This is a genomic window from Microbacterium lacusdiani, assembly GCF_054779895.1.
Genome location: NZ_BAAGXJ010000026.1, coordinates 1 through 43,367, shown reverse-complemented (window position 1 = coordinate 43,367; position 43,367 = coordinate 1). Strand labels below are relative to the sequence as shown.

Here is a 43,367-nt window from a genome sequence, read left to right as displayed (position 1 = left end):
CCAATCGCGGTCTCGGCGCGTTCATCGTCGTGGATCTCGGCGTAAGCGACGCGGGAGTGGTCGTCGATGAACCTCCCTGGTTCAGAGCGGATGCGGTAGCAGCTTCACTCTGCCGGGAGGTTCTCGTCACATCAGGGAAGCCAGATCAAACAACGTCCCTGGGCAGTACAACTAGGGGGGAGCGAAGCGACCCGGGCCCCAAGTTCGCGACCGGATCCCCCGGAGCCGGAGCGGTCTGAAGCCCGGAACCCCGGAGCCGGAGCGGCCCTGTAGCCGGAGACCCCCTGAAGCCGGAGCGGAACCTACCGCAGCCCCGCCGCGACAGCCGCCGTGACCTCCAGCCAGGCCTCCCGCGACTCGTCGCTGAGCGCGTCGTAGTCGATCACGTCGCCGCGGTCGAGCGCGGGGTCGAACGGCACGGACACGACCTCGCGCGTCAGCTCGCCCATGTGCCGCAGCAGGCGGCGCTCGAGGTCCGGGTAGCTGGTGGGCGACGGGTGGCTCATCACGGTGACGGCGTTGCGCAGCTTCTCCTCGTGGCCGTGCGCGACGAGCGTGTCGGCCATCGAGGCGAGCGTGCGGGCGCTGTCCTCCTTGACGATGGTGGTGAGCACGAGCACGTCGGCGGCCGCGACGGCGGACTGCCACGTGCCGGCCTTCGAGTTGTTTCCGGTGTCGACGATGATGACGCGGTAGGAGCGGGCGAGCGTGTCGTGGAGCAGGCCGAACGCCTCCTCGTCGATCACGTCGCTGTCGCCGTCGAGGCTCTGCGACGCGAGCACGTCGAACTTGTTCTCGCCCTGGGCGCGCACGAAGTCGATCAGGTCGGCGGCGCTGAGCGGCGCATCCGTCTGCTGCACGTGGTTGAGCAGGTCGATCGCGGTGTGGTCGTGGTCGGGCGAGCGCAGGGCGCGGATGCCGAGCGTGCCCTTGTACTCGTTGTTGTCCCACGCGAGCACGCTGCCGCCACGGACGCGGCCGAGGGTCGCGCCCAGCAGGTAGGTCGTGGTGGTCTTGCCGACGCCGCCCTTCTCGCCGATGACCGCGATGGTCTTGCGGCCCGAGAACGCGCGCTGGATGGTCTCGCGGCGGTCGCGGCGCGCCTGCTCCTCCTTGCCCGGCTTGAGGCGGAAGCCCATGCGGTTGAAGGATCCGCGCCAGCCCTCGGTCGCGGGGACGGGCTTGGTCGGCGCCGCGGTCTCGACGAAGTCGCGGGCTGTGAGCAGGCGGGCCGAACGTCGGGTGAGCGGCTCGGCGCCCGCGTCGTCGGGAACGACCGGCTCGGTCTCGACGGGGGCGGCCGCGGCCGACACGGGGGCGGGGCCGGCGGGCGCGGGCTCCGTCTGCGCGGGGTTCTCGGCGGGAACGACGGACGGGGCGGACCGCGGCACGCTCGTCACGATCTCGGGCGCGAGCACGGACGGACCGGAGACGGCGGCGGGCGCGGGCGACTCGATCGCCTCCTCGACGGCGCCGTCCGGAGCGACGATCAGCGTGCGCAGCCCGTCGCTGCCGCTCGCCGCGACCCGCACCGGGCGGCCGTACTGCTGCGCGACCTCGACGACCATCGCGAGCACCGCCTTGCGGGCGCCCGCGGCGTCCGGGGCACTGACCGGACGTGTGGAGCCGTCGACGGTGACCATGCCGGACCCGTCGTCATCGGTCACGACCGAGATGCGGGGCCGGTCGGGGATGTCGTCGCGATCGGTCACGGGGTCTCCTTGGCTGTGCGTCGACGCGGGACCTGGCATTCTGTGCGGATCCGCGTGAAAGAACTCGGAATCAACCGTACCCGCGCGCGATCCGAGCTCCGCGCACGGAACGGGGCCGCCTGCAGCGCGGATCGGCCCCGTTCGCGGTCGGCTCAGGCGCCGGGCGTCTGGGTCTGGCCCGCAGCGGGCTGGTCCCCGTCGAAGACGTCCTTGACCTTCTCCGTGGCGTCGCCGGCGACATCCTGCACCTTGGCGACGACGTCCTCCGAGACGTCCTTGACCTTCTCGGTCGCCTCGGCGGCGAACTCCTTGACGTTCTCCGTGGCCTCGGCGGCGAACTCCGAGACGTTCTCGGTCGCCTCGGCGGCGAACTCCTTGACGTTGGCCGTGGCCTCCGTCGCGAACTCCTTGACGTTCTCGGTCGCCTCGGCGGCGAACTCCTTGACGTTGGCGGTCGCCTCGGTCGCGGCCTGCTTGGCGCCGCCGAAGACCGACTTGGCCCACTCCGTGAAACCCATGGTGATTCCCTCCCGAATCTGCGGGAGCGCGCTCGCGCTCCCTGCGCCAGGGTAGCGGTCGCACCCCCACTGTGTGGGACTGCGGCGGCGGGGAGGCCTCCCCAGGCGGCGCCGCGTAATCTGGCGGAATGGCGCAGACGGGACGGGGCGGCAGGCGACGCGGCGCTCCCGCGCGCACGGCGCGCGCACGCACCCCTCAGCGGCGCGTCCCGAGCCCGCAGCCCGGGCCCGCACCGCGGCCCGCCCCGGAGGAGCCCCGCACCTTCCGGCTGGGCGCGGTGGCCGGCGCGACGCCCGGCAAGTGGATCGACCGCTGGCGCGAGCGGATGCCGCACGTCGCGCTCGAGCTGGTGCCGCTCGCCGCCGAGGAGCAACGCACGTCCATCCTCGCCGGCGACGTGGACGCGGCGATCGTGCGGCTGCCCATCGACCGCGAGGACCTGCACGTGATCGCGCTGTACGACGAGGAGCCGGTCGTGGTCGCGTCCGTCGACTCGGCGCTCACCGCGGCGGACGAGCTCGACCCCGAGGATCTGGCGGGCGAGGTCGTGATCACCCCGCGCGACGACGTGCTCGGAACGCTCGAGCTGCCCGGCACGGAGCCGCCGCGCTTCGAGGCGCCCGAGACCACGGCCGACGCGATCGCGACCGTGGCCGCCGGGGTCGGCGTCGTGATCGTGCCGATGTCGCTCGCGCGCCTGCATCACCGGCGCGACGTGACGTACCGCCCGCTGCGCGGCGGGCCGGTCTCGTCCGTGGCGCTCGCGTGGCACGCCGACCGCACCACGCCCGACGTGGACGCCTTCGTGGGGATCGTGCGCGGCCGCACATCCAACTCGTCGCGCGGCTAGGCCCCGCCGGGAGGGTCGCGCAGCAGGTCGATGCGCTCCGCGAGGTAGGAGGCGAGGGGCATCAGCGCACCGGACGCCGCCCAGCGGATCATCGCCCGGTCGCCGTCCCAGGTGAGCGGGCCGTCGGATCCGCCCGCGGCCACGGCGGGCAGGTCGATCGCGCGCCAGCCCAGGTTCACCGTCTCGCCCGCCGCGAACCCGCCGCGCAGCGCCAGGGCGCGCAGCTCGGCGCGCCGCCGCGCGGACTCCGCCGCGTAACCGCGCCGCCCCGGATCCTGCGCGCGCAGCACCTCGCCGGCCTCGAGCACCTCGGTGTCGCCGATCAGCAGCGCGCCCACGCGCCACGCGTCGCCGACCCGCGTCATCCGCGGTCCGGCGCCCAGCATCGCGCGCACGCGTCCCGGCTCCCGGATCTCGCCGAGCGCCTCGCGCGGCAGCCCCGCGAGGCGGCCGCGGGCGTCGTCGAACAGCCGCGAGACGTCGTCCCTCACGATGCGCCCCGCTCCACCGTCCACCGCGCGAGCCGCCGGACCAGGGCGCGGTGCCCCTCCGGCTCGTACGAGCGCTCGTCGTGTCCCAGCACGTCGACCGCGATGCGCGCGGCGCCATGCTCGCGCACCCAGGCGGCCGGCTCGGGGCCCGTGCCCGCCTCGTCCCCCTCCTCGTGCCAGGCGACCGGCGTCGACCGGCCGATCGGCTGCAGGCGGCAGTACCGCTCGTCCTGCACGTCGAAGTCCTCGCCCCAGTCCGCCTCGGTCCGGATCCGCGTGACCCCGGCGGCCGGGTGGAACGACGTGCCCGGCAGCCAGACCGCCCCCACGGCCGGCGCCCACTCCGGATGGTCGCGGAGGCTCGCGACTGCGCTGTGCAGGGCGAGCACCCCGATTCCGCGGGCGAGCGCGGCGGCGAGGCCGTCGACGGAGGCCGCCGGCGGCGCGATCCTCTCCCCCTCCCGCCAGGGATCCCCGGCCGCGACCACGAGCAGGTCGACGCCGACGAGCGCGGCGAGCGCCCGGTCGACATCCGGCACCACGTCGACGTCGAAGCCGTCGCCGCGCAGGATGTCCGCGACCGCGGCGCCCGTGCGCGCGAACGGATGCCACGGGTCGGCATAGCGCCCGATTCCGACGGCCACCAGGGCCCGCGGGGTGGTCTGCGTCGACATGCCGCCTCCGATCGGTCTCGTCGATCATCTCAGCGCACGCGACGGCGCCGCGCCCGGGGGAAGCGTGACGCCGCCTCAGGCGTGGGATGCGCGGCCCGACGGCAGCGCGCGCAGCGGAGCGACCGGCGCCGCGTGCTCGCCGTGGATCTCGCGATGGAGGCTCTCCATGCGCGCGTCGAGCTCCGCGGCCGTGATCGCGGCCTCTCGCAGGCTGTCGGTGAGCCGGGTCGGCACCTGCTTGTCGTACTTGTAGTAGATCTTGTGCTCGAGGCTCGCCCAGAAGTCCATGGCGATCGTCCGGAACTGCACCTCGACGGGCACGTGCACCGTCCCGGTGGACAGGAACACCGGGACCTCGACGATCGCGTGCAGGCTCTTGTAGCCGTTCGGCTTGGGGTTCGCGATGTAGTCCTTCACCTCGCGGACCGTGACGTCGTCCTGGGACACCAGCAGTTCGAAGAGCCGGTACACGTCACGCACGAAGCTGCATGTGACCCGCACTCCGGCGATGTCCGTGATCTGAGCCCGGATGGACTCGAGGTCCGGCTCGATGCCCTTGCGGGCGACCTTCTCGGCGATCGAGTCCGGCGACTTCAGCCGGCAGCTGACGTTCTCGACCGGGTTGTACGCGTGGGCGTGCTCGAAGTCCTCGCGCAGGATCGACATCTTCGTCTCGATCTCACGCATGCCGAAGCGGTACTCCGCGAGGAACCGGGTCATCTCGTCGCGCAGCCCGCGGACGTGCTCGATCAGGTCGTCGTCGACCGGGAGGGACGTCATGCCCGTCACGCTAGGAGCCGGGTCTACGAGTGGGCTGGGAGCCGGGAGGCAGCCGAACCTCTCCCGCGTGTTTCCGCGGGCCCACGCGCACGTTGCGTCACTCGCCAGGAAGGACCGTTAGGGTCCCAACGATTTCCCGTATCCTGGTCCACATGGGCATCCTCCACTACGGCACCGATTCGACGCCGATCCACATCGATGACCGTGCCCTGGCGCACCTCAAGGTCGTCGTCGTCAGCAAGCTCCGCCGGCAGGAGAGCTTCACGGTGTCGTGGCAGCACCCCGAGGAGGACGGTGCGGGTCGCAGCACCATCTGGCTGAACCCCTCGATCCCCGTGCGCTTCCAGTTCGACGCGGCCGTGGCTCCCGAGCTGAACCGCGAGTGGCTCGAGGAGCTGGCGCAGTCGGCCAACGCGCTCGGCGGCATCACCCTGGTGTCCGAGCACGTCCACGGCGAGGCCTCACCGTCGCTCCAGCCGGCGGCTCCCGCCGCGACGCCCGCGGCCTGACCCCTTCAGACCCGCCCTCCCCCCGAAGCGAAGTCCCCGCCCGGCTGATGCCGTGGCGGGGACTTCGCGGTTCTCGGGTCACTCCTCCGGGGAGCCGATGTCCGCCGGGTCCGGCGGCTCGGGCATGACGGTCAGCCCGTTGGGCCCGCTCGCGGCCTTCATCATCTCGTCGAGCCACGCGCGGTTGATGCGCGGCGCCCGCCCGCCTGAGAAGTGGAACTGGATCGGGATGGAGGCGTGCAGCCAGAAGCTCCGCCGCCCGATTCCCTCGCCCAGCTTGGTGTCGTACATGAACGGCTCGCCTCGGCGCAGCTTGTTCATGACGACGATGCGCAGATGCGCGAGGGTCCGGTCGTCGACCTCGACCGAATCGCCGCCTGCTCCGTAGATGAATCGCCCCATAGTCGCGACAATACTCACCTTGCGAGCGCGCGACAGTCCCGCGGCCCGCGGAACGACGCTTCGTGACCCTAAACGAAGGTATCGATACCGATATACGAGCCGGGGACCCTCATCCGCGTCACTGGTCGGGACTGGTCTCCTGTCGTCCGTGGACCTCGCCGCGCCATCCGCCGGTCTCGGCGCCGCGGCTCTCGATGAACTTCTTGAACCTCTGCAGATCGAGCTGAGCCTGCGCGTCGTCGATGTTGAGGGCCGCGCCCACCTTCTCGATGAAGCCCTCCGGCTCCCACTCCATGCGCAGCTTCACGCGCGTCTCGTTGCCGTGCGGCTGGAAGTCGACGCGGCCGGCGTGGAAGGTCCCGTCCGTGCTCTGCCACGCGACGTGCGAGTCGGGCACCTGGTCCACGATGTCGGCGTAGAAGTCCTCCTCCTTGCCGGCGATGCTGACCGTCCAGTGCGTGCGCACGTCGTCGATCTGCCGCACCTCCTTCACCGCGCCCAGGAACTCCGGGAACGACTCGAACTGGGTCCACTGGTTGTAGACGACGTCGACCGGGGCGTCGACGTCGATCTCGGCGGTCAGGGTGGTGGTCATGTCATGCCTCCATTGCTCGGTCACTCACGTTTGCGCCCTCGACGCTACGGAGATCGCGCACGGGGATGAACGGGGTTGACGTCGGCAGGAGCGGTCATTAGAACCCGCCCGCCTTCCCCCCTCCGGCTCACTGAGCGGGAGCACTTCTCGCCCGCGGCGCCGATTGTCAACCCCGTGGCGACCCGCCGCCCGCCGCTCGTAGCGTGCAGGCGTGTCAGACACGAACAGCGACGAGACCGTCGAGGAGACCGCCGGCATGCGGTTCGCCTTCTGGAGCTGGATGGCGATCGTGATCGCGGGCCTCGCCGTCATGATCGTCCTGCCGCTGGCCGGGAGGTGAGCATGCGCGCCGTCAAGGACAACGCCCTGAGCCTGTTCTTCCTGGCCCTCTTCGCGCTCACGGTGCTGGGACAGGCGCTCGTCGGCCACGCGAACGAGAACGAGGAGCTCATCCGGCACGACCAGGCCCCCATCTCGCTGGGCGAGTTCGTGACGTCGTCCGAGTTCCTGGTCGACGTGTCGGAGAACTGGCAGTCGGAGTTCATGCAGTTCTTCCTGTTCATCCTCGCCACGGTGTGGCTCGCGCAGCGCGGGTCGCCCGAGTCGAAGAAGCCCGGCGACGAGGGGCTCGGCACCGACGAGGACCAGATGGTGGGACGCCACGCCCGCCCCGACTCGCCGCCGTGGGCGCGGGCGGACGGGTGGCGCCGCTGGCTGCTCGCGAACTCGATGCTGCTCGTGATGGGCACGATCTTCCTGCTGTCATGGTGGGCGCAGTCGCTCGGCGGGCTCGTCGTCGCGAACCAGGAGGCGATGGACCACGGCGAGCTGCCGATGACGTGGCTGTCCTACGTCGCGAGTCCCGAGTTCTGGAACCGGACGCTGCAGAACTGGCAGTCCGAGTTCCTCGCGGTCGGCTGCATGGTCGCCTTCTCGATCTACCTGCGCCAGCGCGGCTCGGCCGAGTCCAAGCCCGTCGGAACCCCGAACGGCACCGCGGCGCTCGAGTCGGAGTAGGCCCGCACGCGGAGAGGGGCGGATCCCGCGCGGGATCCGCCCCTCTCCGCGTGAGCCGCTCAGGCGCCGAGCAGCTGCTTGAGCCGGTTCGACAGCCCCTGGCTCGTGTGGATCTCCTGCTCGGCGTTGGCCTTCAGGAGTGCGAGGGCGTCGGTCGCGCCGAGCGCCCGGACCGGCAGGATGAGCGCCTCGTACGCCGCCATCTCGTAGTGCTCGTTGCCGAGGGCCGCCGAGAGCGTGACCTGGTCGCGCAGCTCGGGCGCCGTGCGCGCGATGAGCGCCTCGGCCTGCTTGCCGATGCCCTTCGTGCTGGGCGACGCGGCGGTCGACTCGGGCACCTCGAGGAGCGTGAAGACCTGCTGCAGGTTCGCGATCTGCTCGCGGGTCTCCTCCGCGTGGTGCGTGAAGAGCTTCTTGATGTCGGCCGACTTCGCGGCCTCGGCGAGCTCGCCGAGCGCCGCGAGCGAGTCCTCCTCCATCGTCATGGCGGTGCGCAGCTGGAAGCGCAGCAGGTCCTCCGGGGTCTCCAGGTGGGTCTGGCTCATGTGGTCCTCCTTGCGTCTGCGGTCGCCGACGGTCGGCCGGCACGTCGTCGACCGTAGGCATGCCGGCCGTGCCGTCGTCAGGGGATTGCGCCCGGCCGCATACGCCGCTACGCACGCCCGCTGGGCGGGGGTACGGCCGAGGCGCGCTTCTGTCAAGCCGCTTCTCGCCTCCGGGAGTGGATCACATGAGAAGCAATCGAATGGCCGCCTCGGCGCTGATGGCGGGCGGGATCCTCGTCCTCACGACCGCGTGCGCGGTCGGCACGGGAGGTGCCGACGACTCCGGCGCCGAGTACGACTCGGAGGCCGAGCTCACCGGCGAGCTCAGCGTCATGGGCTTCGGCGGCGTGGACGAGGTCGCGACCACCCGCATGGACCTGGCGAAGGAGGCGCTCGGCGAGGTCGAGGTCTCGGTCGCCGAGGGCGAGCTCGACCTGCAGCAGTTCCTCTCGGCGGCCGCGACGGGCGACCCGCCGGACCTCATCTACGCCAACCGCGACCAGATCGGATCGCTCGCGGCGCGCGGCGCGATCGTCCCGCTCGAGCGCTGCGTCGAGGGCGAGGGCATCGACACCGGGATGTTCGTGGAGTCGGCGATCGAGCAGGTCACGCTCGACGGCCAGGTCTACGGCATCCCGGAGTTCAACGTCGTGCAGGTCACGATGGCCAACGCCGACCTGCTCGAGCAGGCGGGCCTCGAGCTGTCGGACGTCGACGGGTCCGACTGGGAGGCCGTGAGCGCCGCGAACGAGGCGCTGACGAGCTCGGACGGGGGCAAGCTGAGCGTGATCGGGTACGACAGCAAGCTGCCCGAGTTCTTCCCGCTGTGGGCCAAGGCGAACGGCGTCGACCTGCTCAGCGCCGACGGCCGCGAGGCGAACCTCGACGACCCGGGCGCGATCGAGGCGCTCGAGTGGGCGGTGTCGATCTACGACGCGCAGGGCGGGTTCGGCGACGTGAAGGCGTACCGCGACTCGGCCGACTTCTTCGGCGAGGGCAACCAGTTCGCGACCGACGTCCTCGGCGCGATGCCCATGGAGCAGTGGTACATCAACGTGCTGGGCGACGTCTCGCCGGATGCGCCGATGGCGTTCACGACGGTCAAGGACCGTCAGGGCGAGCCGATCGCGTTCTCCTCTGGCTCGGCGTGGGCCATCCCGGCCGGCGCCGCCAACCCGGAGGCCGCGTGCCGCTGGGCGCGCGTGATGACCGCGGTCGACTCGTGGGAGGCCGCCGCGCAGGCCCGCGTGGACCTGCGCGAGGAGGAGGGCAAGCCCTTCACCGGCCTGCTGACGGGCAACGCCGAGGCCGACGAGCTCATCCGGGGCATGGTCACCTCGGGCGGCGAGCCGTGGGACACCGCGGTCGCGTCGACCTACGAGGCGAACGAGCACACGTTCGCGCTGCCCGCCAGCCCGGCCGACGCGGAGTTCGAGTCGGCGATGCAGGATGCCGTGAACTCGGTGCTCTCGGGCGAGGCTGAGCCCGCCGACGCTCTGGCGGAGGCGCAGCAGACCGCGCAGAAGGCGCTCGATGACGCCTGGGCCGAGATGGAGCAGTCGCAGGAGGAGGGATGACCCGGCGCGAGAACCGCGCCGCGCTGCTCTTCCTGTCGCCGTGGCTGATCGGGTTCGCGGTCTTCACCGCGTGGCCCCTCATCTACAGCGCCTACCTGTCGCTGACCGACTACGACGTGATCAACGATCCGACGTTCGTCGGCTTCGACAACTACGCGGAGCTGTTCTCCGACCCCAAGGTGGCCCTGGCCCTGTCGAACACCCTGTTCTTCACGGTCGTGCAGGTGCCGCTGTACGTGATCGTCTCGCTCGCGCTGGCCCTGCTGCTGGCGCGAGCGGGACGCGCGTCCGGGTTCTTCCGGACCGTGTTCTTCCTGCCCAAGATGACCCCGCCGGTGGCGGTGGGCATCCTGTTCCTGCTGCTGTTCAACGGACAGAACGGCCTGTTCAACACGGCGCTCGGCACGGTCGGGATCGACGGGCCGTCCTGGACCACCGACCCGGCCTGGGTGAAGCCGGGTCTGGTGATCATGAGCCTGTGGACGGTCGGCGCGTCCGTCCTCATCCTGCTCGCCGCACTGCGCGGTGTGCCGGACGAGCTGTACGAGTCGGCGCGCATCGACGGCGCCGGATGGTGGCGGCAGTTCCTCAGCGTGACGCTGCCCATGATCAGCCCGGCCGTGTTCTTCATCGTCGTCGTGAACACGATCGCGGGCCTGCAGACCTTCGACGAGGCCTACACCGCGTTCTTCGGTGCGGGCAACACCACCTACGGCAACGACGCGGCCCTGTTCTACGTGATCTACCTGTTCCAGCAGGCGTTCCAGTTCCTCAACATGGGGTACGCGGCCGCCATGGCGTGGCTCCTCTTCCTGGTGATCATGGTCGTCACGGCGATCCAGGCGGTCGTCTCGCGGCGCCTGGTCCACTACGAGGGAGGGACCGCGCGATGAGCACGCTGTCCGGATCGCTGGGGAAGCCCGGGCCGCTCGGTCAGGCCGAGGCCCTCGTCGCCGCCCCGGTGACGGCCGACGCGCAGGACGAGCCCGCGGTGCGCCGGAAGCGCCTCCCGTCGCGGCGCCGACAGACGCGGGCGGGGCGCGTCCTGACCGTGATCGCGCTGACCGCGGTGGGCGTCGTCTTCCTGTACCCGTTCGTATGGCTGGTGAGCGCCTCGTTCAAGCCGCGCGGCGAGGTGTTCGACAACCGGCTGATCCCCGAGACGTTCATCCTCGACAACTACGTGCAGGTGTGGCAGGAGGCGCCGCTCGCGCTCTGGCTCACCAACACGCTGCTGGTCACGGTCCTCGCGGCGACCACCGTGACGCTCTCCAGCGCGATGGTCGCGTGGGGCTTCGCGTACTACCGGTTCGGGGGGCGCGGGCCGCTGTTCGCGCTCGTGCTGGGGTCGATGATGCTGCCGGGGGCCGTCACGATGATCCCCACGTTCCTGATCTGGAACTCGCTCGGAACGGTGAACACGCTGATCCCGATGTGGGCGCACAACCTGTTCGGCAGCGCGTTCTACATCTTCCTGCTGCGCCAGTTCATGCTGTCGCTGCAGCGCGACCTGTTCGACGCGGCCCGGGTCGACGGCGCCAACCCGTGGCAGGTGTTCTGGCGGATCGGGCTGCCGCTCAGCCGCCCCGCGATCGCGGTCACCCTGGTGTTCGAGGTGCAGGCGGTGTGGACCGACCTGATGCGGTCGCTGATCTACCTGCGGGACTCGGCGAACTTCACGGTGCCGCGGGGACTCAAGGCGCTCGTCGACAACTTCGGCTTCGGCGGCGAGTGGCACTGGGAGATCCTCGTGACCGCGAGCGTGATCACGACCATCCCCATGATCGTGCTGTTCTTCGTCGCCCAGAAGCACATCATCGAGGGCGTGACGGCCGGCGGCGTGAAGGGCTGACCGCGGGCGTGTATCCGAGGCTCAGTCCTCGGGGCCGCGGCCCGCGTCGAAGACGCGCTCGTAGCGCTCGGCGGCCTCGTCGAGCAGCTCGGGCGTCAGCGTGGCGAGGGGCCGGATCTCGGCCAGCAGCGGCTCGCAGTCCGGTCCACGGCCGACCGTGCGGCCGTCGAGCACCCACGCGTAGCGGTCGGGGTTCTTCTCCGCGAGCTCGGCGTACTGGCGCACCTGTCGGGCGAGCCAGTCCTCGAGCGGACGCGTCCACCACGACTCGGGATGCAGCGGGTTGACCGACAGGCCGGGCAGATCGAGCCCGCTCTCGGTGTCGCGGCTCTGCTCGGCCGCGTCGTGCTCGGGGCCCTCCGAATAGCGGATGTACGACGCGTCGCGCCCGCGCACGAACTCCGCCAGCTCGGCGAGCGAGCCGAGCTTCGGCAGCGAGCCGGGGGGCGTCACCCTCAGTCGACCTGCTCCGACTGCGTCTCGATGTAGGCGCGGTCGTCGTCCGTCAGGCGCGCGCCCTGCCCGACGTCCTTCCCCGTGATCTCGGAGATCGCGGCGATCAGGGGCGGCGGCAGCTGCGCGTCCAGGTTGGCCAGGAGCAGGTGCTTCCCGTCGATCGGCAGCTCGGGCCACCAGGTGTGGATCGGCGGCAGTTCGGTGTGCATGGCGCCCCCTTCGGTCGTCCTGCTCCGACGGTAGGACGCGCGGGGGTCGCACTCAACGGGTTGACTTGTGCGCCGGGATCAGCCACGCGGCGAGTGCGATGCCGATCGCACCGCCGACGAGCTGCGCCGCGATGTAGGCCGGTGCGGAGCTCGGCGCGATGCCCGCGCAGCTGGAGCCCCACGTCGGCGGGCGACAGGCGGGCCGCCATGATCCCCGAGCCGATCACGACCGAGGCGAGCAGCGCCGAGCCGAGGAACTCGCCGGCGAGCTCGCGCGGCGAGACCGCGCGCGGAGCGGGGGGAGCGCTGGGACGGGCGGCCGCGACCTGCTGATTCATAGACAGCAGCCTATGAATCGAGAGGGATCCGCGCGAATCAGCCCCTCAGGACGTCGGCGATGCGGTCGAGCGCCCCGGGCACCAGCGCGTAGTAGGCCCATGTCCCGCGCTTGCTGCGCGCCAGGAACCCCGCCTCGGTCAGCACCCGGAGGTGATGCGACACCGTCGGCTGCGCGAGCCCGACCGGGTCGATCAGGTCGCACACGCAGGCCTCCTGACCCTCGCTCGCCGCCACGATGGACAGCAGTCGCAGCCTCGCCGGATCGGCGAGGGCCTTCATCGTGCGTGCGAGGTCCTCGGCCTCGGCGGCCGCGAGCGGCTCGCGCTGCAGCGGCGCGCAGCACGCGCCGCCGGGCTGGATGACGTCGAGTGCGGGACCGGGCATGCATCGATCATAGTCGATATTGACATCCATCGATAGAGAGGTGCAGACTCGGACATCGACAGCCATCGATATCCTGTCCAGGAGCCGCACATGACCCTCATCGACCTCACCCCCGCTCCCGCCGCGACGGCGCGGGCGAACGCGCTTCCCGTCGCCATCATCGGCGCGGGGCCCATCGGGCTCGCCGCGGCCGCCCGCCTGACCGAGCGCGACATCCCGTTCGTCGTGCTCGAGAAGGGCGAGTCGGCCGGCGCCGCGATCCGCGAGTGGGGCCACACGCGCCTGTTCTCGCCGTGGGAGCACCTGGTCGACGACGCCGCCGTGCGACTGCTCGGCGCCTCCGGATGGCAGGCGCCCGCCGCGGGGCGCGCCCCCTCCGGTCGCGAACTGGTGGACGAGTACGTCGCGCCGCTCTCGGCACATCCGGCGATCGCCCCGCACCTGCGCACGGGCGTCGAGGTGCTGGCCGTGACGCGCGAGGGCATGGACCGGACGCGCACCGCGGGTCGCTCCCGGGCGCCGTTCGCCCTGCGCCTGCGGCTGGCGGACGGCACGATCGTCGACGAGACCGCGAGCGCCGTGATCGACGCCTCGGGCACCTGGGGACAGGCGAACCCGCTGGGGTCGGGCGGGCTCGCCCCGCTCGGCTGGGACGCGATCGCCGACCGGGTCGCTCCGGCCCTCCCCGACGTGCTCGGCGCCGACCGGGAGCGCTTCGCCGGCTGCCACACGACCGTCGTGGGCGCCGGGCACTCCGCCGCGAACACGCTCATCGCCCTCGCGTCGCTCGCGCGCGACGAGCCGGGCACCCGCGTGACGTGGCTCATCCGCAACGCGGCGGCCGCCCGGATCTCGACCGGCGGCGACGAGCTCGAGGGGCGCGGAGCGCTCGGCGCCCGGCTCGAGCGTCTCGTGGCGGACGGCCGCGTGGAGGTGCTCGACCGGTTCGAGATCCTGCGCGCCGAGCCCGCCGGCGACGGCGTGCGCCTGCACGGCCGGCGCGCGGGCGAGGCAGCGGCGCACGACACCGACCTGGTGGTGGCCGCGACGGGCTTCCGGCCGGACCTCGGCATGCTGCGCGAGCTGCGGCTCGAGCTCGACGACATCGTCGAGGCGCCGCGTCGCCTCGCGCCCCTCATCGACCCCAACGTGCACTCGTGCGGCACGGTGTCGCCGCACGGGTACCGCGAGCTGGCGCACCCCGAGCAGGGCTTCTTCATCGTGGGCATGAAGAGCTACGGCCGGGCGCCGACCTTCCTGCTCAAGACCGGGTACGAGCAGGTTCGCTCGGTCGTCGCGTGGCTCGCGGGCGACGCCGCGTCGGCGGGGCGCGTCGAGCTGACGCTTCCCGCGACCGGGGTGTGCTCGACGTCCGCGGGCGGATGCTGCTGACGGCCGAGAATGGATCCGTGATCTCGATCCGCGACCTGACGCCCGAGGACTGGCCCGCGGTCGAGCGCATCTACCGGGAGGGCATCGACACGGGCGTCGCCACGTTCGAGACCGCGACCCCGTCGTGGGAGGCGTTCGACGTGGGCAAGGTCGCCGCGCCGCGGCTCGTGGCCGTCGACGAGACCGGCGCGGTGCTCGGATGGGCGGCCGCCTCGCCCGTCTCGGCGCGGCCGGTGTACCGCGGCGTGATCGAGCACTCGATCTACATCGCGTCGGCCGCGCGCGGGCGCGGCGTCGGGCGCGCGCTGCTGCGGGCCTTCGTCGCGGCGGCCGACGCCGCGGGGTACTGGACCATCCAGTCGTCGGTCTTCCCGCAGAACTCCGCGAGCTTCCGCCTGCACCTCGCGGAGGGCTTCCGCGAGGTCGGCCGCCGGGAGCGGATCGCGCAGGCCCAGGCGGGCCCGCACACGGGCGAGTGGCTCGACACGATCCTGCTGGAACGCCGCCGCCCCGACTGAGCGAGGACGCCCCGTGGTCGTTGAGCGAGCGAAGCGAGTCGAAACGGCGTAGAACCCGCCGGCACGCTTCGACCGTTTCGTCTCCCTCGCTGGCGCTCGGTCGCCCAACGAGCACCCCGAGCGCCGCCGGCGGCTCCCACCGCACATAGACTTGCATCTATGGATGCCGCACGCTCGCTCGCGACGCTCGCGGACCCGACGCGCGCGCGCATCCTGCGACTGATCCTCGACGCACCGGACGGGCGCGCTCGCGTCGGCGAGCTCGCCGAGCGCCTGGAGCTGCGCCAGCCGACCGTGAGCCACCACATGAAGGCGCTGCTCGCCGAGGGTCTGGTGACGCGCGAGCAGGACGGGCGCCGGGCCTGGTTCTCGGTCGCGCCCGACCGCGCCGACGCCGTCGCCGAGCTGATCGGCGCCGCGCCGCGTCAGGCGGAGCCCGATCTCGAGCGCCTCACCGCCGACCTGGCGACGCGCTTCCGGGGGGTCTTCAGCCCCGAGACCGTCGCGGCGTACGTGCGCGAGAGCCGCGACCTGCTCGCCCGCGGCGACGAGCCGCCCCGGCACCTCGCCTCGCGCACGGCGGCCTTCGCCGCCGGCCGGCTCGAGGCCCTCGCGCGCGCGGACCGCTCCCACCGCGACCGCCCCGAGGTGCTGTTCGTCTGCGTGCAGAACGCGGGCCGCTCGCAGATGGCGGCGGGCATCCTGCGGCACCTCGCGGGGGATCGCGTGCGCGTGCGCACCGCCGGGTCGCTTCCGGCGCCCGACATGCGCTCGACCATCGCGCTCGCGCTCGACGAGATCGGCGTGACGGTCGGCGGGGAGTTCCCGAAGCCCCTGACCGACGAGGCCGTGCGCGCGGCGGACGTCGTAGTCACGATGGGCTGCGGCGACGTCTGCCCGGTGTACCCCGGCATCCGCTATCTGGACTGGGATCTCGCGGATCCCGCGGGCCTGCCGCTCGAGGGCGTGCGCCCCATCCGCGACGACGTCGAGCGCCGCGTCCGCGCTCTGCTGGACGAGCTGCTCTGACGCCGGCGACGCCCGGAAGGTATGCGAAATGCATGCGGTGCGGCGTCGGAAGGTGCGTTTCGCATACCTTCGCACCCCGGCGCCGCTCAGCGGCGGCGCAGCAGCTCGATGAACTCGTCGGCCATCGCGAGCTGGGCGCGCGCCTTCTCGCGGCGCTCCTCCGCGTCGGCGATCAGGCGCGCCAGACGCTCCCTCGCGACCGCGTGCTCCGGGTCGGCATCGAGACCGTCGGCGATGCGCAGCAGCTCGGCCATCTGCTCGAGCGAGTATCCGAGCGGCTTCATGCGGCGGATCAGCAGCAGGCGTGCGAGGTCGCGCTCCGTGTAGAGCCGGAAGCCGCCGTCGGTGCGCGCCGAGGGCTTGAGCAGGCCGATCTCGTCGTAGTGCCGGATGGTGCGCAGCGACAGCTCTGCGCGCTCGGCGAGCTCGCCGATGTGCATGGTCCCGCTTCGCACGGCGTCGTCATCCAGCACGCGGCCCCCTCCCGGAGCTCAACCCTCACGTTACGGTAGGGTTGAGCGCGCCCGCGGCTCTCGCGCGGCGCAGTCATCCATTATCCGGCGGTCTCCCCTGCGTCCCGCGCGCCTGCCCACGCCCTGGAGGATCCATGCCCCCTGTCCTGACGTCGGCCGACGGCCGGTTCGCGACCTCCGTGCGCGATGCGCTGCGCTCGCCGCGACTGCTCACGCGCGAGGTGCTCGCCGGGCTCGTGGTGGCGCTGGCGCTGATCCCCGAGGCGATCGCGTTCTCGATCATCGCGGGCGTCGACCCGCGGGTCGGCCTGTTCTCGTCGTTCGTCATGGCGGTCGCCATCGCGTTCCTCGGCGGACGCCCGGCCATGATCTCGGCGGCGACCGGCGCGGTGGCACTCGTGATCGCACCCGTGATGCGCGACCACGGCCTCGACCACCTGCTCGCCACCGTGATCCTGGCCGGCGTCATCCAGGTCGCGCTCGGCCTGCTCGGGGTCGCGAAGCTGATGCGGTTCATCCCGCGCAGCGTGATGGTCGGCTTCGTGAACGCGCTCGCCATCCTGATCTTCCTGTCGCAGCTCGAGCAGCTCGTCGACGTGCCCTGGATGGTGTACCCGCTCGTCGCCGCGGGCCTGCTGCTCCTGTGGCTGTTCCCGAAGCTGACCCGCGCCGTGCCCGCACCGCTGGTGGCGATCGTGCTGCTCACCGCCGTCGTCGTGGTGTTCGCGATCGACGTGCCGACCGTGGGCGATCAGGGCGCGCTGCCCGAGAGCCTGCCGTTCCTGCTCATCCCGAACGTGCCGCTCACGCTCGAGACGCTCGGGATCATCGGGCCGTACGCGCTCGCGATGGCGGCGGTCGGCCTGCTCGAGTCGCTCATGACGGCGAAGCTCGTGGACGACATCACCGACACCCGCTCGTCGAAGACGCGGGAGTCGTGGGGCCAGGGCGTCGCGAACGTGCTCTCCGGCCTGTTCGGCGGCATGGGCGGCTGCGCGATGATCGGCCAGACCATGATCAACGTCAAGGCGTCGGGAGCCCGGACCCGCATCTCGACCTTCCTCGCGGGCGTGTTCCTGCTGATCCTGGTCGTGGCGCTCGGCGATGTGGTCGCGATCATCCCGATGGCGGCGCTCGTGGCGGTCATGATCATGGTGTCGGCGCTCACCTTCGACTGGCACAGCATCCTGCCGTCGACCCTCTCGCGGATGCCGAAGAGCGAGACCGCGGTGATGGTCACGACCGTGGCGCTGACGGTCATCACGCACAACCTCGCGATCGGCGTGATCGTCGGCGTGATCGTCGCGGCCGTGCTGTTCGCGCGCCGCGTCGCGCACTTCACGACGGTCGAGCGCGCCGTGGCACCCGATGGCTCGGAGGCGCGCTACACGGTCGACGGCGAGCTGTTCTTCGCGTCGTCGAACGACCTCACCACGCAGTTCGAGTACGTCGACGACCCGGCTCGCGTCGTGATCGACATGTCGCGCTCGCACGTGTGGGACGCCTCGTCGGTCGCCGCGCTCGACGCGATCGTCACGAAGTACGAGCGCCACGGCGCCGAGGTCGAGATCGTCGGGATGAACGAGGCCACCGCGGGCATCCACGGCCGCCTCTCGGGAGGGCTCGGTGGCGAGCACTGACCCCACCTTCGCGGCGGGGCGATCCCGGTCTGGCGCAACACATAGATCGTGATCTATGCTTTAGGCACACCCCGCCAATCGAGGAGAGCGCCCATGACCGCCACCAAGCCCACCGTCCTGTTCGTGTGCGTCCACAACGCCGGGCGCTCGCAGATGGCCGCCGGATGGCTGCAGGCGCTCGCGGGCGACCGGGTCGAGGTCCTCTCGGCCGGCTCGGCGCCCAAGGACGAGATCAACCCCGTCGCGGTGCAGGCCATGGCCGAGGAGGGCGTGGACATCGCGGGGAACACCCCGAAGGTCCTCACGGTCGACGCCGTCAAGGAGTCGGACGTGGTCATCACGATGGGCTGCGGCGACGCGTGCCCGATCTTCCCCGGCAAGCGCTACGAGGACTGGCAGCTCGACGACCCGGCCGGCCAGGGCATCGAGGCCGTGCGCCCCATCCGCGACGAGATCAAGGCCCGCGTCGAGGCCCTGATCGCCGAGATCGCGCCCGCCGCCCCCTGACCCCCCCCCGACGCGACGCCGGAACCCGAAACCGCCGTCGCACCCTCGCCCCCGCGCGGCACCCGCCCGTCGGCATCCCGAAGCCCCCACGCAGGATGCCCGGGAGCCGCGCGGGGGCACCTCTGTCTGCGCGCGGCGGTTCACTCGCGCGCAACCCTGGGCGCCTAGCGTGTGACGCAGGAGCAGAGAGGCGAGCCATGACCGACACCACGACCGACGCCCGCGGGGCCGACGCGCGACCCACCGTGCTGTTCATCTGCACGCACAACGCCGGCCGCTCGCAGCTCGGCGCCCACCTGCTCGACCATGTGGCGGGAGACCGGCTCCGCGCGATCAGCGGCGGCGTCGCACCCGCGGCCGAGCCGAGCCCCACCACCGTCGCGACGCTCGCCGAGCTCGGCATCGACGCGTCGCAGGCGCTCCCGCGCGCGGTCACCGCCGAGGACCTCGCCACGGCCGACGTGGTCGTCACGATGAAGCCGGGCCTGCAGCTGCCCGGCCCGGTGCGGGGCGAGCTGGTCGAGTGGGTGTTCCCCGACCCGGCGAGCTGGGACGACGCGGGCATCCGCGGCCTGCGCGACGACATCCGCGCCGCGGTCGAGGGGCTCGCCGCCCGCCTCACCGCCGACCCCGCGTGACCGGCCCGGATCCGGCACCACCGGTCGGGGCCCACCCGCCGGCCACCGCCGAGGCGTGGCAGGCCGGGCGCCTGACCGCGCTCTCGCTGGCCCAGCTCGTGAGCTGGGGCATCCTGTTCTACGCGCTCATCGTGGCGGCGCCGGCGATCTCCGACGACACCGGATGGCCGCTCGCCCTCGTGACGGCGCTGTTCTCGCTCGGGCTCATCGCCTCGGCGATCCTCGGCGTGCCCGTGGGGCGCATCCTGGACCGCGGGCCGCGGGGCGCGATGACCGTGGGCAGCATCGCCGGGGCCGGCGGGCTCGTGATCGTGGCCCTCGCGCCGGATCCGGTGGTGTTCGGGATCGGATGGCTGGTCGCGGGCGCCGCGCAGTCGGCGGTGCTGTACCAGGCGGCGTTCACCGTGCTGGCCCACCGGTACCGGCGGCACCGCCGCGGCGCCATGACCGTGCTGACGCTCGCGGGCGGGCTCGCCTCGACCGTGTTCGCCCCGATCGTCGCCGCGCTGCTGACCGTCACGGACTGGCGGACGACCTTCCTGGTGCTGGCCGGAGTGCTCGCGGCCGTGACCGCGCCGGTCCACTGGCTCACTCTCGAGCGCCGCTGGCCGCCCGCGCCGCCGTCCGCCCCGGAGGACGAGCCGCCCGCGGCCCTGCGCGCCGTGCTGCTCTCGCGCCGCTTCTGGGCGCTCGAGATCTCGACGCTGCTGCTCGCGGCCTCCCTCTACACCGTGACGCTCGCGGCCATCCCGCTCTTCCTGGAGAAGGCGATGACGTACACCCTCGCGGCCTGGGGGCTCGGCCTGCTGGGCGCGGGCCAGGTGATCGGGCGCCTGATCTACGTCGCCCTGCCGCATGGCGCGCCGCCGTGGATCGCCCTCACGGTCACGTCCGCGCTCGCGGCCCTCGCACTGCTGCTGCTCGCCGCCGTGCCGGGGCCGGTGTGGCTGCTCATCGGGATCGGGGTCGCGGCGGGCGCCGTGCGCGGCGCGCAGACGCTCGTGCAGGGCTCCGCGGTGGCCGAGCGCTGGGGGACGCGCGACTACGGCGCGATCAACGGCGTGTTCGCCGCGCCCATCACGATCGTCGCGGCGCTCGGCCCGACGCTCGGCCCCGTCGCTGCGACCGCCGCGGGCGGCTACGGCGCGGTCGCGATCGCCGCCGCGGGGGTCGCGCTGCTGGGCGCGCTGATCGCCCGCTGGTCCTGATCCGCGACGAGCGGGGGCCGATACTTCATCGTTCGCGAAAGATCGCGTGATCTTTCGGGACTTGGGACGGGCAAGAACCGTTGTGCGCGGTGGGAATCTGGTGTCCACCCCACCGACTTCCCGGAGCGACGATGACGAGCATTCTGGAGACCCCGGCCACGACGGCCCCCGCCCTGCCGACCACGGAGACCGCCGGCCACGCGATCGTCCGCACGCTCGAGGAGCACGGCATCCCGCGCGCGTACGTCGTGCCGGGCGAGAGCTACCTCGAGGTGCTCGACGGCCTGCACACCTCGTCGATCGAGACGATCGTGTGCCGCCAGGAGGGCGGCGCCGCCTACATGGCCGAGGCCGAGGGCAAGCTCAGCGACCTGCCCGGCATCGTCATGGTGACGCGCGGCCCCGGGGCGGCGAACGCGCTGGTGGGGCTCCACACGGCCTGGCAGGACTCCACCCCGCTCGTGCTGTTCGTCGGACTCATCCCGATGGACCACCGCGGGCGCGAGGCGTTCCAGGAGTTCGACATCCACGGCTGGTTCGACAAGGGCGCTAAGCGCGTGCTGGTGCTGGACTCGGCCGAGCGCGCATCCGAGACCGTCGCCGAGGCGATCTTCGCGGCCCGCTCCGGCCGCCCCGGCCCGGTGGTCGTCGGCCTGCCCGAGGACGTCATCCGGCGCGAGGTGCCCGTCACGGTGCATCCGCCGATCCCGGTCGCCGCCGGCGGCGTCTCGATCTCCGACGCGGCCGCGCTCACTGAGGCGCTGCGCGAGGCCGAGAAGCCCCTGTTCGTCACGGGCGGCAGCGACTGGACCCCCGAGGCGTCGGCGCAGCTGACCGCGTGGCTCGAGAAGCACGGCATCGCCGCGGCGGCCGAGTGGCGCACGGAGGGCGTCGTGGGCTTCGACTCGCCGAGCTACGTCGGCCCCATCGGGTACGGCCGCCCCAAGCCCACCTACGACCTGTTCGAGGAGACCGACCTGCTGGTCTTCGTCGGGACGGTCCCCGGCGACGTGCTGACCAGCGGCTACATCGCCCGCCAGGGCTGGCACCGCCGCAACTTCCTGATCACGATAGACGCCTCGCTGCGCGGGCGCTCGGGTGCCGTGTCGCATCAGATCGTCGCCAAGCCGAGCGCGTTCGTCCGCGACCTGCAGGCGCTGGACGTGCCCACCAAGCCCGAGTGGGCCGAGTGGACCGCCCGGATGCGCGGCCAGCAGGAGGAGTTCGCGGCCCTTCCGTCCGCCCGCACCGACGCCGAGGCGCCCGCCCGCATGGACACGCTGATGGCGCACCTCGTGCCGCAGCTGCAGGACGACGCGCTCGTCACGCTGGGCGCGGGCGAGCACACGAACTGGGCCCACCGCTACTTCCCGGTCCGCCAGTACCCGGCCATGGTGAGCGCGGGCAACGGCTCGATGGGGTACTCGATCCCCTCGGCCGTCACCGCGTCGCTGCGCTTCCCCGGCCGCCAGATCGTCACGATCGCGGGCGACGGCGAGTTCCTCATGAACGGCCAGGAGCTCGCGACCGCGCGGCAGTACGGCGCCGCTCCCCTGGTCGTCGTGATGGACAACCAGGAGTACGGCACCATCCGCACGCACCAGGAGCGCCACCACCCGGGCCGCATCTCGGGCACCCAGCTCGTGAACCCCGACTTCGCCGCCATGGCGGTCGCCTTCGGCGGCTTCGGCGTGCGCGTGGAGCGCGACGCCGACGTGCCCGCCGCCGTCGCCGCGGCGCTCAAGGCCCAGCGCGAGGGCCGCTTCGCCCTCATCCACCTGATCGTCGGTCAGCGCGCCCAGGCGTACTGACCGTCACCCCATCCGCCGCTCACGAAACGAAAGACACCCATGAAGCACGAGTTCGACACCGACGCCCTCCTCCACCTCGGCCGCCCCTACTGGTTCGACAAGCACCCCTCGCAGGCCGAGGGCGAGGACTTCTGACCCCCTGAACCGCCCGGTTCGGTCGCGGCGCGCGGAGCACGGACGCCCGCGCGCCGCGTCATGTCCGGGCCCCACACGCGCGGCCGGCATCCACGTCTCCCGTCTCCGGATGCCGGCCGCGTCCGTGTCACCCCTGGCGCGCGAGTAGCGCGGCGCGCGACGCCGTCTGCGATGATTCCGCCGTGGAGATGTCAATCGAGCAGTTCCGATCCTGCTTGGCGAATGAATACGCGCGAAAAGCGATCGGCATCGAGATCAGCGACGAGGAGGCGGAATCGCTCCTCGGGGACGATGCAAAGCTCCGAGAGGCCTATGCCCAGTGGACGGCTCGACGCTACATGCAGACACGCACAGGCACGAGCACGTCGCCCCCGGGGCGAGATCTTAAGCGAGCACGGCGCCAATCACGATGGGCCTTGGCGATCGCCATTCTTACCGCGACTTTGGCGGTTGCGTCTATCGCACTCATCGACGCAGTTCTCGCGGATGCGAGAAGCCAAATCACCGAACTTCGCGAAACCCTCCAGCAGCATACCGAGCGACTCGCTGATCTGACTGAACAAGGGCAGACGCCGCGCGCACAGGATTTCGACGTCAGAGCGATCTACGACGCATCCCTCACCTCGATCGTCACCGTCCGTTGCGGCAACGGCGCTGGCACTGGGTTCGCCTACAACGCCACACCGCCCGATGGGTACAGTTCCGTCATTCTCACCAATCATCACGTCATCGAATCGTGCACCTTCGACGAAGACCGCGTTGTAATCCTCGTCCGCTCGGACCAGACGGAGGTGGAGGGATACGTGTGGGGTTGGGATGCAAAGAACGATCTCGCCACGATCTCCACCTCCGCAAAGCTGCCACCGCTTTCTGATGCACGAGATGCGCAGATTGGCGACCCCGTGATCGCAATCGGATCACCGCTGGGCTTGCTCCCGAATTCGGTAACAAGAGGGATCATCTCCAACGTCTATCCGGATGCCTACCAGACGGACACTGCTGTCAATCACGGGAATTCAGGTGGCCCACTCCTGGACCGAGATGGCCGCGTACTGGGAGTCGTCACCCTTGGACTCGATCGCGAGGGACTTAACATCGCGGTTCGGACCACGAAGTTCTGCGATCAGATCCTCCAATGCGACTAGCGAACCCGTCTCCGGATGCCGGCCGCGTGCCGTGTCAATCCCCTGGCGCGGCCGCGGCGCGCCGCGCGACGCTGGCGGCACCGAATGGAGGTGCCACATGAGCGAGAACACGACCGACCCGAACGAGCACCGCGGCCCGGAGGACGACCTCGTCAGCGAGGATCCGGACCTCTCGACGGGCGAGGACCCGGTGATCGAGGACGGTCCCGCCGAGCTGGACGACGAGCCCGGCATGGCCGACCCGCCGACGGACGTCCCGCCGGCCGGCGGAGGCGCGGACCTCGGCGTCGAGGACGCCAACCAGGGCGGCGCGACCCTGGGCGGCGGCGAGGTGGGCGGCCACCACGAGTACAGCTACGGCGGCGGCCAGCACCCCTCGCAGGCCGAGGGCGAGGACCCCGACGACCCGCACGACGCGGACACGCTCCGCCCGGAGGGCCACCCCTCGCAGGCCGAGGGCGAGGACGACGCCACCGCCTGACCGGCGCTCGTGGCCCCGACCTGCCGGAACGATGCGGCAGGTCGGGGCCACGGCCGGGTGTCACAGGTCGCGGTAGGTCGTGCGCGCGTAGTGGTGGTACGGCGCGGGGGCGACCGTGGCGCCGATGCGGGCCTGCACGTGCGGCTCGACGTTGCTCTTGCGCGAGTTCGGCTCCTCGCCCCACACGACCTCGACGCGCGCGCCGTCCGGCACATCCACATCGACCGACGCGAGCGACAGGTAGAGCTGGTCGTACGCCACGTACCCCGCGTCCGTCGAGACGCCGACGCGGCGGCCGTCCTGCCGCACCTCGTCGAACTGGTAGAAGCCGTAGCGCGCCTTCGGGAACTCGAGGTACTTGGCCGGCGTGCCGGGCGTGAGCTGCGACTCGACGATCTCCGCGACATCCGCGGCGTCCCAGATCAGCGTGACCTTGCGGCGCGTGGGCGATTCGGCGATCCGCTCCAGCGCCTCGCGGCCGATGAAGTCGTGGTCGAACTTGACCGAGCGGCCGAGCCCGAGGTCGTACGGCGTCAGGAGGAAGTCCTCGACCGGCCCGTAGAGCGATCCGCCGATCGATCCGGCGCGGGCCAGCGGCAGCCACTCGCGGTACTCGACGAACAGCGGGTCGTCGCCGAAGATCGCCGGGAACGGCGTCGGCACCCAGCCCGACTCGAGCGGCGTGACCGAGTACGCCTTGGCGCCGATCCGCACGATGTCGAACTCCGCGCCCGCATCGAGCAGCGCCTGCCGCACCGTCTCGCCCTCGGCGTACGGGCCGAAGAACTCGAAGCCCGGCTGCCCGGCCATGCCGTGCCGGAGCCCCTGGACCGTCGTGCCCGCGAACGCGAAGTCGTGGATGTGGAAGAACCTCACCTCGGGCACGGGGCCGCCCAGCAGCTTCTCGAGCACGTCGTGCGCGCGCGGGCCCTGCAGCTCGTAGCGGTAGAACGTCGGGTCGCCCTCGCGCATGTTCGAGTTGCCCTCGAGGCGGTACCGGACGTCCTTGCCCGAACGCTCGACGTGGAATCGCACCCAGTCGATCAGCACGTGGTGGCCGATCAGCACGACCGTCTCGCCCTGCGCGGTCGCGTGGTTCAGGTTGAACAGGATGCCGTCGCCGATCACGTGACCTTCGTGATCCACCGAGATGAGCTGCTTGGCGACGCCGGGCCGGAAGTTCGTGAACGTGTTCACCGCGATCGGGCTCAGCACCTCGGCGATGTCGGCGCCCGTGAGGAACAGCTGGGTCATGTGGTGCGACTGGTCCATGAGCGCGACGGTCTCGTTCCACGACCGCGACTCGGAGCGCCAGTTGCTGAACTCCGGATGCACCGGGAACGTGAACGCCGGGTAGTCCACGTTGCGCAGCAGCTCGACCGGATCACCGACGCGGGCGAGCCCCTGTGCGAGTGTCTCGGACATGTCGATCTCCTTCGATCGATGCGGGTCAGGATGTCGCCGGTCAGCCTAGGAACCGCCGACGGCGATCGGAATCGCCTCTTCCTTTCAACGGAAGCGTTCCCCATGCTGGTTGAGCGAGGGAGCGCCAGCGACCGAGTCGAAACCGCCGAAGCATCCCAGGAGGTCCGGATGGCGAGATCGTCCGACGGAGCCTCCGCGCTCACGCGCGTGCTGGCGGTGCTCGACGCGTTCGCGGCCGACGCGCCGTTCCTCACGCTCACGCAGATCCACCGGCGCTCGCGCATCCCCCTGTCGTCGGTGCATCGCATCGTGACGGAGCTCGTGGCGCACGGCCTGCTCGAGCCCGTCGCCGGACGCACGTACCGGCTGGGCAACCGGCTGTGGGAGATCGGCAGCAAGACGCCCGGCGCCCTCGGCCTGCGCGAGATCGCGGAGCCCTACCTGCGCCGCCTGCACGACGAGGTCGGGCAGCACGTGCAGCTGGCGGTGCGGATCGACACCGACGTGCTGATCATCGAGCGGATCTCCGCCCCGGATGCGGTGATCAACGGGTCGATCGTGGGCGGGCGCATCCCGATCCAGCTGTCGTCGAGCGGCCTGGTGTTCCTGGCCTTCGGCGAGCCGGGCCTGCTCGACGCGGTGCTGGAGGGCGGCATCCGGCCGATGACGTCCGCCGGGCCGCAGACCGCCGAGCAGCTGCGCGCGGCGGTCGACGCGACGCGCGCGCACGGGTACGCCGACGCGGAGGGCTGGATCCACCCGGCCTCGCGCGGGCTGGCCGTGCCGGTGCGCGGGTCGGAGGACGTGGTGGTGGGCGCGCTCGGGGCGGTCGTCCCGAACGACGGCGCGTCGCCCCGGCGCCTGGCGGCGCTGCTGCAGGAGACCGCGCACCGCATCTCGGATGCGCTGCTGCGCGCCTACCTGCCGGCCGGCCACCCGCGCGCGCTGCCGGGCGGCTCGCTGCGCGCGCTCGTCTCGTCGTCGGCGCAGTCGATGCAGTACCTCGAGCGCCGCGCCCGCGCGCGCTGAGGATCGCGGGCGTCAGGAGCGCGGCGAGTCGAACGTCCAGGACGACGGCTCGATCGCGGTCGCCACGTCCCAGTCGTCCTCGTCCCAGGTGAAGGTCGCGACCGCGCAGGTCGGCATGTGGCCGATGGCGCCGTCGGACAGCTCCTCGGCGAGCGCGGTCATCCCTGGGTCGTGCGCGACCACCATCACGGCGGGCAGCCCCGTGGCCGCCGCGGCGGCGAGCAGCGCGCGGGCGGGCGCGCCGTACAGGCCGGGATCCAGGGCCACCGGCACGCCGAGCTCGGCGGCGAACGCCTCGGCCGTGGTCCGTGCGCGCAGCGCGGTGCTCGACAGGATCGCGTCGGGGCGGAAGCCCGTCTCGGCCAGCCGGCGCGCCATGCGCGGCGCATCCCTTCGGCCCCGGTCGTTCAGCGGGCGGTCGTGGTCGTCGAGCCGCGGATCGCCCCAGTCCGACTTCGCGTGCCGCACCAGCACCAGCGTGGTCACGGCGTCGTCCGTTCCATCGAGCCCGTCACGTCCTCGACGCTACTCCTGCGCGGGATGCTTCGACGCGTTTCGTCTCCGCTCGCTGGCGCTCGCTCCGCTCAACGACCGAGAGCGCCCGGTCGTTGAGCGGAGCGACGAAGGAGCGGAGACGAAACGCCCGCCCGACCCGCGCGCCTCCGAACGGAGGACAGACGCGGCGGGACGCCCGGGCCTAGGGTGATCGCATGAGCCAGCCCAGCGCCGGGATGCCGCTGCGGGACTACCGCATCCACCGGTACGTCAACGCGTTCTGCCCGCGCTGCCACGAGGAGGATCCGGATCGCCCGCTCTCGGAGGTGCGGCGGCTGTCGGGGTGGCTCGCGAACCGGGACGGACGCATCTGGCTCGAGCGGGGATGCCCCGATCACGGGCTGATCCGCACGATGTACGACGAGTCGGCCGAGATCCTCACGTACCTCGAGCAGTGGACCGCGCCGACCAAGGTGCACGCGCCCGATCTCATCGGCAACTTCAAGCCGGTGCCGTCGGCGTATGAGGACGGCCTGCCGCAGATGCAGACGCAGCACACGTGCATCCTGCTCGAGGACATCACCGATCACTGCAACCTGCGCTGCCCCACCTGCTTCGCCGAGTCGAGCCCCGCGGCGAGCGCGGTCGCTCCCCTCGCCGAGGTGCTCGCGTCGGTGGACGCGCGCCTGGCCAAGGAGAACGGCCGCATCGATGTGCTGATGCTCTCGGGCGGCGAGCCGACGCTGTACCCGTGGCTCGAGCAGCTTCTCGAGCACCTGGTCGCGCGCCCGGTGGTGCGCATCCTGATCAACTCGAACGGGCTCCGGATCGCGCAGGACGACGCGTTCGTCGAGGTGTTGAGGAAGCACCGGCAGCGGATCGAGATCTACCTGCAGTACGACGGCGAGTCCAAGGAGGCCTCGGCGTACCACCGCGGCGCGGACATCCGGCGGTTCAAGGAGCGCGCGCTCGAGCGGCTGTCGGCGGCGGGCGTCTTCACGACCCTGACGATGACGGCCGCGCTCGGGGTGAACGACGGCGAGATCGGCGCCGTGATCCGCCGCGCGCTCGACACCCCGTTCGTGGGCGGCGTCACGATCCAGCCCGTGTTCGGCTCGGGGCGCTCGGCGGGGATCGATCCGGATGACCGCCTCACCCACACGGGCGTGCTCGCGCGGCTGGGGCCGCAGACCGACGACCTCGTGACGTGGCGCGACCTCACGGCGCTGCCGTGCAGCCATCCGCACTGCTGCTCGGTCGGCTACCTGCTGAAAGACGACGCGGGCGAGTGGAAGTCGCTCGTCGGGCTGATCGGCCACGATCGCCTCAAGCAGTTCCTCGACCTGGAGCCCGACCTCATCGCCAACCGGATCGCGGACTCGCAGGTGAACAAGCGCATCCGCGAGGTCGTCAAGACGTCGCTGCTCGACCTGCTGAGCGAGCAGTCGTCGCTGTCGCACCCGTCGATGACCGACATCTGGCGCGACATCTGCCAGGCGTGCGACCTGGGCATCGGCACGCTCGCGACGCTCGCCGCCTCGCGCCTGCCGGGTCAGCACGAGCGCCTGCGCCGGATGATGGGCGAGCGCGTCAAGCGGATCACGGTCAAGCCCTTCATGGACATCCACACGATGATCGAGGAGCGGCTCACGCAGTGCTGCGTGCACGTGGCGACCGTGAACGAGACCACGGATGCGCACCAGTGCGCGCCGTTCTGCGCCGTGCAGGCGTGGGCGCCGCTGGGCCGTACGCGCCTGTCGACCGCGACCGGATCGCGGGACCGGGCCGAGACGCTGACCCCGGTGCGCGAGACACGCCGCGAGCTTCCGGTGGTGGCGACGTGAGCGTGCACGGGCTGAACCAGTACGACGCGACGGTCGGCGATCCCGCGCCGTCGTTCGATCCGCTGCGGCTCTGCGTGTACACGACCGTCGCGCTGCTCGCGTGCCTGCTCGGCCCGCTCGCGGTGCTGGCCTTCGCCGGCATCGCGATCGCCGGCTACACCCGCGCCCGCCGCGCGGGCCTGCTGCGCTCGCGCTGCAAGCTCGGCGACACCCGCCTGGTGCTGCTGTACCTCTGGGTGATCGCGATCCTGTCGGCAGCCGCCATCCCGCTGTGGGTGGGGCTCTGGATGCGCCTGCTGGGGTGACGCCATGTTCCCGACGCTGCAGGACCTCGCCGGCTGGCTGCCGCGCGTCGACACCCACTCGGCGTTCGTCGCGCTCGGGATGCTCGCCGCGGGCCTGATCTTCGTGACCGAGAAGCGGCGCCGCCGGGTGTCGGACCACCGCATCTGGTACCTCGTGCTCGGCGCGCTGGTGGGGGCGTCCGTGCTCGCGCGGCTGGGCACGTGGGCGCAGAACCTGGACCCGGCGAAGAACCTGAGCCTGGTCGACCAGCTCGCGTACGGCAACGCGTCGATGCTCTCGGCGCTGGTCGGCGCGTGGCTCGGGGTGCACGTGGCCAAGCGCATCGTCCGCTACCCGCACCGCACGGGCGACCTGTTCGCGCCCGCCGTGGCGCTCGCGATGGCCGTGGGGCGGATCGGCTGCCTGCTCACGGAGGAGCCGGGCACGCCCACCGGGGCCTCGTGGGGCGTCGTCCTCGACGCCGATGCCGCCGCGTACACGGGGTCGGTCGCCGGCGTGCCGCTGCACCCGAGTTTCGTGTACGAGATCGCGTTCCACGCCGTGGCGTTCGCGCTGCTGTGGTTCTGGCTCCGGCACCGGTCGATCGCGCCGGGCGAGACGCTCACGCTGTACATCGCGGCGTACGGGGTGTTCCGCTTCGCCGTGGAGTTCGTGCGCGGCAACGAGATCGCGTGGCTCGGCCTCACGCGGCCCCAGCTGTTCCTGCTGGCGACCATGCCCCTCCTGTTCCCCCGGATCGCCTGGATGATCCGCACCGGGCGCTTCCGCACCGCCGGCGTGGCGCCGGCACCCGCCCCGTCAGAGAGGACCGCGCCGAGTGAACAGCACGCCTGACCACCCCACAGAGCCGGATCAGCCCGGCTCTCCCGTGCCGCCCGCGCCGGGTGCGCCCGTCCCGCCCGGCCCGCCGGAGCATCCCCCCGCCGCGCCCCAGCCGGGGCCGCCCCCGCCGGTCCCTCCGTCGCCGCAGCCGCCGCCGAAGCCGCCCATCCCACCCGGCGCGCACCCGCCGGAGGTGACGCCGGGGGCGCCCGGGGCACCCGGGGCCGCGCCCGCCGACGCCGCCGCACCGTATGGAGGCCAACCGGGCCATCCGGGCTCCCCGCCCCACCCGCAGTCCTACGCGCCGGGGTACGCCCCGCCGGGCGCGCCGTACGGCTACGCTCCGCCGCCCGAGCCGCGCGGGCTGTTCGGGCTCTCGTTCGGCTGGGGCGTGCTGGCCGGCTTCGGCGCCGGGGTGGTGCTGGAGGTCGTCGCCGTGCTCCTCTGGCTGAGCGGCGGGGAGCAGTGGCGATTCTTCGTGGGCAGCGGCCTGCTCGCCCTGATCGCGCTCGGCGGCATCGGACTGCTGGTCTGGCGACCTGGTCGCGCGATCGGCACCGGCATGCTGTGCAGCATCGCCATCGCGCCGATCGTGCTCTTCGGCGTGTGCGTGGCGGTGATGGGGAACTACTGACGCCTACTCCGTCACGGGCGTGACGCGGAACTCGTCGACGCCGCGGATGTGCGCGCGCACCTGCCGCTCGGCCTCGGCCGCGATCCGTTCGGCCTCGGCGAGCGGCACATCCGTCAACGCGATCAGCGCGTCCCCGCGCAGGCGATGGCCGACCCAGCGCAGGCGCACCTGCTCGACGCGGTCGATCCCGTCGACGTGGGCGAGGGCGTGCTCGGCGCGTTCCAGCAGCTCGGGTTCCACGCCGTCGAGGATGCGGCGCCCGACGCTGCGCACCGTCCCCCACAGCAGCACGACGATCGCGAGCGAGATCAGGATGCCGACGATCGGGTCGGCGAGCGGGAAGCCCGCCATCACGCCGAGCGCGCCCAGCACGACCGCGAGCGAGGTGAACCCGTCGGTGCGGGCGTGCACGCCGTCGGCGACGAGCGCGGCCGATCCGATGCGCCGGCCGACCCGGATCCGGTAGATCGCGACGGCCTCGTTGCCGAGGAAGCCGATCACCCCGGCCGCGATCACCCAGCCGAGGTTCTCGAGCGGCTGCGGGTGGACGATCCGGTCGATCGACTGCCACGCCGCCACGACGGCGGACAGCGCGACGACGAACACGATGAACAGGCCCGCGAGGTCCTCCGCGCGGCCGTAGCCGTACGGATAGCGCCGGGTCGCCGCGCGGCGGCCGAGCAGGAACGCGATCCACAGCGGCACGGCCGTGAGCGCGTCCGAGAAGTTGTGCACGGTGTCGGCGAGCAGCGCGACGGATCCGCTGATCAGCACGACGACCAGCTGCAGCACGGTCGTCAGCAGCAGCGCGACCAGGCTCACCTGGAGCGCGCGGATGCCCTGCGCGCTCGCCTCGAGCGCGTCGTCGACCGAGTCGGCCGGGTCGTGCGTGTGCGGCACGAACAGCTCGTGCAGGAAGCCCCGGATGCCGCGCGGGTGAGCGTGGCCGTGGCTGTGGTCGCCGTGGTCGTGGTCGCCGTGATCGTGCGGGTGGGCGTGCTCGTGGGCGTGCGCGGTCACGGCGTCGCCGCCTCGGCGCGGTCGTGGTGCGGCGTGCCGAGCGCGTGCTCGGCCTGGAAGATCGCCTCGGTCACGAGCTTCGCGGCGTGCTCGTCCACGAGGCGATAGAAGATGCGCGTGCCGTCCTGCCGCGTCGCGACCATGCGCGCCAGGCGCAGCTTCGCGAGGTGCTGCGAGACCGCGGCGGGGCTCTTGTCGACGATGTCGGCGAGGTGGTTCACCGACAGCTCGCCGTGCTCCTTGAGCGCCAGGATGAGCCGCACGCGCGTCGCGTCCGCGAGCATCCCGAACACCTCGACCGCGAGCTCGACGAACGAGCTGTCCGGCAGCCGCCCGCATGTCCGCTTATCTGCATCCATACGCAGATTATTGCAGAGTCCTCGTCCGGGGATCCCGGCTTCTCAGGTCCATCCGGCGCATCCGGCCCTGAGAACCCGGTATCCCCTGGCGTGGTCGGCCCGTATCCGTGACGGGCGCTCGGGAGTAGCCTTCGCGCATGGATCTGCTCGAGCGCGACGCGCAGCTCGGGGCCCTGCAGGAGTACGCGGCCGAGGCGGCCGCCGGCGCCGGGCGTCTCGTGCTCGTCGCGGGCGAGGCCGGCGTGGGCAAGTCGACGCTGGTCGAGGCGCTCGAGCGGAGAGTGCCCGGCGCCCGCTGGGCCTGGGGCGCGTGCGATCCGCTGACGACGCCGCGACCCCTCGGGGCACTGGTCGATCTCGCGCCGCAGCTCGATCTGGAGCTCGACCGGATGTGCCGCGACGGCGCCCCGCGCGAGCGCCTCTTCGACGCGGCGCGGGAGGCGCTCGCGGGCGGCGGTGCCCCGACCTGCGCGGTGTTCGAGGACGTGCACTGGGCCGACGACGCCACGCTCGACCTGCTGCGCTTCCTCGGGCGCCGGGTGCGCGACCTGCCGGTGCTGCTGATCGCGACGTTCCGCGACGACGAGCCGCGGCCACGTCTGCTCGAGGTGCTCGCCCAGCTCGGCGCGATGCGCACCACCCGGCGCATCGACCTGCCTCCGCTGTCGGCGCACGCGATCGACGCGCTCGCCGCCGGGCGGGGCGTCGACGGCGGCGAGCTGTTCCGCGCGACCGGCGGCAACCCGTTCTTCGTGAGCGAGCTGCTGCGATCCGGGCCCGGCGACGGCATGCCGTCGTCCATCCGGGAGCTGGTGCTCGCCCGCGCGGCACGCCTCTCGCCTCCCGCGCGCGAGGCGCTCGACGCGGCCGCCCTGATCGGCCTCACGGTGCCGCCCGCGCTGCTCGGCCGGGTCGGCTCGGCGGCGCCGCGCGACGTCGACGAGATGCTGACCTGCGGCGTCATCCGCGCCACGACCGACGCGTTCGCCTTCCGGCACGAGCTGGCGCGCCGGGCGGTCGACGAGGCGATCCCGCCCCACAGGCGACAGGCGCTGCACCGCGCGATCCTCACCGCGCTGGAAGAGCTCGAGGTCGCGCATCCGGCACGGCTCGCGTTCCACGCTGAGGGCGCGGGCGACGCCGCGCGCGCCGTGGCGCACGCGCGCCGCGCCGGTCGCGAGGCGGCCGCCCTGGGCGCGCACCGGGAGGCGCTCGTCCAGTTCGAGCGTGCCCTGCGTCACGCCGACGGGCTGCCGGAGCGCGAACGTGCGGAGCTCCTCGACGCGCTCGCCGCCGAGGCCGCCGTGGTCGATCAGGGGGAGCGGGCCCTGGACGCGCGGCGTCAGGCGAGCGAGCTGTGGCGCGGGCTCGGCGACACCGTGCGCGAGGGCGACAGCCTGCGCGGCCTCGCCCGCGCGCAGCTCCGCGTCGCGGACGGCGCCGGCGCGACGGCGACCGCGGAGCGCGCGCTCGAGCTGCTCCAGGCGCACGGCGACACCCGCGAGTACGCGGCGGCGCTGGCGCAGCTGGCCGGCGATCGGATGCTCAACGGTCGCGACGACGACGCCGTCGTGCTCGCGCGCCGGGCCCAGGCGCTGGGCGAGAGGCTCGGCCTTCCGGGGGTGCAGGCCGACGCGCTGGACACCCTGGCGTGCTCGCTCGCGGTGACGGGCGGGGACTGGGAGCCGCCGATGCGCGAGGCGCTGCGCATCGCGCTCGAGGGTGGCGTCGCCGACCAGGCCGGGCGCGCGTTCAACAACCTGCACTGGGCGCTCGGCTCCGAGCAGCGGATCGACGAGGCCATCGCCGTGTACGAGGAGGGCTGGGCGTTCTGCGAGGCCCACGATGCGCTCAGCTTCGGATGGTGCCTGCGGATGGAGCACGCCGAGATCGTGGAATGGCGCGGCGACTGGGACGAGGCGCTGGACATGGCGGAGGGCACCGCGGGCATGCCGCTCACGCCCCTCAACCGGTACACGTGCCTGTCGGTGGCCGGGCGCATCCGGTCCCGGCGCGGGGAGCCGCGAGGCATGGAGCTGCTGCGCGAGGCCGATGCGATCGCACGCGGCTCGGGCCAGCCGCAGTACGAGGTGCAGTCGGCGCTGAACCTCGTCGAGGCGCACTGGCTGGCCGGCGACCTCGACGCCGCGCGACGCGAGGCCGCCCGCGCGCTCGACCTCGCACCCGGGACCGTGGGATGCATCCGCGACTCGGTGCTCGAATGGGCGCACCGCCTGCTGGGCCCGGCCGCCCGCGACATCGACGCCGCCGACGTCTGGGACGCGCCGCGCCACGAGCTCGCGGGCAGGCGCCGCGAGGCCGTGGCCGCGTGGGAGCGCATCGGATACGTGAACCACGCCGCCCTCGTGCTCGCGTTCTCCGACGACGAGGCCGACCTGCGCGAGGCGATCGCGCGGTTCGACCGGCTCGGCGCGACCGCCGCGGTGCGGGCCGTGCGGCGCCGGATGCGGGAGCTCGGTCTGCGCGCGATCCCCGCCGGATCCCGATCCGCCACCCGGGCGCACCCGGCGCACCTGACGCGCCGCGAGCAGGATGTGCTGGCGCTGCTGTGCGAGCACCTCAGCAACGAGGAGATCGCCCGCCGCCTCGTGCTGTCGGTGCGCACGGTCGACCACCACGTGTCGGCGATCCTCGCGAAGCTCGGTGTCGCCTCGCGCGCCGAGGCAGCGGAGGCCGCGCGCCGCTCGGGTCTGGTCCCCGTCGCGGGCTGAACCGTCGCCGGCTGAACCCGTCGTCGAAAACCGGGCAACCGCGATCCGGAAACCGGGCACCGGTCGCCGATCCCCCGCGCGCGCGTGCGGGCTGTGCTGGAGGCATCGGATCGACCGCTCGGAAAGGAGCACGGAATGCCTCTCTACATGGACGTCCACACGCTCGGCTCGGCCGTGAGCATGGACGACGTCGCCAAGGCGCACGCCGCCGACCTGCAGACGCAGGCCGCGCACGACGTGCAGTACCTGCGGTACTGGGTGGACGAGGGCGCGGGCAGGATCTTCTGCCTGGTCGACGCCCCCGACGCCGAGGCCGCCAACCGCGTGCACCGCGAGGCGCACGGGCTCGTCGCCGACGAGATCTTCCCCGTGAAGGAAGGTGCGTGATGCGCGCGCGGATGCGCCTCGCGGGGGCGCTGCTCGCCGCGGCGCTGCTGCTCGCCGGCGCGGCTCCGGCCGCCCACGCGCATGGCTCCGGCGACCTCACGTCGCAGGCCGAGCTCGCCGAGGTGCGGGCCGCGACCGCCCGCTTCGCCGATGTCGACGCCGCCATCGCCGCCGGCTACGGCGAGCTCGTCGACGCCGCCGGCATCGCGTGCATCGACTCGCCCGCGGGCGGGATGGGCATCCACTACGTCGACGTCGACCTGGTGCTCGACCCGGCGCTGGATCCCGCGATGCCCGAGGTGCTGGTGTACGAGCCCGACAGGCACGGCCGCCTCCACCTCGTCGCGGTGGAGTACGTCGCCTTCGAGTCCATGCTCGGCGGCGTCGTTCCGGAGCTGTTCGGGCAGACGCTGCACCGGATGCCCGGTCCGGACGAGCCCGTGACGCAGAACCGCTACGGGCTGCCCGCGTTCTACGAGCTGCACGTGTGGCTCTGGAAGCACAACCCCGACGGCATGTTCGAGGACTGGAACCCGCGCGTCGACTGCCCGTGAGACGGCCGCCGCCGTTCCGGTGCGATCCGGCCCCTATCCCGCGCGATAAGGACCGGATCGCACCGCTTCGCGTGCGGGGATCGGGATCAGCCGCGCAGCAGTGCGCGGAGCGACTCGATCGTGTCGGCCTCGGCGGGGAGCTTGTCGGGGCGGTAGCCCTTCACGCGGGCGAAGCGGAGAGCGATGCCGCCGGGGTAGCGACTGGAGCGCTGGACGCCGTCGATCGCGATCTCGACCACGGCCTCGGGGCGCACGTGCACGGCATAGGCGGTGCGGTGGGTCTCGATCGTCGGGAAGTGCTCGGTCTGCCAGCGCAGCGTCGCGTCCGTCAGCCCCTTGAAGGTCTTCCCCACCATCACGAAGCCGCCCGGCTCGCCGAACCGGCCCTCGGGGTCCCGCGCGCCGAGGTGCAGGTTCGACAGCTGGCCGCGGCGACGCCCCGACCCCCACTCGACGGCGAGCACGACGAGATCGAACGTGAGCACGGGCTTGACCTTGAGCCAGCTCTTGCCGCGCCGCCCGGCGGCGTACGTCGCGTCGAGCGCCTTCACCATCACGCCCTCGTGTCCCGCGGCGAGCGCCTGCCGCGAGAGCTCCTCGGCGCGGTCCGGGTCATCCGTGACGATCCCGGGCATCCGCGATGCGCCGACCACGCTCTCCAGCACCTCGAGCCGCGTCGACAGCGGCTCGTCGATCAGGTCGCGCCCGTCCAGGTGCAGGATGTCGAAGAACCACGGCCGCAGCGCCACGGCCGCGGCGGCCTCCGACCCGAAGCGCGACATCGTCTCCTGGAACGGGCGGGGCCCGCCGTCCTCGTCGAGCGACAGCGTCTCGCCGTCGAGGATGACCCGCTCGGCCGGCAGCGCACGGACCGCCTCGACGATCTCGGGCACGCGGTGCGTGACATCCGCGAGGCTGCGCGTGTAGATCCGGACGTCGTCGCCGTCGCGATGGACCTGGATGCGCGCGCCGTCGAGCTTGTACTCGACCGACGCCTCGCGGCCGAGCGTCGCGAGCGCCTCGGCCGTGGAGCCCGCGGTCGATGCGAGCATCGGCATCACGGGCCGGCCGACCCGGAGCCCCACCGCCTCGAGCTCCTCGGCCGCGCCAGTCAGCGCGATGCGCGCGGTCTCGCCGAGGTCGCCCGACAGCATCGCGGCCCGCCGCACGCTCGACGCCTCCCGTTCCGCCGCCTTCGCGATCGCGTCCAGCAGCACGCCCTCGAGCGCGCCGGTGCGCAGCTCGCCCAGGATGACCCGCGACACGAAGTCCCATTCCGACGCCGTCGCGCGCCCGGCGAGACCCTCGAGTTCGCGCCGCCGCGCGTCAACGGAACCGCGCCCCTCCGCGGCGGCGAGCCGGTCGAGCGCCGCGTCGACGTCGAGCACGGTCAGGGTCGGCGCATCCGCGTGCTCGACAGCGAGGCCCGCGAGCCCGCGCCATCCGACGCCGATCCGGCCCTGCCGCGGGCTCGCGGTGAGGAACCCGATCGCGGGCCCGATCTCGTCGGGCTCGAGCTCGCGCAGCACGGCGGCGAGCGCGGCGATCTTCGCCAGCCGCGACGACGTCGCCGCCACCGCGTCGGTCGCCTCGACCAGTGCGCTCAGCCGCATGCGCCCATCATGCACCCGGGCGGGGACACGGCGCCCGGCCCGCAGGGTCCCGGTGCGCTTCGGCCCTTATCCGCGCCCAAAAGGGCCGGACGGCACCGGTTCACACGCGCCGCGCGGGCGTCACTCCATCCGGTGCTCGTGCACGGCGGAGGTCAGCGAGGTGCCGTTGAGGTCGAGGTAGAGCTGCCCCTCGGTCACCGACAGCGTCATGGCGTTGCGGCGCGCGAGCGCGGCGACCGCGGCGTCGACGAACCCGGGGTCGAAGCTGCGCAGCACGAGGTGCTCGGAACGGTGGATGCGCTTGCCCGCCCACTGCGCGAGCACCTTCTCCGGGTCGCGGTGCGTGTAGACCGCGACGCGCTCGGCGGCCTTGCTGCCGAAGTGCAGCCGCTCGGCATCCGGCGCGCCCACCTCGATCCACGCGACGAGCGCGCCCGTGAGGTCGCGCACGACGACCGCGGGCTCATCCGTCTGCGAGAGGCCCTCGCTGAACGCGATCCCCTCCTCGTACTCGAGGCAGTACGCAAGCAGGCGCGTCACCATGTACGCGTCGGTCTCGGACGGATGCCGCGCCACCCGGAGCGAGAGCTCGTCGTAGACGCCGCGGTCCACATCCGCGAGCTGGACGTCGAAGGTGTGCATCGTCGCGCCGAGGGCCATGAGCGTCGAGCCTACGGGAACCGTGATGCACGAGACCCCCTCGCGCGGAGGGGGTCTCGCAGGGCACGGGCCTCAGCCGAGCAGCGTCCGGTCGTCGACCACGGCGCCCTTGATCTTGGCGAACTCGCCGAGCAGGGTGTCCACGGTCGCCTCGCGCTTCTGCTGCACGTCGAGCTCCAGGATGATCCGGCCCTCGTGCATCATCACGAGCCGGTTGCCGAGCTGCAGCGCCTGCTCCATGTTGTGCGTGACCATGAGCGTCGTCAGGCCGTCGCGCTCGACGATGCTCTTCGTCAGCTGAGTCACGAGCTGGGCGCGCTGCGGGTCGAGCGCCGCGGTGTGCTCGTCGAGCAGCAGGATGTCGGGCTTGGTGAAGCTCGCCATGAGCAGCGACAGCGCCTGGCGCTGACCGCCCGAGAGCAGGCCCACGCGCGCCTTGAGGCGGTTCTCGAGGCCGAGCTCGAGCGCGCGCAGCTCGTCGCGGAACAGCTCGCGGCGCCCGCGCGTGACGCCCATCGCGAGGCCGCGGCCGCGCCCCCGCCGCAGGGCGAGGGCGAGGTTCTGCTCGATCGTGAGGTCGGGGGCGGTGCCGGCCATCGGGTCCTGGAACACCCGGCCGACGAAGCGCGCGCGGCGGTGGTCGGGCAGGCGCCCCACGCTGCGACCGTCGATCTCGATCGTTCCGGAGTCGGCGGGGATCCGGCCCGAGATCGCGTTCATGAGCGTGGACTTGCCCGCGCCGTTGCTGCCGATCACGGTGACGAAGTCGCCGGCCTCGAGCGTGAGCGACAGCCCGTCGAGCGCGACGCGCTCGTTGACCGTGCCGGGGAAGAACGTCTTCGTGACGTCGTGGATGCGCAGCATCAGGCGGCCTTTCCGTATCCGCGGGCGGCGGCGAAGCGAAGCTTCGGCAGCCGCTTGAGGAATCCCCATCGCGGCAGCAGCAGCGCCGCCACCACGAGAACGGCCGAGATGAGCTTCATGTCGTTCGGGTTGAGCCCCGCGGCGAGTGCGAAGAAGATCACGAGTCGGTAGAGCACGGCGCCCGCGATCACGCCGAGCGTCGCGAGGATGACCGTCCGCGTGCCGAAGATCGCCTGACCGATGATGACCGACGCGAGGCCGACCAGGATCAGGCCGATGCCCATGCTGACATCGGCGAAGCCCTGGTACTGGGCGATCAGCGCGCCGCTCAGCGCGACGAGCGCGTTCGACAGCGCGAGCGTCAGGATGGTCGTGCCGTGGGTGTTGACCCCGAAGCTGCGGATCATCTGCTCGTTGTTGCCGGTCGCCTGGATCGCGAGGCCGAGGTCGGTGTGCAGGAACCAGTCGATCAGGGCCTTGAGCAGGAACACCCCGACCGCGAACAGCAGGATCGCGACGGGCGAGCCGAGCAGGCCGCCCTCGCGCAGGGGCGTCATGACCGTCTCCTCGCGCAGCAGCGGCACGTTGGACTTGCCCATGATCCGCAGGTTGATCGACCACAGCGCGATCATCGTCAGGATGCCGGCGAGCAGGCCGTCGATCCGGCCCTTCGTATACAGCAGGCCGGTCACGGCGCCCGCGACCGCGCCCGACGCCGTGCCGGCGAGGGTGGCGAGCGGCGCGGGCACGCCGCCGACGATGAGCGAGGCCGCGACGGCGGCGCCGGTCGTGAAGCTGCCGTCGACCGTCAGGTCGGGGAAGTTCAGCACCCGGAAGGTGAGGTAGACCCCGAGCGCGGTGATCGCGAACAGGAGCCCGAGTTCGAGCGTGCCGGTCATGGCCGCGTCACTCCACGATCTCGTCGGCGCGCTCGACGACGGCGGCAGGGAGCTCGACGCCCTGGCGCTCGGCGGCGGCCTCGTTGATCACCAGGGTGTACTTCGCGAGCGTCTCGACGGGCATCTCGGCGGGGTCCGCGCCGTCGGTCAGCACGCGGACGGCCATCTCGCCGGTCTGGTAGCCGAGCGCCGTGTAGTCGATGCCGTAGGTCGCGATCGCGCCGCGCTCGACCTGGCTCATCTCGGAGCCGAACAGCGCGATGCCGTTCGCCTCGGCGTGCTGCACCACGGCCTCGAGGCCCTCGACCACGCGGTTGTCGGTCGGGACGTAGATCGCGTCGACATCGCCGAGCGACGCGACGGCCTGGCCGACCTCGCTCGAGTTCGTCACGGTGGCCTCGGCGATCTCGAGGCCGAGCTCCTCGGCGGCCTCCTTGGCCAGGCCGACCTGGATCTCGGAGTTGACCTCGCCCGAGCTGTACACGATGCCCACGCGCTCGGCGTCGGGCAGCACCTCGGCGATCAGGTCCATCTGCTCGGCCACGGGGTTCATGTCGCTCGTGCCGGTGAGGTTCGCGCCCGGGGCGTCGAAGCTGGCGACCAGTCCGGCCTCGACCGGGTCGGTGACCGCCGTGAACAGCACGGGGATGTCGGCGATCGACTGCGCAGCGGCCTGCGCCGTGGGGGTCGCGATCGCGAGCACGAGGTCGACGCCCTCTGTGGCGAAGGTGGTCGCGATGGTCGTCGCGGTCGCCTGCTCGCCCTGCGCGTTCTGCTCGTCGTAGACCGCCTCGATGCCGGCGTCCTCGAGCGCCTGCTTGAAGCCCTCGCGCGCCGCGTCGAGCGCGGGGTGCTGGACGATCTGCGAGATGCCGATGCGGAGCGCGCCGGGCGCGCCCTCCGGGGCGCCGCCGCCGGATCCGCATGCGGTGAGAGTGAGCAGCCCGAGGGCCGCGAGCGCGGCCGGGACGATGCGTGCGTTCATGGGTGTGTTGCCTCCTGTGGCCCTCCTGCGGCGTGCGGGAGGAGCGTCTGCGCCATTGCGGCGGCAACGATACGGATCCGCGGATCGCATGACAATCAGCATCCGGATGAACGAGCAGACTGCACAGGATCACCGACCATCTGTCGCGAGGACTAGTCAGGTTGTATGGTCGGCGCCATGAAGCTCGATCCGCTCGACCACGACATCGTCAGCCTGCTCAGCAGCGACCCCGGCATCAGCATCGTGCAGGTCTCGCGCCGCCTCTGCGTCGCCCGCGCGACCGTGCAGGCCCGGCTCGACAAGCTGCACGCCGCGGGCGTCATCCGATCCGACGCGCCGCAGCTAGAACCCGCCGCGTTCGGGTTCGGGGTGATGGCGATGTGCGAGATCCAGATCGAGCAGGGCGCCGGGCGCGAGGCGCTGCACGCGACCCTCGAGGCGATCCCCGAGATCATCGACGCGTACACGACGGCGGGCGAGGCGGACATCCTGGCCCGGATCGTGGTGCGCAGCAACGCCGACCTGCAGGACGTGATCGACCGGATCGCGGCGATCCCGGTCGTGCAGCGCACGCGCAGCGAGCTCATCCTGACGACGTGCTTCGAGGGCAAGACCCTGCCGCTGCTCGCACTGGCGGCGGGTGTCGAGCCGAGCCGGACGGACGGCCGCCGCACCCCCGCGCGCGCGGGTGCACGCTAGACAGTCTGCATAGCTGTGGTCCGCGGTCAGTCGACATCCTGTGCAGACTGAGCAGCGATCCGAAGCACAGTTGCAAAGCCCTTCGGCGGCACGGATCATCATCCGTGTTCGTGTTCGGCGCCCCGACGAGGGGGCGCGATCGATGGAGAGGTGTGCACGGGTTATGAGCGACGGCGATGGCGGCGTCACGGTCCTGGAGCGACTGAAGGCCTTCGAGGGGAAGCACCCCGAGATCGTCTTCGAGTGGAAGGACGCCGAGACCCCGGCGCGGGGCTGGCTGGTGATCAACTCGCTGCGCGGCGGCGCCGCGGGCGGCGGCACGCGGATGCGCGCCGGTCTCGACCGCGACGAGGTGGTGTCGCTGGCGAAGACCATGGAGGTCAAGTTCACGGTGTCGGGCCCGGCGACCGGCGGCGCCAAGTCGGGCATCGACTTCGACCCGCGCGACCCGCGGCGCCGCGAGGTGCTGGACCGCTGGTTCCGCGCGGTCGCGCCGCTGCTGAAGACGTACTACGGCACCGGCGGCGACCTCAACGTCGACGAGCTCTCCGACGTCGTGCCGGCCACCGAGCCGCTCGGCGTGTGGCATCCGCTCGAGGGCGTCGCGAACGGCCACTACGGCGGGGCGACCGGCGAGGACGCGCACCGCGTGCGCCGCATCGGCCGCCTCCGCGAGGGCGTCTCGCGGGTGGTCGCCGATCCCCGCTTCACGCCGTCGCCGGAGCGCCGCTACACGGTCGCCGACCTCGTCACCGGATGGGGCGTGGCCGAGTCGGTGCGCCACCACTGCGCGCTCACAGGCGAGGACCTCGCGGGCAAGCGCGTGATCGTGCAGGGCTGGGGCAACGTCGCCTCGGCCGCCGGATGGTTCCTGGCCGACGCGGGCGCGCGCATCGTGGGCGTGATCGACCGGGCGGGCGGCGTCATCCGCCCCGACGGGATGGAGCGCGAGGAGGTGCGCGAGCTGTACCTGCGCAAGCAGGGCAACGCGCTGGCCGCCGACGACCTGCTGCCGTTCGACGAGGTCGATGCCCGCATCTGGGACACGCCCGCCGACGTGTTCGTGCCGTGCGCGGCGTCGCGCCTGGTCACCCGGGAGCAGATCGACCGGCTCGTCGCGGCCGGCGTCCAGGTGATCGCGAGCGGCGCGAACGTGCCCTTCGCCGATCCGGAGATCTTCTACGGCGCGACCTACGCGTACGCGGACGAGCGCCTCGCGGTCATCCCGGACTTCATCGCGAACGCCGGCATGGCCCGCGTGTTCGCGTACCTCATGGAGGGCACCGGGCCGCTCACCGACGAGGCCATCTTCGGCGACGTGTCGGCCACGATCGGCGCCGCGCTGCGAGACGTCCACGCGACCGGCGCGACCCGCACCCGCCTGGCCGCGGCCGCCCTCGAGGTCGCGCTCGACAAGCTCGGCTGAGGCCGCTGAGAGACCCACACAGGAGCGGCGGGCCGGGCAGACCCCGCCGCTCCCGTGTGCTGGGGCTGGATCAGCGTCGGCGGGGCGCTCCCGGTCGCTTGCGCCCGGCGAGCCACTTGAGAAGCACGAGGCCGGCGAACATGGCACCGACGAGTGCCCAAGGACCGGGATTCAACTGCACCGCCGCCCAGAGCTGCCCCGGCACCTGCAGCATCGCGTCGAGCAGCAGGTCACCCAGGTTGGGCATCTCCGGAGTCATGGCTGGAGCCTGGCGGCGCGGCGCTCACAGCGATGCTTCCTGATGCGCGCCACGGCAGGACCGACCACCAGCGCCGCTCCGAAACGCAGAAACCCCCTCGCGAGGAGGGGGCTTCGACGGTGGCGGTGACGGTGGGATATGAACTCAAGATGCTGCGATCCGTCTCGGTCCAGTTCGGGCGGGATCCGCGTAATTTGGCGGCTACGCGCCTACCGCACTGTGCCGTGAACCCTCGTCGTTCGCCCTCAATCCGTCACGGATGTGGGCACGGCGTGGGCACGGGCCGCTGCTCGCAAGCTTCGTTGCGTTGTCGTTTGGAGGTCTCACGCTGGCCTGTCGCATCCGCCCCAGGGGACGTCACCGACGCGGCTCGGCGGTGAGGGCTCATCCGACCCCAGTGGCGTCCCGCATAGTGGTGTAACCGTTCGGTGGCCGGCCTCGTTGTGAACGTGGGCGCGGTCACCGTG

49 protein-coding genes are annotated in these 43,367 nt (G+C 72.2%); 27 read left to right on the top strand and 22 right to left on the bottom strand.

Features of this window, described 5'->3' with window-relative positions; translation table 11 throughout:
* Positions 1–302 precede the first annotated feature (302 nt).
* Positions 303–1,712 carry a MinD/ParA family ATP-binding protein gene (locus tag ACYVGN_RS11680; RefSeq protein WP_460790941.1) on the bottom strand — a complete coding sequence of 470 codons (1,410 nt, stop codon included), beginning with the start codon at positions 1,710–1,712 and terminating at the stop codon, positions 303–305.
* Positions 1,713–1,864: 152 nt separating this feature from the next.
* Positions 1,865–2,230 (bottom strand): hypothetical protein, encoded by a 366-nt coding sequence (locus ACYVGN_RS11675; RefSeq protein ID WP_460790939.1) that lies wholly within the window; start codon positions 2,228–2,230, stop codon positions 1,865–1,867.
* 128 nt (positions 2,231–2,358) lie between these two features.
* On the opposite strand from ACYVGN_RS11675, the gene ACYVGN_RS11670 reads away from it, so the two are divergent.
* Positions 2,359–3,081, top strand: a complete 723-nt coding sequence (locus ACYVGN_RS11670) for a LysR substrate-binding domain-containing protein (protein WP_460790938.1) — start codon at positions 2,359–2,361, stop codon at positions 3,079–3,081.
* On the opposite strand, the gene ACYVGN_RS11665 is transcribed toward ACYVGN_RS11670, so the two are convergent.
* From ACYVGN_RS11665 to ACYVGN_RS11655, 3 genes are all read right to left on the bottom strand, one after another.
* The gene (locus ACYVGN_RS11665; protein WP_460790936.1) at positions 3,078–3,572 is read right to left on the bottom strand and encodes a glutaminase; all 495 of its coding nucleotides are present in this window, start codon (positions 3,570–3,572) and stop codon (positions 3,078–3,080) included. The genes ACYVGN_RS11670 and ACYVGN_RS11665 overlap by 4 nt on opposite strands.
* Entirely contained in the window at positions 3,569–4,246 is a 678-nt protein-coding gene (locus ACYVGN_RS11660; RefSeq protein WP_460790935.1) for a ThuA domain-containing protein, read from the bottom strand. The genes ACYVGN_RS11665 and ACYVGN_RS11660 overlap by 4 nt, the downstream gene beginning before the upstream one ends.
* Before the next feature lie 75 nt (positions 4,247–4,321).
* A complete protein-coding gene (locus ACYVGN_RS11655) occupies positions 4,322–5,026 on the bottom strand; it encodes a GTP pyrophosphokinase (protein WP_460790933.1) in 705 nt (234 codons plus the stop codon).
* Positions 5,027–5,178: 152 nt separating this feature from the next.
* Here ACYVGN_RS11655 and ACYVGN_RS11650 point away from each other — a divergent pair, with 152 nt between their 5' ends.
* A complete protein-coding gene (locus ACYVGN_RS11650; RefSeq protein ID WP_460790931.1) occupies positions 5,179–5,535 on the top strand; it encodes a DUF7882 family protein in 357 nt (118 codons plus the stop codon).
* Between the two features lie 78 nt (positions 5,536–5,613).
* Here the strand turns inward: ACYVGN_RS11650 and ACYVGN_RS11645 are convergent, their stop codons facing one another.
* Positions 5,614–5,937: a DUF7882 family protein gene (locus ACYVGN_RS11645; protein ID WP_460790929.1), complete on the bottom strand. Its 324-nt coding sequence runs from the start codon at positions 5,935–5,937 to the stop codon at positions 5,614–5,616.
* Between the two features lie 118 nt (positions 5,938–6,055).
* Entirely contained in the window at positions 6,056–6,532 is a 477-nt protein-coding gene (locus ACYVGN_RS11640; RefSeq protein ID WP_055988919.1) for an SRPBCC family protein, read from the bottom strand.
* A 211-nt stretch (positions 6,533–6,743) separates the two neighbouring features.
* Between ACYVGN_RS11640 and ACYVGN_RS11635 the strand changes: the two genes are divergently transcribed.
* Together ACYVGN_RS11635 and ACYVGN_RS11630 are read left to right on the top strand one after the other, a co-directional pair.
* Positions 6,744–6,872 (top strand): hypothetical protein, encoded by a 129-nt coding sequence (locus ACYVGN_RS11635; RefSeq protein ID WP_268777923.1) that lies wholly within the window; start codon positions 6,744–6,746, stop codon positions 6,870–6,872.
* 2 nt (positions 6,873–6,874) lie between these two features.
* On the top strand, positions 6,875–7,549 hold the full coding sequence (locus ACYVGN_RS11630; RefSeq protein WP_460790927.1) for a DUF6766 family protein: 675 nt from the start codon (positions 6,875–6,877) through the stop codon (positions 7,547–7,549).
* Between the two features lie 59 nt (positions 7,550–7,608).
* Here the strand turns inward: ACYVGN_RS11630 and ACYVGN_RS11625 are convergent, their stop codons facing one another.
* Positions 7,609–8,094, bottom strand: a complete 486-nt coding sequence (locus ACYVGN_RS11625) for a YciE/YciF ferroxidase family protein (protein WP_460790926.1) — start codon at positions 8,092–8,094, stop codon at positions 7,609–7,611.
* A 200-nt stretch (positions 8,095–8,294) separates the two neighbouring features.
* Here ACYVGN_RS11625 and ACYVGN_RS11620 point away from each other — a divergent pair, with 200 nt between their 5' ends.
* The 3 genes from ACYVGN_RS11620 to ACYVGN_RS11610 are packed head-to-tail and all read left to right on the top strand — an operon-like array spanning position 8,295 to position 11,523.
* Complete coding sequence (locus ACYVGN_RS11620; RefSeq protein WP_460790925.1) at positions 8,295–9,671, top strand: ABC transporter substrate-binding protein; 1,377 nt, start codon at positions 8,295–8,297, stop codon at positions 9,669–9,671.
* Positions 9,668–10,564 carry a carbohydrate ABC transporter permease gene (locus ACYVGN_RS11615; RefSeq protein WP_134746757.1) on the top strand — a complete coding sequence of 299 codons (897 nt, stop codon included), beginning with the start codon at positions 9,668–9,670 and terminating at the stop codon, positions 10,562–10,564. The genes ACYVGN_RS11620 and ACYVGN_RS11615 overlap by 4 nt, the downstream gene beginning before the upstream one ends.
* Complete coding sequence (locus ACYVGN_RS11610) at positions 10,561–11,523, top strand: carbohydrate ABC transporter permease (protein ID WP_460790923.1); 963 nt, start codon at positions 10,561–10,563, stop codon at positions 11,521–11,523. Before ACYVGN_RS11615 ends, ACYVGN_RS11610 begins: the two co-directional genes overlap by 4 nt.
* A 21-nt stretch (positions 11,524–11,544) precedes the next feature.
* Here ACYVGN_RS11610 and ACYVGN_RS11605 read toward each other — a convergent pair whose 3' ends face one another.
* From ACYVGN_RS11605 to ACYVGN_RS11595, 3 genes are all read right to left on the bottom strand, one after another.
* Entirely contained in the window at positions 11,545–11,976 is a 432-nt protein-coding gene (locus ACYVGN_RS11605; RefSeq protein ID WP_460790921.1) for a DUF6098 family protein, read from the bottom strand.
* A 2-nt stretch (positions 11,977–11,978) separates the two neighbouring features.
* Positions 11,979–12,188 (bottom strand): hypothetical protein, encoded by a 210-nt coding sequence (locus ACYVGN_RS11600; RefSeq protein ID WP_156377106.1) that lies wholly within the window; start codon positions 12,186–12,188, stop codon positions 11,979–11,981.
* A 375-nt stretch (positions 12,189–12,563) separates the two neighbouring features.
* The gene (locus tag ACYVGN_RS11595; RefSeq protein ID WP_460790919.1) at positions 12,564–12,911 is read right to left on the bottom strand and encodes an ArsR/SmtB family transcription factor; all 348 of its coding nucleotides are present in this window, start codon (positions 12,909–12,911) and stop codon (positions 12,564–12,566) included.
* Positions 12,912–13,001: 90 nt separating this feature from the next.
* Between ACYVGN_RS11595 and ACYVGN_RS11590 the strand changes: the two genes are divergently transcribed.
* From ACYVGN_RS11590 to ACYVGN_RS11580, 3 genes are all read left to right on the top strand, one after another.
* Positions 13,002–14,303, top strand: coding sequence for an NAD(P)-binding domain-containing protein (locus ACYVGN_RS11590; protein ID WP_460790917.1), 1,302 nt, complete (start codon positions 13,002–13,004; stop codon positions 14,301–14,303).
* Positions 14,294–14,821 carry a GNAT family N-acetyltransferase gene (locus ACYVGN_RS11585; RefSeq protein ID WP_460790915.1) on the top strand — a complete coding sequence of 176 codons (528 nt, stop codon included), beginning with the start codon at positions 14,294–14,296 and terminating at the stop codon, positions 14,819–14,821. Before ACYVGN_RS11590 ends, ACYVGN_RS11585 begins: the two co-directional genes overlap by 10 nt.
* Before the next feature lie 159 nt (positions 14,822–14,980).
* A complete protein-coding gene (locus tag ACYVGN_RS11580; RefSeq protein WP_460790913.1) occupies positions 14,981–15,850 on the top strand; it encodes a metalloregulator ArsR/SmtB family transcription factor in 870 nt (289 codons plus the stop codon).
* An 86-nt stretch (positions 15,851–15,936) separates the two neighbouring features.
* On the opposite strand, the gene ACYVGN_RS11575 is transcribed toward ACYVGN_RS11580, so the two are convergent.
* Positions 15,937–16,290: a MerR family transcriptional regulator gene (locus tag ACYVGN_RS11575; protein WP_055988912.1), complete on the bottom strand. Its 354-nt coding sequence runs from the start codon at positions 16,288–16,290 to the stop codon at positions 15,937–15,939.
* Positions 16,291–16,457: 167 nt separating this feature from the next.
* Here ACYVGN_RS11575 and ACYVGN_RS11570 point away from each other — a divergent pair, with 167 nt between their 5' ends.
* From ACYVGN_RS11570 to ACYVGN_RS11540, 7 genes are all read left to right on the top strand, one after another.
* Entirely contained in the window at positions 16,458–17,963 is a 1,506-nt protein-coding gene (locus tag ACYVGN_RS11570) for a SulP family inorganic anion transporter (protein ID WP_055988911.1), read from the top strand.
* A 93-nt stretch (positions 17,964–18,056) separates the two neighbouring features.
* Entirely contained in the window at positions 18,057–18,470 is a 414-nt protein-coding gene (locus tag ACYVGN_RS11565; RefSeq protein WP_460790911.1) for an arsenate reductase ArsC, read from the top strand.
* A gap of 197 nt (positions 18,471–18,667) precedes the next feature.
* Complete coding sequence (locus ACYVGN_RS11560) at positions 18,668–19,108, top strand: arsenate-mycothiol transferase ArsC (RefSeq protein WP_460790909.1); 441 nt, start codon at positions 18,668–18,670, stop codon at positions 19,106–19,108.
* The gene (locus tag ACYVGN_RS11555; protein WP_460790907.1) at positions 19,105–20,316 is read left to right on the top strand and encodes an MFS transporter; all 1,212 of its coding nucleotides are present in this window, start codon (positions 19,105–19,107) and stop codon (positions 20,314–20,316) included. Before ACYVGN_RS11560 ends, ACYVGN_RS11555 begins: the two co-directional genes overlap by 4 nt.
* A 131-nt stretch (positions 20,317–20,447) precedes the next feature.
* Positions 20,448–22,127, top strand: coding sequence for a thiamine pyrophosphate-dependent enzyme (locus tag ACYVGN_RS11550; RefSeq protein WP_460790906.1), 1,680 nt, complete (start codon positions 20,448–20,450; stop codon positions 22,125–22,127).
* 323 nt (positions 22,128–22,450) lie between these two features.
* Positions 22,451–23,407: a S1C family serine protease gene (locus ACYVGN_RS11545; protein WP_460790942.1), complete on the top strand. Its 957-nt coding sequence runs from the start codon at positions 22,451–22,453 to the stop codon at positions 23,405–23,407.
* Between the two features lie 97 nt (positions 23,408–23,504).
* Positions 23,505–23,888: a hypothetical protein gene (locus tag ACYVGN_RS11540; RefSeq protein ID WP_055988907.1), complete on the top strand. Its 384-nt coding sequence runs from the start codon at positions 23,505–23,507 to the stop codon at positions 23,886–23,888.
* A 60-nt stretch (positions 23,889–23,948) separates the two neighbouring features.
* Here the strand turns inward: ACYVGN_RS11540 and ACYVGN_RS11535 are convergent, their stop codons facing one another.
* A complete protein-coding gene (locus ACYVGN_RS11535; RefSeq protein WP_460790904.1) occupies positions 23,949–25,313 on the bottom strand; it encodes an aminomethyl transferase family protein in 1,365 nt (454 codons plus the stop codon).
* Positions 25,314–25,481: 168 nt separating this feature from the next.
* On the opposite strand from ACYVGN_RS11535, the gene ACYVGN_RS11530 reads away from it, so the two are divergent.
* Positions 25,482–26,342, top strand: coding sequence for an IclR family transcriptional regulator (locus ACYVGN_RS11530; RefSeq protein WP_055988905.1), 861 nt, complete (start codon positions 25,482–25,484; stop codon positions 26,340–26,342).
* 12 nt (positions 26,343–26,354) lie between these two features.
* Here ACYVGN_RS11530 and ACYVGN_RS11525 read toward each other — a convergent pair whose 3' ends face one another.
* The gene (locus ACYVGN_RS11525; protein ID WP_055988904.1) at positions 26,355–26,828 is read right to left on the bottom strand and encodes a SixA phosphatase family protein; all 474 of its coding nucleotides are present in this window, start codon (positions 26,826–26,828) and stop codon (positions 26,355–26,357) included.
* A gap of 224 nt (positions 26,829–27,052) precedes the next feature.
* On the opposite strand from ACYVGN_RS11525, the gene ACYVGN_RS11520 reads away from it, so the two are divergent.
* From ACYVGN_RS11520 to ACYVGN_RS11505, 4 genes are all read left to right on the top strand, one after another.
* A complete protein-coding gene (locus ACYVGN_RS11520) occupies positions 27,053–28,681 on the top strand; it encodes a radical SAM protein (RefSeq protein ID WP_460790902.1) in 1,629 nt (542 codons plus the stop codon).
* Positions 28,678–28,986, top strand: coding sequence for a hypothetical protein (locus ACYVGN_RS11515; protein WP_205829532.1), 309 nt, complete (start codon positions 28,678–28,680; stop codon positions 28,984–28,986). The genes ACYVGN_RS11520 and ACYVGN_RS11515 overlap by 4 nt, the downstream gene beginning before the upstream one ends.
* Positions 28,987–28,990: 4 nt before the next feature.
* The gene (locus tag ACYVGN_RS11510) at positions 28,991–29,821 is read left to right on the top strand and encodes a prolipoprotein diacylglyceryl transferase (RefSeq protein ID WP_460790901.1); all 831 of its coding nucleotides are present in this window, start codon (positions 28,991–28,993) and stop codon (positions 29,819–29,821) included.
* 181 nt (positions 29,822–30,002) lie between these two features.
* Positions 30,003–30,443 (top strand): hypothetical protein, encoded by a 441-nt coding sequence (locus tag ACYVGN_RS11505; protein ID WP_460790899.1) that lies wholly within the window; start codon positions 30,003–30,005, stop codon positions 30,441–30,443.
* A 3-nt stretch (positions 30,444–30,446) separates the two neighbouring features.
* Here the strand turns inward: ACYVGN_RS11505 and ACYVGN_RS11500 are convergent, their stop codons facing one another.
* Positions 30,447–31,463 (bottom strand): cation diffusion facilitator family transporter, encoded by a 1,017-nt coding sequence (locus tag ACYVGN_RS11500; protein WP_460790897.1) that lies wholly within the window; start codon positions 31,461–31,463, stop codon positions 30,447–30,449.
* Positions 31,460–31,822 (bottom strand): ArsR/SmtB family transcription factor, encoded by a 363-nt coding sequence (locus ACYVGN_RS11495; protein ID WP_460790895.1) that lies wholly within the window; start codon positions 31,820–31,822, stop codon positions 31,460–31,462. Before ACYVGN_RS11495 ends, ACYVGN_RS11500 begins: the two co-directional genes overlap by 4 nt.
* Positions 31,823–31,959: 137 nt before the next feature.
* On the opposite strand from ACYVGN_RS11495, the gene ACYVGN_RS11490 reads away from it, so the two are divergent.
* From ACYVGN_RS11490 to ACYVGN_RS11480, 3 genes are all read left to right on the top strand, one after another.
* Complete coding sequence (locus tag ACYVGN_RS11490; protein WP_460790893.1) at positions 31,960–34,554, top strand: ATP-binding protein; 2,595 nt, start codon at positions 31,960–31,962, stop codon at positions 34,552–34,554.
* 135 nt (positions 34,555–34,689) lie between these two features.
* On the top strand, positions 34,690–34,941 hold the full coding sequence (locus ACYVGN_RS11485) for a DUF4242 domain-containing protein (RefSeq protein ID WP_055988897.1): 252 nt from the start codon (positions 34,690–34,692) through the stop codon (positions 34,939–34,941).
* Positions 34,941–35,495: a hypothetical protein gene (locus ACYVGN_RS11480; protein WP_460790891.1), complete on the top strand. Its 555-nt coding sequence runs from the start codon at positions 34,941–34,943 to the stop codon at positions 35,493–35,495. The genes ACYVGN_RS11485 and ACYVGN_RS11480 overlap by 1 nt, the downstream gene beginning before the upstream one ends.
* Positions 35,496–35,581: 86 nt before the next feature.
* On the opposite strand, the gene ACYVGN_RS11475 is transcribed toward ACYVGN_RS11480, so the two are convergent.
* From ACYVGN_RS11475 to ACYVGN_RS11455, 5 genes are all read right to left on the bottom strand, one after another.
* Positions 35,582–37,108 (bottom strand): ATP-dependent DNA ligase, encoded by a 1,527-nt coding sequence (locus tag ACYVGN_RS11475; protein ID WP_460790890.1) that lies wholly within the window; start codon positions 37,106–37,108, stop codon positions 35,582–35,584.
* Between the two features lie 120 nt (positions 37,109–37,228).
* A complete protein-coding gene (locus tag ACYVGN_RS11470) occupies positions 37,229–37,768 on the bottom strand; it encodes a YaeQ family protein (RefSeq protein WP_460790889.1) in 540 nt (179 codons plus the stop codon).
* Between the two features lie 72 nt (positions 37,769–37,840).
* On the bottom strand, positions 37,841–38,632 hold the full coding sequence (locus ACYVGN_RS11465) for an ABC transporter ATP-binding protein (RefSeq protein ID WP_460790887.1): 792 nt from the start codon (positions 38,630–38,632) through the stop codon (positions 37,841–37,843).
* The gene (locus ACYVGN_RS11460; protein ID WP_460790886.1) at positions 38,632–39,531 is read right to left on the bottom strand and encodes an ABC transporter permease; all 900 of its coding nucleotides are present in this window, start codon (positions 39,529–39,531) and stop codon (positions 38,632–38,634) included. Before ACYVGN_RS11460 ends, ACYVGN_RS11465 begins: the two co-directional genes overlap by 1 nt.
* Positions 39,532–39,538: 7 nt before the next feature.
* Positions 39,539–40,516: an ABC transporter substrate-binding protein gene (locus ACYVGN_RS11455; protein WP_055988891.1), complete on the bottom strand. Its 978-nt coding sequence runs from the start codon at positions 40,514–40,516 to the stop codon at positions 39,539–39,541.
* A gap of 177 nt (positions 40,517–40,693) precedes the next feature.
* Here ACYVGN_RS11455 and ACYVGN_RS11450 point away from each other — a divergent pair, with 177 nt between their 5' ends.
* Positions 40,694–41,215 (top strand): Lrp/AsnC family transcriptional regulator, encoded by a 522-nt coding sequence (locus ACYVGN_RS11450; RefSeq protein WP_460790884.1) that lies wholly within the window; start codon positions 40,694–40,696, stop codon positions 41,213–41,215.
* A gap of 163 nt (positions 41,216–41,378) precedes the next feature.
* Positions 41,379–42,641 (top strand): Glu/Leu/Phe/Val dehydrogenase dimerization domain-containing protein, encoded by a 1,263-nt coding sequence (locus ACYVGN_RS11445; protein WP_460790882.1) that lies wholly within the window; start codon positions 41,379–41,381, stop codon positions 42,639–42,641.
* A gap of 70 nt (positions 42,642–42,711) precedes the next feature.
* Here ACYVGN_RS11445 and ACYVGN_RS11440 read toward each other — a convergent pair whose 3' ends face one another.
* Entirely contained in the window at positions 42,712–42,900 is a 189-nt protein-coding gene (locus ACYVGN_RS11440) for a hypothetical protein (RefSeq protein ID WP_460790880.1), read from the bottom strand.
* Positions 42,901–43,367: the final 467 nt, after the last annotated feature.

Bases quoted from the DNA above. Each gene is read 5' to 3' on its own strand.
- ACYVGN_RS11640 (WP_055988919.1), bottom strand. From the start codon at position 6,532: ATGACCACCACCCTGACCGCCGAGATCGACGTCGACGCCCCGGTCGAC.
- ACYVGN_RS11470 (WP_460790889.1), bottom strand. From the start codon at position 37,768: ATGGCCCTCGGCGCGACGATGCACACCTTCGACGTCCAGCTCGCGGAT.
- ACYVGN_RS11600 (WP_156377106.1), bottom strand. From the start codon at position 12,188: ATGCACACCGAACTGCCGCCGATCCACACCTGGTGGCCCGAGCTGCCG.
- ACYVGN_RS11655 (WP_460790933.1), bottom strand. From the start codon at position 5,026: ATGACGTCCCTCCCGGTCGACGACGACCTGATCGAGCACGTCCGCGGG.
- ACYVGN_RS11535 (WP_460790904.1), bottom strand. From the start codon at position 25,313: ATGTCCGAGACACTCGCACAGGGGCTCGCCCGCGTCGGTGATCCGGTC.
- ACYVGN_RS11440 (WP_460790880.1), bottom strand. From the start codon at position 42,900: ATGACTCCGGAGATGCCCAACCTGGGTGACCTGCTGCTCGACGCGATG.
- ACYVGN_RS11650 (WP_460790931.1), top strand. From the start codon at position 5,179: ATGGGCATCCTCCACTACGGCACCGATTCGACGCCGATCCACATCGAT.
- ACYVGN_RS11620 (WP_460790925.1), top strand. From the start codon at position 8,295: ATGGCCGCCTCGGCGCTGATGGCGGGCGGGATCCTCGTCCTCACGACC.
- ACYVGN_RS11625 (WP_460790926.1), bottom strand. From the start codon at position 8,094: ATGAGCCAGACCCACCTGGAGACCCCGGAGGACCTGCTGCGCTTCCAG.
- ACYVGN_RS11670 (WP_460790938.1), top strand. From the start codon at position 2,359: ATGGCGCAGACGGGACGGGGCGGCAGGCGACGCGGCGCTCCCGCGCGC.
- ACYVGN_RS11560 (WP_460790909.1), top strand. From the start codon at position 18,668: ATGACCGACACCACGACCGACGCCCGCGGGGCCGACGCGCGACCCACC.
- ACYVGN_RS11510 (WP_460790901.1), top strand. From the start codon at position 28,991: ATGTTCCCGACGCTGCAGGACCTCGCCGGCTGGCTGCCGCGCGTCGAC.
- ACYVGN_RS11660 (WP_460790935.1), bottom strand. From the start codon at position 4,246: ATGTCGACGCAGACCACCCCGCGGGCCCTGGTGGCCGTCGGAATCGGG.
- ACYVGN_RS11570 (WP_055988911.1), top strand. From the start codon at position 16,458: ATGCCCCCTGTCCTGACGTCGGCCGACGGCCGGTTCGCGACCTCCGTG.
- ACYVGN_RS11455 (WP_055988891.1), bottom strand. From the start codon at position 40,516: ATGAACGCACGCATCGTCCCGGCCGCGCTCGCGGCCCTCGGGCTGCTC.
- ACYVGN_RS11580 (WP_460790913.1), top strand. From the start codon at position 14,981: ATGGATGCCGCACGCTCGCTCGCGACGCTCGCGGACCCGACGCGCGCG.
- ACYVGN_RS11480 (WP_460790891.1), top strand. From the start codon at position 34,941: ATGCGCGCGCGGATGCGCCTCGCGGGGGCGCTGCTCGCCGCGGCGCTG.
- ACYVGN_RS11590 (WP_460790917.1), top strand. From the start codon at position 13,002: ATGACCCTCATCGACCTCACCCCCGCTCCCGCCGCGACGGCGCGGGCG.
- ACYVGN_RS11565 (WP_460790911.1), top strand. From the start codon at position 18,057: ATGACCGCCACCAAGCCCACCGTCCTGTTCGTGTGCGTCCACAACGCC.
- ACYVGN_RS11485 (WP_055988897.1), top strand. From the start codon at position 34,690: ATGCCTCTCTACATGGACGTCCACACGCTCGGCTCGGCCGTGAGCATG.
- ACYVGN_RS11550 (WP_460790906.1), top strand. From the start codon at position 20,448: ATGACGAGCATTCTGGAGACCCCGGCCACGACGGCCCCCGCCCTGCCG.
- ACYVGN_RS11645 (WP_460790929.1), bottom strand. From the start codon at position 5,937: ATGGGGCGATTCATCTACGGAGCAGGCGGCGATTCGGTCGAGGTCGAC.
- ACYVGN_RS11530 (WP_055988905.1), top strand. From the start codon at position 25,482: ATGGCGAGATCGTCCGACGGAGCCTCCGCGCTCACGCGCGTGCTGGCG.
- ACYVGN_RS11460 (WP_460790886.1), bottom strand. From the start codon at position 39,531: ATGACCGGCACGCTCGAACTCGGGCTCCTGTTCGCGATCACCGCGCTC.
- ACYVGN_RS11495 (WP_460790895.1), bottom strand. From the start codon at position 31,822: ATGGATGCAGATAAGCGGACATGCGGGCGGCTGCCGGACAGCTCGTTC.
- ACYVGN_RS11585 (WP_460790915.1), top strand. From the start codon at position 14,294: ATGCTGCTGACGGCCGAGAATGGATCCGTGATCTCGATCCGCGACCTG.
- ACYVGN_RS11540 (WP_055988907.1), top strand. From the start codon at position 23,505: ATGAGCGAGAACACGACCGACCCGAACGAGCACCGCGGCCCGGAGGAC.
- ACYVGN_RS11675 (WP_460790939.1), bottom strand. From the start codon at position 2,230: ATGGGTTTCACGGAGTGGGCCAAGTCGGTCTTCGGCGGCGCCAAGCAG.
- ACYVGN_RS11630 (WP_460790927.1), top strand. From the start codon at position 6,875: ATGCGCGCCGTCAAGGACAACGCCCTGAGCCTGTTCTTCCTGGCCCTC.
- ACYVGN_RS11465 (WP_460790887.1), bottom strand. From the start codon at position 38,632: ATGCTGCGCATCCACGACGTCACGAAGACGTTCTTCCCCGGCACGGTC.
- ACYVGN_RS11475 (WP_460790890.1), bottom strand. From the start codon at position 37,108: ATGCGGCTGAGCGCACTGGTCGAGGCGACCGACGCGGTGGCGGCGACG.
- ACYVGN_RS11490 (WP_460790893.1), top strand. From the start codon at position 31,960: ATGGATCTGCTCGAGCGCGACGCGCAGCTCGGGGCCCTGCAGGAGTAC.
- ACYVGN_RS11445 (WP_460790882.1), top strand. From the start codon at position 41,379: ATGAGCGACGGCGATGGCGGCGTCACGGTCCTGGAGCGACTGAAGGCC.
- ACYVGN_RS11545 (WP_460790942.1), top strand. From the start codon at position 22,451: ATGTCAATCGAGCAGTTCCGATCCTGCTTGGCGAATGAATACGCGCGA.
- ACYVGN_RS11595 (WP_460790919.1), bottom strand. From the start codon at position 12,911: ATGCCCGGTCCCGCACTCGACGTCATCCAGCCCGGCGGCGCGTGCTGC.
- ACYVGN_RS11450 (WP_460790884.1), top strand. From the start codon at position 40,694: ATGAAGCTCGATCCGCTCGACCACGACATCGTCAGCCTGCTCAGCAGC.
- ACYVGN_RS11615 (WP_134746757.1), top strand. From the start codon at position 9,668: ATGACCCGGCGCGAGAACCGCGCCGCGCTGCTCTTCCTGTCGCCGTGG.
- ACYVGN_RS11520 (WP_460790902.1), top strand. From the start codon at position 27,053: ATGAGCCAGCCCAGCGCCGGGATGCCGCTGCGGGACTACCGCATCCAC.
- ACYVGN_RS11575 (WP_055988912.1), bottom strand. From the start codon at position 16,290: ATGCACATCGGCGAGCTCGCCGAGCGCGCAGAGCTGTCGCTGCGCACC.
- ACYVGN_RS11610 (WP_460790923.1), top strand. From the start codon at position 10,561: ATGAGCACGCTGTCCGGATCGCTGGGGAAGCCCGGGCCGCTCGGTCAG.